43 protein-coding genes and 1 tRNA gene (2 of these 44 cut by a window edge) are annotated in these 57,671 nt (G+C 34.2%); 16 read left to right on the top strand and 28 right to left on the bottom strand.

What is annotated here, in order from left to right; translation table 11 throughout:
• Positions 1–203 carry the 3' end of a LacI family DNA-binding transcriptional regulator gene (locus tag HM986_RS06415; protein ID WP_179334209.1) on the top strand. 817 nt of this gene lie to the left of the window's left edge, so the window shows 203 of its 1,020 coding nt (coding positions 818–1,020); its start codon lies beyond the left edge, outside the window; it ends in the stop codon at positions 201–203.
• A 122-nt stretch (positions 204–325) separates the two neighbouring features.
• On the opposite strand, the gene HM986_RS06410 is transcribed toward HM986_RS06415, so the two are convergent.
• The 14 genes from HM986_RS06410 to HM986_RS06345 all read right to left on the bottom strand — a co-directional run bounded on the left by HM986_RS06410 (position 326) and on the right by HM986_RS06345 (position 20,556).
• Positions 326–1,090, bottom strand: a complete 765-nt coding sequence (locus HM986_RS06410) for an SDR family NAD(P)-dependent oxidoreductase (protein WP_179334208.1) — start codon at positions 1,088–1,090, stop codon at positions 326–328.
• Positions 1,091–1,116: 26 nt separating this feature from the next.
• Positions 1,117–2,511, bottom strand: coding sequence for an MFS transporter (locus HM986_RS06405; RefSeq protein ID WP_179334207.1), 1,395 nt, complete (start codon positions 2,509–2,511; stop codon positions 1,117–1,119).
• Between the two features lie 10 nt (positions 2,512–2,521).
• Complete coding sequence (locus HM986_RS06400) at positions 2,522–3,235, bottom strand: FadR/GntR family transcriptional regulator (RefSeq protein WP_179334206.1); 714 nt, start codon at positions 3,233–3,235, stop codon at positions 2,522–2,524.
• 321 nt (positions 3,236–3,556) lie between these two features.
• Positions 3,557–4,981: a RagB/SusD family nutrient uptake outer membrane protein gene (locus tag HM986_RS06395; protein ID WP_179334205.1), complete on the bottom strand. Its 1,425-nt coding sequence runs from the start codon at positions 4,979–4,981 to the stop codon at positions 3,557–3,559.
• Between the two features lie 10 nt (positions 4,982–4,991).
• Positions 4,992–8,174 carry a SusC/RagA family TonB-linked outer membrane protein gene (locus HM986_RS06390; protein WP_179334204.1) on the bottom strand — a complete coding sequence of 1,061 codons (3,183 nt, stop codon included), beginning with the start codon at positions 8,172–8,174 and terminating at the stop codon, positions 4,992–4,994.
• Positions 8,175–8,473: 299 nt separating this feature from the next.
• Entirely contained in the window at positions 8,474–8,845 is a 372-nt protein-coding gene (locus tag HM986_RS06385) for a cupin domain-containing protein (RefSeq protein WP_179334203.1), read from the bottom strand.
• A 10-nt stretch (positions 8,846–8,855) separates the two neighbouring features.
• On the bottom strand, positions 8,856–11,147 hold the full coding sequence (locus HM986_RS06380) for an alginate lyase family protein (protein ID WP_246288457.1): 2,292 nt from the start codon (positions 11,145–11,147) through the stop codon (positions 8,856–8,858).
• 142 nt (positions 11,148–11,289) lie between these two features.
• Entirely contained in the window at positions 11,290–12,057 is a 768-nt protein-coding gene (locus HM986_RS06375; RefSeq protein WP_179334202.1) for an SDR family NAD(P)-dependent oxidoreductase, read from the bottom strand.
• A 17-nt stretch (positions 12,058–12,074) separates the two neighbouring features.
• Positions 12,075–13,172, bottom strand: a complete 1,098-nt coding sequence (locus tag HM986_RS06370) for a polysaccharide lyase family 7 protein (RefSeq protein ID WP_179334201.1) — start codon at positions 13,170–13,172, stop codon at positions 12,075–12,077.
• 41 nt (positions 13,173–13,213) lie between these two features.
• The gene (locus tag HM986_RS06365; protein WP_179334200.1) at positions 13,214–14,488 is read right to left on the bottom strand and encodes an Nramp family divalent metal transporter; all 1,275 of its coding nucleotides are present in this window, start codon (positions 14,486–14,488) and stop codon (positions 13,214–13,216) included.
• A gap of 33 nt (positions 14,489–14,521) precedes the next feature.
• A complete protein-coding gene (gene gndA / locus HM986_RS06360) occupies positions 14,522–16,426 on the bottom strand; it encodes an NADP-dependent phosphogluconate dehydrogenase (protein ID WP_218841399.1) in 1,905 nt (634 codons plus the stop codon).
• A gap of 25 nt (positions 16,427–16,451) precedes the next feature.
• Positions 16,452–17,510, bottom strand: a complete 1,059-nt coding sequence (locus HM986_RS06355; RefSeq protein WP_179334199.1) for a polysaccharide lyase family 7 protein — start codon at positions 17,508–17,510, stop codon at positions 16,452–16,454.
• A gap of 58 nt (positions 17,511–17,568) precedes the next feature.
• Positions 17,569–19,881, bottom strand: a complete 2,313-nt coding sequence (locus HM986_RS06350) for a chondroitinase-B domain-containing protein (protein ID WP_179334198.1) — start codon at positions 19,879–19,881, stop codon at positions 17,569–17,571.
• A gap of 593 nt (positions 19,882–20,474) precedes the next feature.
• Positions 20,475–20,556, bottom strand: a tRNA-Leu gene (locus HM986_RS06345).
• A gap of 142 nt (positions 20,557–20,698) precedes the next feature.
• Between HM986_RS06345 and HM986_RS06340 the strand changes: the two genes are divergently transcribed.
• Together HM986_RS06340 and HM986_RS06335 are read left to right on the top strand one after the other, a co-directional pair.
• On the top strand, positions 20,699–21,640 hold the full coding sequence (locus tag HM986_RS06340) for a ribose-phosphate pyrophosphokinase (protein WP_179334197.1): 942 nt from the start codon (positions 20,699–20,701) through the stop codon (positions 21,638–21,640).
• Between the two features lie 195 nt (positions 21,641–21,835).
• Positions 21,836–22,471, top strand: coding sequence for a 50S ribosomal protein L25/general stress protein Ctc (locus HM986_RS06335; protein WP_179334196.1), 636 nt, complete (start codon positions 21,836–21,838; stop codon positions 22,469–22,471).
• A gap of 76 nt (positions 22,472–22,547) precedes the next feature.
• Here the strand turns inward: HM986_RS06335 and HM986_RS06330 are convergent, their stop codons facing one another.
• Both HM986_RS06330 and uvrC read right to left on the bottom strand, forming a co-directional pair.
• A complete protein-coding gene (locus tag HM986_RS06330) occupies positions 22,548–24,785 on the bottom strand; it encodes a patatin-like phospholipase family protein (RefSeq protein WP_179334195.1) in 2,238 nt (745 codons plus the stop codon).
• A 23-nt stretch (positions 24,786–24,808) separates the two neighbouring features.
• A complete protein-coding gene (gene uvrC / locus HM986_RS06325; RefSeq protein WP_179334194.1) occupies positions 24,809–26,602 on the bottom strand; it encodes an excinuclease ABC subunit UvrC in 1,794 nt (597 codons plus the stop codon).
• A gap of 90 nt (positions 26,603–26,692) precedes the next feature.
• Between uvrC and HM986_RS06320 the strand changes: the two genes are divergently transcribed.
• The 4 genes from HM986_RS06320 to HM986_RS06305 are packed head-to-tail and all read left to right on the top strand — an operon-like array spanning position 26,693 to position 29,525.
• Complete coding sequence (locus HM986_RS06320) at positions 26,693–27,121, top strand: ATP-dependent zinc protease family protein (protein WP_179334193.1); 429 nt, start codon at positions 26,693–26,695, stop codon at positions 27,119–27,121.
• Positions 27,118–27,993, top strand: a complete 876-nt coding sequence (rimK, locus tag HM986_RS06315; protein ID WP_179334192.1) for a 30S ribosomal protein S6--L-glutamate ligase — start codon at positions 27,118–27,120, stop codon at positions 27,991–27,993. The genes HM986_RS06320 and rimK overlap by 4 nt, the downstream gene beginning before the upstream one ends.
• 3 nt (positions 27,994–27,996) lie before the next feature.
• Complete coding sequence (locus HM986_RS06310; protein ID WP_179334191.1) at positions 27,997–28,962, top strand: succinylglutamate desuccinylase/aspartoacylase family protein; 966 nt, start codon at positions 27,997–27,999, stop codon at positions 28,960–28,962.
• Positions 28,962–29,525 carry a 5-formyltetrahydrofolate cyclo-ligase gene (locus HM986_RS06305; RefSeq protein WP_179334190.1) on the top strand — a complete coding sequence of 188 codons (564 nt, stop codon included), beginning with the start codon at positions 28,962–28,964 and terminating at the stop codon, positions 29,523–29,525. The genes HM986_RS06310 and HM986_RS06305 overlap by 1 nt, the downstream gene beginning before the upstream one ends.
• On the opposite strand, the gene HM986_RS06300 is transcribed toward HM986_RS06305, so the two are convergent.
• The 11 genes from HM986_RS06300 to panC all read right to left on the bottom strand — a co-directional run bounded on the left by HM986_RS06300 (position 29,479) and on the right by panC (position 41,027).
• Positions 29,479–30,144, bottom strand: a complete 666-nt coding sequence (locus HM986_RS06300; RefSeq protein ID WP_179334189.1) for a lipoprotein signal peptidase — start codon at positions 30,142–30,144, stop codon at positions 29,479–29,481. The genes HM986_RS06305 and HM986_RS06300 overlap by 47 nt on opposite strands.
• A 66-nt stretch (positions 30,145–30,210) precedes the next feature.
• The gene (locus tag HM986_RS06295; RefSeq protein ID WP_218841398.1) at positions 30,211–30,873 is read right to left on the bottom strand and encodes a DUF4097 family beta strand repeat-containing protein; all 663 of its coding nucleotides are present in this window, start codon (positions 30,871–30,873) and stop codon (positions 30,211–30,213) included.
• Positions 30,874–30,916: 43 nt separating this feature from the next.
• A complete protein-coding gene (locus HM986_RS06290; RefSeq protein ID WP_179334187.1) occupies positions 30,917–31,297 on the bottom strand; it encodes a TraR/DksA family transcriptional regulator in 381 nt (126 codons plus the stop codon).
• A 4-nt stretch (positions 31,298–31,301) separates the two neighbouring features.
• Positions 31,302–34,703 (bottom strand): isoleucine--tRNA ligase, encoded by a 3,402-nt coding sequence (ileS, locus tag HM986_RS06285; RefSeq protein ID WP_179334186.1) that lies wholly within the window; start codon positions 34,701–34,703, stop codon positions 31,302–31,304.
• A 134-nt stretch (positions 34,704–34,837) separates the two neighbouring features.
• Entirely contained in the window at positions 34,838–36,196 is a 1,359-nt protein-coding gene (gene radA / locus HM986_RS06280; protein WP_179334185.1) for a DNA repair protein RadA, read from the bottom strand.
• Between the two features lie 65 nt (positions 36,197–36,261).
• Entirely contained in the window at positions 36,262–36,414 is a 153-nt protein-coding gene (locus tag HM986_RS06275; RefSeq protein ID WP_179334184.1) for a hypothetical protein, read from the bottom strand.
• Complete coding sequence (locus HM986_RS06270; RefSeq protein ID WP_179334183.1) at positions 36,401–37,582, bottom strand: alpha/beta hydrolase; 1,182 nt, start codon at positions 37,580–37,582, stop codon at positions 36,401–36,403. The genes HM986_RS06275 and HM986_RS06270 overlap by 14 nt, the downstream gene beginning before the upstream one ends.
• Before the next feature lie 79 nt (positions 37,583–37,661).
• Complete coding sequence (locus tag HM986_RS06265) at positions 37,662–38,804, bottom strand: alpha/beta hydrolase (protein ID WP_179334182.1); 1,143 nt, start codon at positions 38,802–38,804, stop codon at positions 37,662–37,664.
• A gap of 43 nt (positions 38,805–38,847) precedes the next feature.
• Positions 38,848–39,807: a lysylphosphatidylglycerol synthase transmembrane domain-containing protein gene (locus HM986_RS06260; protein ID WP_179334181.1), complete on the bottom strand. Its 960-nt coding sequence runs from the start codon at positions 39,805–39,807 to the stop codon at positions 38,848–38,850.
• A 4-nt stretch (positions 39,808–39,811) separates the two neighbouring features.
• Positions 39,812–40,162: an aspartate 1-decarboxylase gene (gene panD, locus HM986_RS06255; RefSeq protein ID WP_179334180.1), complete on the bottom strand. Its 351-nt coding sequence runs from the start codon at positions 40,160–40,162 to the stop codon at positions 39,812–39,814.
• A gap of 13 nt (positions 40,163–40,175) precedes the next feature.
• Positions 40,176–41,027: a pantoate--beta-alanine ligase gene (gene panC / locus HM986_RS06250; protein WP_179334179.1), complete on the bottom strand. Its 852-nt coding sequence runs from the start codon at positions 41,025–41,027 to the stop codon at positions 40,176–40,178.
• Between the two features lie 109 nt (positions 41,028–41,136).
• On the opposite strand from panC, the gene HM986_RS06245 reads away from it, so the two are divergent.
• From HM986_RS06245 to HM986_RS06215, 7 genes are all read left to right on the top strand, one after another.
• A complete protein-coding gene (locus HM986_RS06245; protein WP_179334178.1) occupies positions 41,137–41,949 on the top strand; it encodes a glycogen/starch synthase in 813 nt (270 codons plus the stop codon).
• Between the two features lie 8 nt (positions 41,950–41,957).
• A complete protein-coding gene (locus tag HM986_RS06240) occupies positions 41,958–43,703 on the top strand; it encodes a DUF4270 domain-containing protein (protein ID WP_179334177.1) in 1,746 nt (581 codons plus the stop codon).
• 11 nt (positions 43,704–43,714) lie between these two features.
• Positions 43,715–45,562, top strand: a complete 1,848-nt coding sequence (gene glmS, locus HM986_RS06235) for a glutamine--fructose-6-phosphate transaminase (isomerizing) (protein ID WP_179334176.1) — start codon at positions 43,715–43,717, stop codon at positions 45,560–45,562.
• 172 nt (positions 45,563–45,734) lie between these two features.
• The gene (locus HM986_RS06230) at positions 45,735–48,488 is read left to right on the top strand and encodes a TonB-dependent receptor (RefSeq protein ID WP_179334175.1); all 2,754 of its coding nucleotides are present in this window, start codon (positions 45,735–45,737) and stop codon (positions 48,486–48,488) included.
• Positions 48,489–48,499: 11 nt separating this feature from the next.
• Positions 48,500–50,119 carry an SGNH/GDSL hydrolase family protein gene (locus HM986_RS06225; protein WP_179334174.1) on the top strand — a complete coding sequence of 540 codons (1,620 nt, stop codon included), beginning with the start codon at positions 48,500–48,502 and terminating at the stop codon, positions 50,117–50,119.
• A gap of 193 nt (positions 50,120–50,312) precedes the next feature.
• A complete protein-coding gene (atpD, locus tag HM986_RS06220; RefSeq protein WP_115810762.1) occupies positions 50,313–51,821 on the top strand; it encodes a F0F1 ATP synthase subunit beta in 1,509 nt (502 codons plus the stop codon).
• A gap of 76 nt (positions 51,822–51,897) precedes the next feature.
• Positions 51,898–52,176: a F0F1 ATP synthase subunit epsilon gene (locus HM986_RS06215; protein WP_179334173.1), complete on the top strand. Its 279-nt coding sequence runs from the start codon at positions 51,898–51,900 to the stop codon at positions 52,174–52,176.
• Positions 52,177–52,248: 72 nt separating this feature from the next.
• Here HM986_RS06215 and HM986_RS06210 read toward each other — a convergent pair whose 3' ends face one another.
• A complete protein-coding gene (locus tag HM986_RS06210) occupies positions 52,249–53,016 on the bottom strand; it encodes an XRE family transcriptional regulator (protein WP_179334172.1) in 768 nt (255 codons plus the stop codon).
• A gap of 213 nt (positions 53,017–53,229) precedes the next feature.
• On the opposite strand from HM986_RS06210, the gene HM986_RS06205 reads away from it, so the two are divergent.
• Together HM986_RS06205 and dinB are read left to right on the top strand one after the other, a co-directional pair.
• Entirely contained in the window at positions 53,230–56,250 is a 3,021-nt protein-coding gene (locus HM986_RS06205; protein ID WP_179334171.1) for a DNA polymerase III subunit alpha, read from the top strand.
• Positions 56,251–56,508: 258 nt separating this feature from the next.
• Positions 56,509–57,671: the 5' portion of a DNA polymerase IV gene (gene dinB / locus HM986_RS06200; RefSeq protein WP_179334170.1), read on the top strand. It continues 55 nt past the right edge of the window; 1,163 of the gene's 1,218 nt are visible here — the first part of the coding sequence; it begins with the start codon at positions 56,509–56,511; the stop codon falls past the right edge of the window.

The raw sequence follows: 57,671 nt of genomic DNA, 5'->3' as shown, positions 1-57,671 counted from the left end.
ACATACGACTAGTTGGTTTTGGTAATGAACCTTTCACATCTTTGGTAAGTCCATCTATTACAAGTATTGATCAACACAGTAAGGATATAGGACGTATTGCAGCAGAGACCTTTTTAAATCATGTTTCTAAAGGTGAGATAAAACAAAGCTTAAATAAAATCATTTTAGATGCGGAATTGATTGTCAGGGATTCTTCAAAATAAACCCAAGCATTAAAACAAAAAAAAGGTGGTTAAATTTTAGTTCAACCACCTTTTATTATACTACAGAATCAAAGTAAACTTTAGAAAAACACCGAGTTCACATTGATATAATACTGTTTTTATTAAATACCTAATGCTTGTCCACCACCAATTTGGATAGTTTCAGCTGTAATAAAAGCAGCATCTTTACTTGCTAAGAAAGAAATAACACCAGAAACATCTTCTGGCTGTCCTAATCTTCCTAACATAATATTATTGGCCCAAGATGCAAAAACTTCTGGCTTAGTCGCTTTAATTTGAGCGTGGAAAGGTGTGTCAATAGTACCTGGTGATACTGCATTTACTCTAATTCCGTATTCAGCCAAATCTTTTGCTAAAGCTCTAGTAATTGCGTGAACACCTGCTTTAGACGTACCGTAGATACCTGCACCAGGTCCGCCAGCAGTCCATCCTGCATTTGATGTATAATTAATAATAGAAGGATGCTCTCCTTTTTTCAAGAACGGTATAGCCGCTCTTGATGCAAAAAACACAGAATCTAAGTTCAATGCCATTACATTTCTGTAAAATTCAGTGGTCATTTCCTCAAAACGAGATCTACCACCTAAACCACCTGCATTGTTTACAAGTACATCAATTCTACCATATTTCTCACCAATTTTAGTGATATTTGAGGTTACTTGCTCTTCATTTGTAACATCAAAACCAAGATACTCAGCTGTGATTCCAGCTTCTGTAAGCTCCTTTACTTTTTCTACTCCAGTTTTGTCATCAATACCGTTTAAAACAACTGTATATCCATCTGTACCTAATCTCTTTGCTACTTCAAAACCTATTCCGCCTGTAGCTCCTGTTACTATAGCTACTTTTCCTTTGTTATTACTCATTTTTATTAATTTAATATATAATTATGTTATACTTTTTTTGTCACTGGTTTTACTTTTGGAATAAATATCCAAACACTAGCCACTGTTAATAATGCTAAAGTTGCTCCTATAATAAAAGCTGGTGTATAATTTCCTCCGCTTGTTAACCACGGTACTAAATAGGTTAATCCTGCAGCAGTAAGTTTAGCAGCCATACCAGAAAATCCTGCTAAAGAACCTACTGTTTTACCACTAAAAAGATCACTAGGAAGTGTTTGAACGTTCCCTATTGCAGTTTGAAAACCAAATAAAATTACTGCCATTAATATTACAGCTGTTGTTGCACCTGGGTTCTGCATATCTGTAACGCTCATAGTTGTAGCTCCAAGACCATTTAAAAAGTCTATGACAGCCGTTTCAATACCTAGAGGGTTAGACATTGCTAATAATGCAGGCAACATCACAAAACAACCAAGGGTTATTACCATTTTACGTGTTTTATCAACATTCCATCCTTTTTTAAGTTTATTACGAGCTAAGATACCCCCATAATAAGCACCTATCATGGCGCCCGCATAAGGAACCCAACCATATAATGCCATTGACTTCACGTCCATAGCAAAGACTTCATTTAAATAAATTGGTATCCAGAAAACAAATAACCACCAAATTGGATCTATTGCTGCCGAAGCTAATATGACACCCCAACTTTGTTTATGGCCAAGTAATTCACCCGTATTAGGATTGTATTCTTGATCCTCTACTCCATCACCATCAAAGTCTTCGTTTTTTTGTCCTGTTAAGATATATTCACGTTCTTCATCAGTAATCCAAGGGTGATCTTTTGGAGCTGCTTTAACTAAAATCCACCAAGGAATTAACCAAAGTAAACCTGCTAAACCAATAAGAATAAATATAGCCTTCCAACTAAAATATATTGACAAGGTCGCAATTAATGGAATGGATATAATACCACCGATAGCTGCGCCAGAATTAAAAATCCCTTGTGCTAGCGCACGTTCTTTAGTAGGAAACCATTCTGCGTTTCCTTTGGTTGCACCAGGCCAATTTCCTGCCTCTGAAACTCCTAATATTGCGCGGAATATCCCAAAACTTAAAATACCATTAGCAAAAGCATGTAATGCCGTAGCAACAGACCATACTCCTATTGAAAGTACAAATCCCATTCGCGTACCTACCCAATCGAAAATCTTACCAAATATTGCTTGTCCGAAAGCATAAGAAAAAACGAAAATAATGGATATTAGTGCATAAATGGCTTTTGTTTCATCAGCGGTGTGTCCTGGATATAAGTCATTAGCAATTTCTGGCCAAAGCACACTTAGCGAAGTACGATCAATGTAATTGATAATTGTAGCGATAGCTATTAAAGTAACTACCCACCATCTTAATCCTTTTATTTTTCGTCCTGCTTTTTTCATTTAAATTGATTTAAGATGATTTTTTAATATTGTAACAGTATTGATACAATACATTAAAATGGTCTTTCATTTTTTGTTTTGCCAACTTAGGATCTTGTTTCTTGATGGCATCAAAAATTGCGTTATGCTCCTCTATACCTTGTCTCGATAAACTTTTATCACAAACGTGGTATTTTTCAAAATTTGTAATTATTTCAGGAGTAATGATTAACATAAAATTATTCAACGTACTATTTCCACTAGCTTTAGCTATCGCTAAGTGAAATAATAAATCTTCTTGAACTGCGTCTTCACCTTTTAATACCTTTTTTTCATAAGCATCTAAGGCTTCCTTTATTCGTTCTAAATCTTCATCTGTTCTTCTAAGCGACGCAAGTCTAACCGTTTTTAATTCTAATAATATTCTAGTCTCAACTAAAGATTTAAAATTGGGATCCTCTAATTTTAGAATATCCTCTATCATTCCATTCATAGCAATAACACCAATATTGGCTACAAAAGTTCCACTTTGTGGAATAGACTCTAATAATCCGTAAAACTCTAATTTTTGAATTGCTCCTCTAACATTACTTCTGGTTACTTCAAACTTTTCAGATAACATTCTCTCTGAAGGTAATTTGTCACCAGGTTCGAGGTTTTTAAAATTAATAAGCTCTCCAATTTTAGAAATAATCGTTTTTTGCGTGTCGAGACTATCTATTTTTGTTGCTACTTCTAATTTCATATCTTAAACTTAAAAATTGGTTAACCAGATTTAAAGCGCTAAAGTTATATAAATAATATACAAATACTAGTTTATAAGAGACAAATATTAGTGCTTAAAGAATTCTACTTATACAACTAAACACCAGTAGAATTCAATAAGCGACTAACTCAAATATGTGTCATAATCCCTCAATTATAATTGACTTAATTAAATTTTAAAAAAAGCGTCTACGCTTCTTTAGAAAAAATAAATTCTTAAAATAATTTCTTTCTTTATAAAATCAACATGTAAGTTTTAGGTTACATAAAATGACTTTCAAAGAAAGAAATATATTACATATTAATATCCTGTATTTTGAGTAATAACACCACGAGTAGCTAATACTTCTGAAACAGGCACAGGAAACAAGTAATAATTACTGTTAACCGTTAGTCCCATCTCAGCATCTACCGTTCCTGTTCTCACTAAATCAAACCATCTATGTCCTTCAAAAGCTAACTCCAGTCTTCTTTCGTCTAAAATAGCTTGCCTTACACCTGCTTGAGTAGATACTGTTCCTGTTAAACTATTTAAGCCAGCCCTTGTTCTAATATCGTCTAATAATGGAAGTACTGTTGAAGCAGGCGCACCATTTTCATTTAATGTCTCAGCATATAATAATATAATATCTGCTAATCTTAATTCTATCCAATCGTGTTCAGCTCCTAGGCCACCTTCTTTCGGAAATTTTGAAATGGTTAAAACCTCTTCTTCTGCAACAACAATTTCTTCTTCAGTAACAGGGTCAATACCTAACACTTCATTAGTCTTAATAATAGTTCTTCTTCTTAAATCACCACCATCTGGTCGTAAAGGATCTGAAGTAGGATTTGTAATCTCTCCTGCAACAGCTTCAAAAGCAGCAATTAAATCGGGATCAACAGGAAGGTCGGCTTTTGGATCATCTCCCACATACCAGTTCCAAAAATCGGTAGCTGGTGAATATTCATCTATAATAGAACTTGAAATTTGAGTAGCGAAAATAATTTCTGAATTTTCTATCTCATTTACAGCACCAAAAATCTCATTGTAATTGGCTTTTAAACTAATTCCTGCACCGGCTGCACCGTTTACAACAGTAGCTAAATGTGGTTCTGCACTGATAAAATCACCCATAGTGACATAAACCTTACCTAATAACCCTTGAGCAGCATATTTAGAAGCTCTACCATCTACAATAGAAGCATCTAAAGCAGCTATTGCATCCATTAAGTCTGGAATAATAACATCATTATAGACATCGTTAGCAGGTACTCTTACTAAAATAGATGTATCTTGAAGACTTGGTGAAGGAGATAAATTAACTGTAGTATCTCCGAACACTTGCACCAATTTAAAATAAGATAAAGCTCTTAAAAATTTTGCTTCCCCTATGTGAATTTCATTTGTGGAGTTCTCAATAACAGAATTTGCACTTAAGATAGACTTATATAAAGCCGTATAAAAAGGGCCAAAGAATTGATCTTCCATAGCTGTTAGACCATTGTCATATTCATCGAATTCAGTATATGGAGCTTCATCCATTACAGCATTATCTGCTCTAAACTCTCCCATAACTGCCATTGGAGTAACGCTTCCTAATTGGTAATAATATGCAGCATTTAAAACACCTTCGTAATCAGTTAATGAATCGGAACTAGCGATATTAGGGGGAGATTGATCTAAATCCGTAGAACATGCTGTTATAAACAGTAACGATCCTAATAATATATATATTTTTTTCATTTTTTTTTATTTAAAAATTAACATTTAAACCTAAAGTAAAACTTCTTACAACTGGACTAGCTCCAAATTGAGCACCATATGTCGTTGGTCCTAAATAATCGCTACCAGAAGTTGCAATACCCTCTGGATTATATGATGTATAATCATCTGCCCATATATATAATAAGTTAGACGCCGCAACATAAGCTCTAACAGAACTTAAGCCAACCTTACTCGTAAGATCATTTTTTAATGTGTAACCTATCGTAATATTTCTTAAAGCAATAAAAGAAGCATCTTGAACTGTAGCGTCGGTTTGGTTTCTATTTGGCACATAAAACTGTCCGTTATGATCTGCTATACCGTCTTCATTAGCATCAAAACTATCAACTAATAACCCTCCCCATTGAGAACCGTAGTAAAGTGGATCTACATTATAAACTTCTGCTCCATGTGATCCTTGAAATTGAAGTGACATATCGAAATCTTTGTATTTCAAATTATGTGACATTCCCCAATAAAAATCTGGTGTATTTTGTCCAATTTTAACCAAATCACCACCATCAGCAACACTTCTGGTCGCATCAATAACACCATCACCGTTTTGATCTACAACGTAAGACTCTCCAGACTGACCGTTTGGATATCTTGTACCGTCTGCTAAATATTCCATTTCAACCTCTCCTGTAGTTTCTAATCCCCACATTTCGCCAATACCACCACCTACATAATTTCTAAATACGGGACCTCTACCACTTGTACCATAAATTACTTGAGGTAATTCATCTAAACCACCTAGGTTAGTAATTTCCGTATCAACTGTAGATAAGTTGGCACCCATACTCCATGAAAAATTTTCGTTATTGATTAATCTTGCACTTAATTCAAATTCCCATCCAGAACTTCTAACATCACCTACATTTAGTATTGCAGATGGGTTACCTAATACTTCAGACTGTGCTTGATTAATTAAAATATCCTCAATATCTGATGTATAATAATCCACACCTATTGTAAAGCGGTTGTTTAATACCCCAAAATCAACACCATAATTGGTCTCTGTATTTGTTTGCCAAGTTAAATCATCGTTAGCACTATTTTCTGGTATTAAGAATCCTGTTCCATAGATTGTTGCAGAGGGATCTAAAAGACTTAAAGCATCATACGATCCTAAAAACGAAGTTGTTCCTAATGACCCTGTACTAAATCTTAATTTTAATCTGCTAATTGTATTATTATTTTCTAAGAAAGATTCGTTGTGTACATTCCATCCTAAAGATACCGCTGGAAATGTTGCGTACTGCTCATTAGCCCCAAAACGAGAATCACCATCTCTACGCACAGATACCGATAGCAAAAAACGATCATCATAAGCGTAGTTAACCCTACCAAAAACACTCTCTCTTGCTCTCGTCTCTTTTCTTTCTGTTACTGTAATATCAGCAGGATCAAATAAGTTATAATTAAGAACGTTACTATCTGGAACATTTGCACCATCTAAACGAGTCCCTATCAATGTCGTAGTTTGAAATTCTACACCTGCTACTGCAGATATATCATGTTTACCAATCTCTTTTGCATAATTCAAAGTAGTTTCACTTAATACTGAAGATACTTTAAGATCTGTTTGATCCATATAAGTTTGAGATGTCCTCGCTCTAGAATCAAATCCAAGTAATCTGTGTTCATAATACTGCGTATCTCTAAGATCACCACCTAAAACAGTTTTAATATTTAAACCATCTATAATCTGATATTGTAAATAAGAACTTACATTACCGAAATATGTTTTTTCCCAACGCTCTGTGTTATCAAGCTTTGCTGCAGGACCTGCATCACCAGAACCACCAATACCATTGTTGTTTCTACCATAATGCCAATCTTGTGCTGCCATACCTGGTTCTAGTTCATAAATACTATTGGCTTCATAACCCGAACCTCTATATCCAACATCAAATGCTTCCAATCCTAAACTCTGAGCTTGAGCATCCAATGCTTGAACGAATGCAATAGATTCTGCTGTATGATAGATAGGACTATTTGGAGTAGATCTTAACAAGTCTCTCATATCATGACCTAAAATATCTCTATCAGATGAAAACCCATTAAAGCTAATTCCTGCCTTAAATTTTTCTCCTAATTTTGCATCTACATTTAAACGCGCATTCAATCTTTGAAAACCTTCAGTGATTATAACACCGGTAGCATCTTGATAACCGATTGAAGCAAAATAATTGACATCTTCTGTACCTCCGCTCATGCTAAAATCATGACTTGTAGTACTACCATTTCTAAAGAGCCAATCTTCTGGACTAATCGCTCCAGGTGAATTCTCTAAAGCACTTAATCTGTATTCTAAAAAAGCGGGATCAGTACTATTAACGGTACCTTCCCAATTCCCAGCAGCAATTTCTGATCTTGCGAATGAACCCCATTCATTAGCAGATTTAAGAATATTATCGCGGTACTTACTAGAAACACTAGTGTAAGCGTTATAACTAAAAGTCGCTTTACCTGATTTCCCTTTTTTGGTAGTAACCAAAATAACACCATTTGCACCTCTAGAACCATAAATAGCCGCAGATGCAGCATCTTTTAACACCTCTAAACTTTCAATATCATTTGGATTTACAGTTTCTAAACCTCCTGAAATTGGATATCCATCAACAACAATTAGTGGGTTAGATGCACTTGAAATAGATGAAGCTGCTCTAATTTGAATTTTTGGGGCAGCACCAGGTGATCCATCTTGGTTCTGAATTAAAACACCAGATAACTTACCTGCTAATGCTTCGTCTACACGAGCAACCTGAACAGCTGCAACATCCTTACCTCCAACACTTGATACTGATCCTGTAAGGTGTGATTTTTTACGTGTACCGTACCCAACAACAACAACCTCTTCTAATGCACTAGTATCTTCAACTAATTGTACATTAATTGTTGTTTGAGAATCGATAGTTATGCTTTGAGTAACATATCCTACATAAGAGAATTTTACAATATCCCCCTTTTTAACTTGTAATTGATAAATACCGTCAAAATCTGTTGTCGCTCCTGTAGTCGTTTCTGCGATGATAATATTAGCGCCAGGAATAGGCATATTATCAGCAGCTGAAGTTACTACACCTGATATAGTGTAGCTATCTTGAGCAAAAATCATTACACTAAAGAGAAGCGCAACGATTGTAGTAAGTTTAACTTTTAAATTCATAATTCATTGTTTAGATTAAATTTGTTAGTTATTGATTAGCCACTTTAAAATAGGCATGGTTTAACACAATTAAATTTAGAGCTTTTCTCGTGCTATTTGTTTGGTAAACCAAATTGGTTTACCAAATTGGTTTACCAAATATATACAAATATTTGTTAATTATAACGTTTTCGTAATTTTTATATGTTAAAATAGCAAATGATTGAGGTAAAATAGCAAACAATGTAGTAGTGACTGTGTATTTTACCTCTTAAAATAGTTCTTAACAGTTAACCTGAGCAACTGTGTATTTTTTAAGACTATTTGTCTCCAAAATAAGATACTGCACCTCCACTTAAGAAATCCTCCCTTACCGGACTAAATGTATCAATTAACATCCCTTCTTCTAAACAAACGGCACTATGTAATAAGTTAGGCTCAATATATACACCATCTCCCGCTTCAACAATTTTCTTTTCACCATCAATTTCAAATTCAAATTTACCTGAAACACAGTAAGTCGCTTGGGTATGAAAATGTTGATGCGGTGATCCTAAGGCTCCTTTTTCAAATTTAACTTGTACCATCATAATTTGATTATCATAACCTAAGAATTTTCTAGATACTCCTCCTCCAAGCTCTTCCCATTCCATATCTTTTGTGATGACATACTTTTCACTAAATCGTTTCATAATTTTTATTTTATTTGTTTTCTATTAATACAAAAGAGCCTTCCCAAGTAAACTCTTTTTGATCTATTACTAATTTATGTATTGTACTTTGTGATGCATCTCTATTTGCTGTAATAAATAGTTTGGTAGTATCCTTTACACTTGTAATTGCTATTACTGTATAATCGTCTGTATCCATGAGTATATTTAACGCTTTAATACTACTATTTGAATTTAACGCAGATTCCGTAACCGGACTATAACTGCCATGAGCCTCAATAGTTGATGCAAACGTTGTGTTCTTACTATTTTTTCTTCTTAACAGTATTGCGGGTTCACGTCTTAAGTTGAACTCAGGATCATTCGCCCCAATTCTAGTGAATAACAATTCGTCTTCAATACGTGTTACAGAGGTTAAAGTATAGAATTTATTATTATTCAACCAAGACAGTTTAGAGTTTTCGTTATTTGCTTTAGCTATCCCTTCCACAAATAAATGCTGATAACCGTTTTCAGTACCTAAAGGCTTTAAGGTTTTTGGTGTTTTGTATTCAAAATTTGTTTGTATTACTTGTCCTAGAAAGTAGTATGGAAAATCATATTGATTTGCTTTATTTGAAATAATCTTCATAATATCTAGCATATATGGTTTTTCAAAATCTGCGTCTTTAATGATTGCCATAGTTCGAAGCATACTTGTTCCGGGATAGGCATTATCTTCAATAGCACTGACGACTTGAACATTTTTATTTTCAGAAGAAAAATAATGTAAATCAGAATGGTGCAAACTTCCTATATCATATTTACCTGTAAAATGAGATGTTTCATTTTGAGTTACAGTATTATGAGCTATAGTTTGCTTTGCCCAAGTCTTATTTTCTTTTAAATAATTACCACCTCCTTTTTGTTCAATATTTACGAAGCGTGCTAAACCATAATCTTGAATAATTTCTTCTCCATTTTCATATAAAGAAAAGGACAATTTATCATAATGTCCGTGGCTAGATCCTTGTGCTGCATATTTAAAGGCAAGTTCTAAATTTTCGGTCCTTAATATACTCACCCCACCCTGTGTGCCATTTGGTCCATCAGACAAATTAATTGATCTTTTATTGAATGGCTTTTGAATTCCATTTTTGATTCCAAGAGCAACAGCCAGACCTGAGTCGTCTAATAAAACACGATCTTGCTCTTTTGCAATTGATAATAATTCGGGGTTTTGTACTCCAAAATGATACGAAATATCTACTGCAGTTACTAACGCGCTAGTATAATAAGACATCCCTTTTTGACCATCGTTAAGCGGAAAGAAATCTCCATCGGCATCCGATAGGTTCAATAATGCATTTATGGATTTTAAAAGAACACCATCTTTATAATTAAAAATACTTAAATCTGGTTTTACATTGTGCAGTCCCTCCGCAAAAATTAAAAACGGATACATAGCGTAACGTTGGTAATAAGGCCCTTCATTATAATAGCCATCGGGAGAAAAAGGTTCTTCTATGTTGGCCAAAAATCCAGCTTTCCCGTCTTTATTAATATATCCACCGTCATCGTCTTTAGCATTTCTGTCTAAATCAGCTCCAGGAATACCATATAAAGCACGTTGAATCAACTCGTCGTCGTCCATTACCAAACCAATCATACCAACAGCAGCATTACCCCATGTACTATGGTTATGCACTCTGTTGTAAAATTGTGGATTTTCGATTGAAATAAAATCTGCAAATGGTCTAAATAGATTGGTTTCTAATTTGGAACGCTCTGCTGCTGTTAAGTAATTATAGATGCAATCGTAAGCTTGACTTACATATACTAACCAATTAGAATCATTTAAACATTGCCAGAACAATTTACCTCTTGCATAAGATCTTGTTTTTGGATGCACAGGAAGTGTTTTATAAATTTCTTCATATTGCATCAACATGTCTTTTACATATTTAGCATATTTATCATCATCTAGAATTTGATATAAAACACCTGCTTTTTGCAAAACTACCCAGTTCTGTTTATGTCTTACGTGTGTGTAACCGCCTGAATAATCTTTTGGGATTGGCACTTCTATTCCTGCTGCTATTTCGGCGTCAACTTCGTCTTTGACTTTCGTTAAAGTTTTATCAAAAATTGGAATACTTCCTAATTCTGCCCTAATATCTTTAACCCCTTGAGCAGTTAAAATAAGTTTGGGATGCACTAAGTTTGAAGATGTTTTATGGTTATTTTTTATGTTCGCTGTGTTTTCAATTTGATATGAAAACACAGTGAACATATTTGCGACTAAAGCAAATATTAAAATTTTACTTTGAAGTAGTTTTTCCATTTGTTTTTAATCAATAATTGGTTAACCAGATTGGTTTACCAATATACATGATTTTTACATTTATCCAAAAAAAAGTATGGATATTTAACACAAAACTATTCAGAATTGATATCAGATATCAACAGTAGATATCATTGAGCACTTACATATTGTAAACACCTCCATTAATATCTAATGTAGCACCAGTTATAAATCCGTCGTATTCTGATGCCAAATAGAGAACCGCTCTTGCCACATCATCTGCATTTCCTGCACGCTGAATAGGTATGCCCGCCGTTGTGGCAGCAGCAGATTCCTTTGTTGTATGTGTATTGTGAAATGAGGTACCAAGAATAAGTCCTGGTGAAACCGCGTTCACTCGAGTGCCTTGACCTCCCAATTCTGTGGAGAGCGCTCTGGTAAATGTTAGAATTGCTCCTTTACTTGTAGAATAGACTAGAGATCCTGGATGTCCACCTTTACGACCAGCTAAAGATGCCAAGTTTACAATGCTGCTATTGCTATTTTCTGCTAAATATGGTGCCGCTGCGCGGGTAACTAACATCATAGAAGTTAAATTAATGTCCATTACTTTATGCCAAAACTCAGTCTCCATTTCATTTAGCATTTTACGTGCAACCAAAGAGCCTGCATTATTAATTAAGATATCTAAACCACCCAACACCGCTATAGATTCTACTATTAACGCGTTTGCGTCGGATTCTTTTGTTAAATCCCCTTTAACAGCAACAGCTTTTAGTCCTTTTTTGGTTGCATACTCTACCAACTCATTGGCGGTATCCGCACTAGAAAAATAGTGTATAACAACATTTGCACCACTATCTATAAAATGTCTAGTAATCGATTCGCCAATACCTTGAGCACCAGCAGTTATTAAAACATTTTTACCTGTTAATTTATTATTTATCATAATAATCTTTAATTAATTTAATCGTTTTTAGAAAAATAATCTTCATTAGATACAGCAGCGTCACTTACAGAAATACTTCCTGATTTAAACCAAACCTCTGCATAGTTTCCGTCTGCATATTGTTTTTCAATATCACCATTATGTGTTTCAGCACCAGAGCACCAATTTTTATTTACATCTGGTGATTTTCCATTGGTTTGATTGTAAGCACCTAGCTTAAAAAAACAACCTTCACCCGTATATGCACTTTTGCGCTCCACTCCATCTTGTCCAAGAGGTACAAATAATTGTTGTGTTTGTTCCGGGATATCCGCAGTTGTTGTGTACTCTGAATCTATTAAATTTTTTGTAAAAATTTTGGTTTCATGACCTTCGCTCTTAAAATTTAAGGTCATAATTCCATCTTTCACCTCAACTTCATAACTAAACTCCTCACCTAAAGCGATACCATCTTTAGGTTCTTCAGGATACGTATTTTCTTCAGTCCCTACAACAGAGAAATCGCTACCCCAAACTGCAGAAGAATAATCCCATCTCCCTGAATTATCGTCGCCTGCTGTATTGATTTCATAGTGCCAAAAAACTGATCCTTTCGTATGACCAGGGAATTTTTTATAAAATATCTTTAGCGGTTCGTTTTCATGTTTGTCTGCACTATGAATTTGACCTACCACCACAGCATGTGAAGCGGCTACACGGGCATCCCCAGTTGCCGAAACATTCATTACTTTAAGTGTCGCAGTTAATTTATCATCAGCAGTTTTAGGATACCATTTTTTTATTTGAGCTAATTCTGTTCTTGTATTGTTAGATGTTCCATGCGTATCGCCGCCATTTGGTGACTTAAATACAACCCAATTCTCATTACCCTCTTTTACAGTATAAAAGAAATCCTTGTTTTCAAAATTATTGGCAATACCTACATTAGAACCATCACCTAAAATTAATTTCCAATCATCAAAAAATGGGATGACGTCACTAGCATATACAGTTTCTGCTACGGTTTCTTTACTTGGTTCTTTTACTTCTTTTGCTTCGTTTTTACAGCTTTGCACTGCTAAAAATAAACAAACGACTAAAAACTTTGCTACGGATGAGTTGATTTTTTTATTCATTATTTTATATTTAGTTTCTATTTTTTAATTTCAATTAGTAATTAGAAATAATCTAAAAGTGCTAAAATACCATTGTATGAAATTACTAGTGAGAAGAACAAAGCCGCATACATTCCGATATAAACACCTAAGCTCGTTTTATAATCTTTCATCACTTTTTTACTGCTTAACATCAGAATAATTCCGAGTATTACTATTGGCAATACAAAAACATTAAATACTTGTGATAAAATTTGAACTTCAATAGGATTTGCCCCAAATGCAGGACCAATTAAGGCGACCAAACATGCAATAGCTGTTATAATTCTAAACTGACGCGAATTGGTATCTAATTCTCCCGATTGATAATCTGCTATTAGTAATGGTGCAATTAACAAACAAGGAAATATAGAAGATAAACCTGCACTTAACGCTCCAAAAAAGAAAATAGAAACTGCCCATTTTCCTGCAACAGGCTCTAATGTGTTTGCCATATCTAAAACCTGAGTCACCTCCTTACCTTGATAAAATAAAGCTCCCGCTGCAACTGCCATAATTACTCCACTAATAATAAATATTAAAATAGCTGCAGTAATAGAATCCTTTTTCTGTTGGTCTAAATTTTTAATAGTCCAACCTTTTCCCTTCACGAATAATGGTCGAGACAAAAAAGTTGCTGAAGCCATAGTTGTCCCAACAAAAGCAGCTACTAACATTTTACCTCCAGGAACATCTGGTATTGTTGGAATTAAACCTTTAACGACATCAATAGAAAGCGGTTGCACAAAACATAATGACAGTAGAAAAGACAACCCCATTAGCGTCACAAAAATGACCAGTATCTTTTCGAAAAAAGTATACTTCCCAACTAACATTAATAGATAAAAAGTAACTATAATCACAATAGCAATTAGTAATACAGCTTCATGTTTAAACGCACTTAATCCATCAAAATTAATTGCTAATATTTCAAAAATAATATTAGATGAAATACCTAAGATTCCCATTAGCGAATTCCATTGTCCGAATGTAATGCCAATGATAATTGCTATAGCCAATACCTTTCCAAATTTGAAATGTTTTTTGAAACCATAAAGCGCTGTTTCGCCTGTAATTAATGCATAATTGCCATATGCAAACATTAAAATTCCTGAAAAAACACAACTAATTAAAAGCACCCATAGCAATTGCATATTAAACTTACTACCTGCAACAATCATAGCTGTTACACTACCTGTACCTATAGTGTAACCGATTGCAAAAATACCAGGACCAAACCCCAAAATGATAGCAATGATTTGTTTTAGAAATGATTTATTTGGTGTTTTTGCTTCCATAGTATTAGTTGTTAGTTAGTAGGTTGTTAGTTTCTAAATCCAATTAGTATGAAAACTCTTTCCGGAATTATCATCTAATCTTTGGTAAGTATGTGCTCCAAAATAATCGCGTTGGGCCTGAATAATATTTGCAGAAGCGTATAAGGTGGTGATGCCATTAAAAAACTGAAGCGCCTCACTTAGGGCTGGTATGGCTAAATCATTAATTACACATTCTGAAACCACTTTTTTAGTCGCTTGTTTGTTATGTTTAACGACTTTTATTAAATCGGAATTGGTTAATATGTTAGAGGTGCTTTTAAAAACATCTACTAAATCTGTCATTAACGTAGATCTAATAATGCATCCGTTTGTCCAGATTCTAGCAATTTCACTTAGATTTAAATTCCATGAGAATTTATCAGAAGCCTCCGCTATAAGTTTAAAACCTTGATAGTGATTAATAATTCTAGCAAATTGATACGCCTCTAAAATCTCCGTTGTAGTAAGATTTAATTCCGAAGCATCTACTTTATCAAAATTGTCACTTAGTTCGATTCGCTCATCCTTATAAAAAGATATATATCTAGAAAATAAAGCCGAAGAAATTAAAGTACTTGGGACACCAAGTTCTGCTGAAGCAATTGTTGCCCAATTTCCTGTGCCTTTATTACCAGCTTTGTCTAAAATTTTATTCACTAACCAATCGTTACCGTCTTTTTTCCTGAAAATAACAGTTGTTATCTCAAGTAAATAGCTATTGGCCGCATCTTTCCAACTCTCTAAGGTATTAGCTATATCATTTGGATCTTGACCTAAAGCTTGTAAAATGGTAGCTACCTCAGCCAATAATTGCATTTCTACATACTCTACACCATTGTGCACCATTTTTATAAAATGACCACTTCCTTCTGGACCAACATAAGTACAGCACGGTAAGTTATTCTGATCTTTAGCCGCAATTTTCTCAAGAAAGGGTTGCACATTTTTATATGCTTCTGGGTCCCCACTTGGCATAATAGATGGCCCTTTTAACGCTCCTTCTTCACCACCAGAAACTCCAGTGCCTATAAAATGAATACCCTTAGTTTTTAAATAATTACAACGTTCCTTTGTTTTAACATAATTAGAATTTCCACCATCTATAATAATATCGTTACCTGATAAATGTGGTAATAAATCTTCAATGACATAATCTATCGTTTTTCCTGCATTGACCATTAGCATAATCTTTCTAGGTGTCTGCAAGGAGTTTACAAAAGCTGATATTTCATCATAGGCTTCAGCTTTGGATAACTCTGAATATTGCGCTTTAAAGTCTTTGGCAACATTTTCCTCCACACCAGTAACGTGCCTGTTAAACATGGAAATTTTAAATCCATTATTAGCTAAATTTCGACATAGGCTTTTTCCCATGACACCTAAACCAAATAATCCAAATTCTGATTTATCCATTAAATTTTCCTTTAAAGTTTTTATAATATCTTCTGGCGTTAAACTAATATCTATTTTAATGGCGTCTTTAGGTTCTTCTAAAGTATCAAACTGTGACTGCAATAATTCTGAAGGCATAAAGTGATTAGGTCTTTTATTCACTCTATTGTAAATTTGATTAAAAGTGCCATTTAAAAAGACCCATTTAGTTGCGGATTCAATACCCAAACTCAGTGTGTTTCTATACGTTTCTTTTAACGCAGAACAAACAATTACACAACTACTTTTAGCCAATTGCGTTTTAGCTAATTCATTTAACGTTTCTAACCACCCCTGCCTATCAGCATCCGTTAAAGGCTGCCCACTAGACATCTTTATTATGTTAACTTTTGGGTGAAAATCGTCACCGTCAAAAAAAGGAATCTCTAATTCCTCCGCTAATAGTTTTCCTATTGTGCTTTTCCCACAACCTGAAACTCCTATTACGAAGATTACTTTATTTATACTATCTCTAATATTTTTCAAAGAAAAAAGGCTTTTTTAGATTTGTTTAATTGTTAGGATCAGTTCCTTCCCCCACTGTAGCTTCTTTAAACCAAACTTCCGTATAACTTCCGTTTGCATATTGCTTTGCAATGTCGCCACCATATGTTTCTGATCCTGTACTCCAAACCATATTGTCTTCAGGATTCTTCCCATTTGTTTGATTATAAGCACCTTGTTTAAAGTAATTTATTTCTCCTGCATAGGCATTTTCTCGCTCAACTCCATCGCGACCAATAGAAGCATATAATGACCATATTTGATCTGGAATAGCTTCTTTTGTAGTGAATTCTGATTCTAGCAAACTCTTGGTAAACGTCTTAGTGTCGTGATCATCACTGGTAAACGTAAGGTACATGATACCTTGATAAACATTTATCTCATAGCTGAACTCCTCACCTAAGGCAATACCGTCTTCTGGTTCTAATGGGTATTCATCCGCACTTGCTCCTACAACAGACATATCATCACCCCAAACCGCTGTAGATAAATCCCATCTACCCGAATTATCGTCACCTGCCGTATTTATTTCATAATTCCAAAAAACAGAGCCTTTTGTGTGACCAGGAAATTTTTTGTAAAAGATCTTTATTGGTTCGTTTTCATGACCTTCATCACTATGAATTTGACCAACAACTACTGAGTATGATGCCGCAACTCTTGCATCACCCGAAGTAGAAACATGTTGCACTTTTAATGTTCCTGTTAATTTACCTCCAACTTCTGGAATCCAATGTTTTGTTTGCCCTAATTCTGTTCTTGTATTGCTCGATGTTCTTGAAGTGATACCTGAATTTGGTGTTTTATAAACTACCCAATCCACATCATTCTCATTTTCTACATAGAAAAAATCTTTTTTCTCATAATTAACTAAGTCACTAACACTTGTTCCATCACCTAAAAGAATTTTCCACTCTCCCATAAATGGAATAATATCACTTGGGTATTTTATGGTGGACTCCTTCTCCGTAGTGACTTCAATTATAGTTTCAGAATTTGTATCAACGTTGTTTTTGCAAGCAACAAGTGCTAAAAATGACATTAATGTGAGTGCTAATTTTTTCATGATGTAAATTTTATGTTGACATATAAGTATTGACAATGCTGCTTTCGCTAGAATAATTCTAATACATTAATTTCATTTCTAAATTCTCTTCAGTTTTAATTTGACCTGAATTAGTGAGGGTGTTTCCAGATTCAACATTATTTTTCGCTCCCCATAAAATAGAAACAAATTGAACAGGGTTATTGATGAAGGTGTTTTCAGTAATATTTACATTTACAATACCATTATGATTGAGAAGTCTTTTATTTTCTTCTTTTGCGCCACAATTGTTGAAAGTACTATTAGAAACCAAAAGGTTTCCGCCAATTGTAGACTCATCGTACCCACCTCTGTAATAATCTATTACGTTTTTATGTACGTTTGAAAATTTACAATTAATAATATTTAAATATTCTGTATTATAATCACCACGATCATTGGTTTCTTCAGATAGTTCTATACCGTTCTCACAATTTGAAATGGCTGTATTCTTAAAAGTGATTTCCTCGGAATAAGACTGTTTGTACACTTTTAGAGCATAATTAAAATTACTTATTTCAGAATCTATGACTTCTAGCCCAAAATGGTTAGACATGTTTTCTTTTAAACTTGCAAACGCATACTGAGTATCTGTTCCTTTTAACTTGATGTTTTTTAAAATTAACGCCCCATAAGGATGCAATTCTAATGCAGCTGTTTCTGCTGATCCGGTATATAAAATTTCTGAGTTACCATTAGATTGGATTGTTATTGATTTATTAATAATCAACGATTTTGAAAGTTGATAAGAACCGTCATTTAATTGTAGTACATCTCCATTATCAGCCTCCTTTAACTTGGCAATTAATTCCGTAGAATTTGATACTATATGCGTTTTTGCTTCTTTCGCTTCTACTTCATTTGAAAACCAATCTGCACCATATTTCGTTTTATCTAAAATATTAATGTTTTTAAACTCGCCTTGCACAGCTGCTCCAATTGAATTTTTATTTTCTCTAGAATTTCCGAATATATCCTTTGTAATAACCTCAAATCCAAAACCATTATAGATATCAGTCTTATTAGTTAATTTTGGTAAGTAGATATTGTCGTTAACTTTAATTAATTCAAAATCATCTGCAGCAATTCTAGAAAGATCACCATAATCTACACCTTGATTATTAATAAGATTATTTTTAAATTTAACACCATCGGCTTTATCGTGTTCAATGATTACATTCTTATCTCCAACCTCATTGTAAATAATATTATTTACTACTTCAGTTCTAAGGACTCTTGCAGAACGAATTTCTGACTCTGGTAACACTTCTGATTGATCGATATTAGTACCTACTCCAAATTGCCATGGTGATTTACAATTGACATAGGTATTATAAGCAACTACCACATCGGTTACTTGGTTGTATCTATTTAATGGTGATTTCGGAATTCCGTTCATTACAGCTAAAGGACTTCTAAAGTTTTCGCCAATGATATTGTAGAAATAATTATTTATCACCCAATGCCCAGTATTAACCAATCTTATACCTCCATAATTTTTATTTACACCATCACCAATAAAATAATTACCATCTATAACCGCATAATTTCCATGACGTGTAACTACTGACCCTTCGCTTTTATAGAATACATTATTCCGTATCTCATTAAAATTTGTTTTACTAGAAATAATTTCGACCTCACCATTACATTCTTCAAATAAATTATTTGCAATGATGGTATTACCTGGTGACATGGATGAGAAACTACCCCCCAATTGAATCGTTTCTCCTCTCGCACCACCTTTTCTAGGTCTTGGCCCAAAATGATTATTTACTATTTGATGGTAATTTCTAATACTTTGATTACCCCTAATATCAACTCTGAGTGTTGGACCACCATTAGTTTTTCCTCCTAGATAATTGTTACTGAATTCATTATACCGGCCGTATAACTGAACCCAGTGATCATCCTTATCGCGTTGTGCCTGATTATAATCTACAATAACACAATTGGTAACTTTAGAATAATTAGCAACATCGTCTTCACTTGTTCTAAAGGCAATAACATCATCAGTTGGGGTGTAGCCATTTCTAAAATATAAACCAGAAACAACCAAATAATTCCCAGAAATCTCTAGATTAGAAACACCTTCAATAAAAACTTTTCCAGCAGTTTCTGCTTTTAGAGTTATAGGGTTGTCTTTAGCCCCGTTTCCGATAAACTTAATTTCTAGGTCTTTATAAGTTCCATTTTTTAAAATAATTACATCTCCCGGTTGTGCCGTTGCAATTGCTTTATTTAATTCTTCAACATTAGAAATAAACTCTCCAGATGCCGGTTTTATTTTCGTTTTTTCACCACAAGAGAAAAGCGTTAATACCAAACCGAAAATTAAATAGTATGTCTTCATTTATTGATTTTTTAATGTTTAATAAATTATATTTTTTTATCGTACTCGGCTCTATTTTGATACAAAATAGAAGCACTTACCATTAATAATTTTCTATTTACTCTGCTACTTTGAGCGTAAGGCTTGTTCTCTAAAACTAGTGATAGAATACAAACTTTCTGAGGCCTAATGCACACTAAATGTTAAACTCTATTTAGAGTTGTGTACTATCATTAATCAGGTTTTCTAATATAATTTCAATCTCGTTATGATGTTTATTGAACTATTTCGAAAAAAACACATCAAGTTTTCTTACAACACCCAATAACAATTGGTTAACCAGATTGGTCAACCAAAAGTAGCATAATTTTCCATATTACAAAAAGTATTTGGGTTAATATTGTATATAATGAGGTTAATTACACAAAGAACAAAACAAATCTCAAAAATGCATAGCGGTCCTTTACTAAGCCATTTTTCTGACCTGTTGCCTTATAAAATTTATAAAAGAATTGTGAGTTTAATATACTTTGAGGAAGATGGTAATCACTTAAATTTTGCACAACGCAAAAAAGCTGCAAAAATCTAAGATTAGATTTCAACAGCTTTTTTTGTACTCAAGGCGGGAATCGAACCCGCACGTCTCGCGACATTGGATTTTGAATCCAACGTGTCTACCAATTCCACCACTTGAGCGATTTCAGATTGCAAAAATAGAAAAATAATTTAGGGAATCTATTAAAATTAGTAGGTTTTATGCTTTTTGTAGTAAAATAATTTTCTAAATTTGAAGCGAATAAAAAACCCATCACTACACTAACTAAATAACTGATATCAAATGCCATACGAAATGCCAGAAGCAAAAATTTTTGCTTGTTCACAAAGTACCTACCTTGCAGAAAAAATAGCTGAAACTTATGGAGTTAAATTAGGTAAAGTAATTACATCTACATATAGTGACGGTGAGTTTCAGCCTTCTTACGAAGAATCTATTAGAGGTACACGTATTTTTATAATAGGATCTACACATCCCGGCCCAAAAAATTTAATGGAAATGCTATTAATGATTGATGCGGCAAAACGCGCATCTGCAAGGCATATTACTGCTGTGATGCCATATTTTGGATGGGCAAGACAAGATAGAAAAGACAAACCTAGAGTTCCTATCGCTGCAAAACTAGTTGCGAAAATGCTAGAAGCAGCCGGAGCAACACGTATCATAACTATGGATTTGCATGCTGATCAAATACAAGGGTTCTTTGAAAAGCCTGTAGATCATTTATTCGCTTCAACCATATTTCTACCGTATTTAAAAAGCTTAAACCTAGACAACTTAACGATTGCTTCTCCAGATATGGGAGGGTCTAAACGTGCTTATGCCTATTCTAAAGCTTTAAAAAGTGATGTTGTAATCTGTTACAAGCAACGCGCCAAGGCTAATGTGATTTCGCATATGGAATTAATTGGAGATGTTACTGGTAAAAATGTAGTTTTAGTAGATGACATGGTAGATACTGCTGGCACCCTAACAAAAGCTGCTGACTTAATGATGGAACGTGGAGCACTAAGCGTAAGAGCAATTTGCACACACCCTATTTTATCTGGAAACGCTTACGAAAAGCTAGAAAACTCTAAACTAGAAGAATTAATTGTTACTAATTCTATTCCTTTAAGACAAGAAAGCAAAAAATTAAGAGTTTTAAGTTGTTCTGATCTATTTGCTGAAGTGATGAATAATGTACATCACAACGAATCTATTAGCAATAAATTTGTAATGTAAACAGGTAATATAAGGTTCAAAACGCTATTCTTAGTCATACTATACCATGATTATAAGACTAAAACTATTGACTTTACTATAAAACATGAAGTCTCAACAAAAAAGAGCCTTATAACACTAATATTCTCATATAAAATTTCTAAATTTGCAGCCCTCAAAATGAGGGAATTATAAATTAACAAACATTTCAAAAAAATGAAATCAATTACAATTAACGGATCTCAAAGAGAAAGCGTAGGCAAAAAGGCAACTAAAGCTTTACGTAATGCTGGTCAGGTTCCTTGCGTTATGTACGGAGGAGACAAAGCATTCCATTTCTCATCACCAGAATTAGCTTTCTCAAAACTTGTATACACACCTAACGCGCACACAGTTGTGATTGCCTTAGATAACGGTGAAGAATACAATGCAGTTATGCAAGACATTCAATTTCACCCAGTAACTGACAGAATTACACACGTAGATTTCTATCAAATTTTCGAAAACAAAGAAATCACAATGGAAATTCCTGTGAAAACAATAGGATCTTCTAAAGGTGTAATGAATGGTGGTAACTTAAGAATGCCTTACCGTAAACTTAGAGTTAAAGCTATTCCTTCAAAATTACCAGATTTTGTTGAAATCGATATTACTCCATTAAAAATTGGAAGTAAATTTTATATTACTGAATTAGCAAACGAAGATTACAAATTCTTACACCCAGACAACACTGTTGTTTGTCAAGTAAGACGTAGTAGATTAGCTGTAATAGCTGATGACGATGACGAAGAAGTTGAAGCAGGTGACGTGCCAGCAACTGAAACTGATGATACTGCTGCAGTACAAGAATAGATAAAACTATTTTAAATATTTAAAAGAGACTTTCTAAACAGATAGTCTCTTTTTTTTTGTTATTTCTTTTAGGGTATTAAAACCAAAATCCAAGATTAAAAAACCAGTACCCATTACCAGTATCTGGCGAATAAGTGTACTTACCTTCTAATGGTCCCAAAAAAGTTTCTAGAGAATAGCCAAGAGCATAGCCACTGTACGTTTGAGACGTAAAGAAGTTTCCAGGTTCAAAAAGACCATCTTCGATATTGGCAAAGTTTGCAGCGAATAGAACATGGTGCTTTTTAAAAACTTCATAATCTAAGGTGAATGTTGCCTTCATAAAACTATCCCCCGTTAAGTTTAAATAATCATAACCATAAAAGGAATAAAAATTATTTATAAAATTAGAGCCGTAACCTCCTATCGCAAATCCTAATGCGCTTGTAGAGGGATCACCAATTTTAAAGCCTCCTTGCGCTTCTGTTTTTAATGCTAACTTATTATTAAAACTAAAAGCGTAACCCACGTCTGCTTTAGCTATTGAAAAATTTAAAAAATCACTATTGAAACCTGCAGCATCGAGGTATAAGTGAAAATCCCCGTTAAAATAAAATCCGCTTTTCGGAAAATGCAAATTATCGTAACTGTCATATTTTAAATTACCAAAAACACTGAGGTAATCTGTATTTTCAAAAACAATTCTATTTTCTTCTTCCTCGTCTATAATGGTTTCTGATGTTATTTTTAGCCGTTTGTGCTCCGCACCTAGTCGTAATGCAAAATCCTTTTTAAATATCGTTTGCAAGTACACTTGATTTGTAAAATCTGAAATCTCAGCATCAATTTTATTTAAACCAGAAAGTAAAGGAGAGTCCTCTTCTAAAGCTAGTCTAGGATTAACATTTTTATTAAATTGATTGAAACGTGATTTAATCCCTAAACTGATATAGAATCCTTTATCAATAAAGTAGTCAAAATTATATCTCGAGTTATCTCCTAAAATTATATCTAACGAAGCAATATCGTTATTGAATAACAATTTCTTTTTTGTGAGATTAGCAAGTAATGCACTTTTATACAGTTGATCGAAATGAATACCTAACTTAAGGAAAGTTGTAGTCTCAGACTCTACGATATTACCTATAAGGTTAAATTCAGATGTATTCCCTGTAGGTTCTAAATGATATCTAAAGGCATCAAAATTATTGGTTGCCACTAAGCTATTTATACCTTGCCTAAAATCTGAATAACTCATCTTCTCATTACCTTTCAGCTTTAATCTTCCCAACATATAAGCTCTGGTGTAACGCTCATTTCCATTTAAAGTAACATTATTAATTTTTAGACTATCTAATACTTTTACTGCGGCTCTTGCTGTATAATTTGGTTGTTTTCTTTTTACGTCTTGCAATTTAGATAGTTGCTTTCTTGCTGCAGTTTCACCATTTGAAATAATATCTTTTCCTTCATCAAATGAAATTACCGAAAACTCACTAATATCTGGTTTAATATAGATATCGGTCAATTCAGACTTTCTTTTCATAACATTAATAGTCCGAAAATTATTAATTTGCAAAAGAATGTCTGGAGCCGACTTTAAAGATTCGCGATCCTTTAAGGCATCTTGAACATCAACTCCGATAATGATATCCATGCCTTTTGCTCGTAATTCTTCAACTGGAAAATTGTTAGTAACACCTCCATCAATTAAAATAGCACCATCAATAATGACAGGTTGAAATAAAGATGGTAATGCTCCACTAGCCGAAACTGCGTCAGCTAATTTACCTTTATCCATAACTAAAGACTCCCCTGTTTCGATATTGGTTGCGATACAAAAAAAAGGAATTGGTAGTTGATCAAAATCTGTAATATCATTTACAGGCAACATTAAATGATACAATAGATTATAAACATTTTGCCCGCGAGATAGTGCCGAAGGTAACGAAATTTTAAAATGCTCAAAAGGTAAATTAACAGCATATTTTTGAGTGTTTTCTCGCTCATAAAATGATTTAGAGGCTCTCGGAAACGCATCATTAATCAACACGTCGAAGTCTTGGGATTTGAACATTGCTTCCAATTCTTTCCCTGAATATCCTGAAGCATATAGAGACCCGATTATGGCGCCCATACTCGTACCAGCAACATAATCTATCTTTATCTCTAAACTATCAATAACCTTTAACACTCCAATATGAGCAAAACCTTTAGCACCACCACCACTTAATACTAAACCTACTTTGGGTTCAGAGTTAGCCGTTTTATTCTGTGCCTTTATTGGAAAAAGCGCTATTATGAATACGATTATAAAAACGTTTTTCAATCTCATTACAAACCCATATGGTTTTTAAATTATTCTTTATGATAATAATTATATACTTTATTTGCCCTCGAAACTCCGACAACCGCTTCAAGCTCATCTAATTTGGCATTGCCAATACGCTTAACGGTTTTAAATTGCTTCATTAAATCTACAATCGTTTGCTCACCAACACCAGGAATATTTTCTAGTTCAGTCGTCAATGCTCCTTTACTTCTTCTATTTCTATGGTGTTCTATCCCAAAACGATGGGCTTCATTTCGTAATTGTTGTATAATTTTTAAAGTTTCACTTTTCTTATCTAAATATAACGGAATTGGATCATCTGGGTAAAATAATTCTTCTAAACGTTTGGCAATACCTATTATAGCGATTTCATTACGTAGCCCTAAAACATCTAAACTTTTTAAGGCCGAAGATAATTGCCCTTTTCCTCCATCTATAATAATAAGTTGTGGCAAGGGTTGTTCCTCTTCTACTAAACGTTTGTACCGTCTATATACCACTTCTTCCATAGATGCAAAATCATCTGGACCTTCTACAGTTTTGATATTAAAATTACGATAATCTTTTTTACTCGGTTTACCGTTTTTAAAAACCACACATGCGGCTACCGGATTTGTACCTTGGATATTCGAGTTATCAAAACATTCAATATGCCTAGGCTCTTCAGACAAGCGTAAATCTGCTTTCATTTGTGCCATTATTCTATTGGCATGGCGATCTGGGTCTACAATTTTCACTTGTTTCAACTTATCCATTCTGTAATATTTTGCATTACGAATAGACAGGTCTAAGATACTTTTTTTATCTCCAAGTTTAGGAATTGTTATTTTTAATTCATCGCCTAAATTGACTTTAAAAGGCACATAAATCTCTTTAGAATTTGAATTAAAACGCTGACGGATTTCTGTGATTGACAATTCTAACAATTGCAAATCGGTCTCCTGTAATTTCTTCTTCAATTCTAAAGTGTGAGATCTAATAATGGATCCGTGGCTTAACTGTAAAAAGTTAACATAGGCGTAAGTTTCATCACTAATGATTGAAAACACATCGACATTATTAATCTTAGGATTTACAATAGTAGACTTTGCTTGGTAATTTTCTAAAACCTCTAATTTTTCTTTTATTTTTTGAGCATCTTCAAATTGCATAGCTTCCGCATGTTGCCGCATTTGAATTCTAAATTGTTGTAAAGAATCTTTAAAATTTCCTTTTAGAATTTCTCTAATTGCGGTAATATTTGCAGCATACTCTTCTTCGGTCTCATAGCCTTCACAAGCTCCTTTACAGTTGCCTAAATGGTATTCTAAACATACTTTATACTTACCTGCATCAATTTTAGCCTCAGACAAATCATAATTACATGTCCGTAATTGGTACAAACCTTTTATTAAACCTAGAAGGGTTTTTACCGTTTTCATACTGGTGTAAGGTCCAAAATACTCAGAACCATCCTTAATTACTCGCCGTGTTGGAAACACTCTTGGGAATCGTTCTTTTTTAATACAAATCCAAGGATACGATTTGTCATCCTTTAATAATACGTTATATTTAGGTTTGTACTTTTTTATGAAGTTATTCTCAAGTAGTAACGCATCATTTTCGGTTTCAACAACAATATGTTTAATGGAAGCAATATTTTTTACTAAAACACGAGTTTTACCATAGTCGTGATGCTTATTAAAATAACTACTAACTCGTTTTTTTATATCTTTAGCTTTTCCGACGTATATTAAACGGTCGTCCACATCAAAATACTGGTAAACTCCAGGTTGATGAGGAAGCGTTTTTATCTGTATGTCTAAAGTAGATTCTGGCATTTAACCAAAGGTAATAATTCGTAAAAAGATATGTGTATAATTAATACACTTTATCATTACCTTGCACCTCTTTTTTATATATTTCAGTTTATGACAAAAAAAGTTTTGGGACGCGTAGACAAAGTCAATTTTCCCGAATTAAAACTCAACAACATCGATGTTAAAATAGACACAGGGGCTTATACTTCTGCAATTCATTGCTCTAAAATTAGAGAAGAAGACGGCAAACTTTATTGTATTTTTGACAGTAAAGGCCATCCTAACTTTAAAAGTGAAGAAATAGCTTTTAACACTTACACGTATACAGATGTAAAAAGTAGCAATGGACATAAAGAAAATCGCTACAAAATTAAAACTACCGTTGTATTCTTTGGTAAAAGCTATAAGATTAACTTAACTTTAAGCACTAGAGACGACATGAGGTTCCCTGTATTAATAGGCCGTCAATTTTTAAAACACAAATTTTTGGTCGATGTCGATATAGAAAATCAATCCTTTAAACAAAACATAATTAAATGAACATAGTAATTCTTTCACGCAATCCTGAACTCTACTCTACCCAACGACTTGTTGATGAAGGTAAAAAAAGAGGTCATGCCGTTGAAATCATTGATCCACTAAAATGCGACATCATTATAGAAAAGGAGAAACCTACCATCTATTATAAAGATCGTTACTTAGATTATGTTGACGCCGTTATTCCTAGAATAGGAGCTTCAATTACATTTTACGGCTGTGCAGTTGTAAGACAGTTTGAAGAAATGGGTATTTTCACCATTGCACCGTCAGATGCTATAACACGCTCTCGTGATAAATTAAGAAGCTTACAGCGCCTAAGTAAGGCTGGTATTGGGATGCCTAAAACGGTATTTACCAATTATTCTAGAGACGTAGAAGAAGTTATTAATTATGTTGGTGGAACACCCGTAATTATAAAATTATTAGAAGGTACCCAAGGGTTAGGAGTCGTTTTGGCAGAAACTAAAAATGCTGCTGAATCTGTATTAGAAGCCTTTAATGGTTTGCAAGCCAGAGTTATTGTTCAAGAATTTATTAAAGAAGCTAAAGGCGCAGATTTAAGAGCTTTGGTTGTAGATGGGCAAGTTGTTGGAGCTATGAAGCGCCAAGGTAAAGAAGGCGAATTTAGATCTAATTTACACCGTGGTGGTTCTGCAAACATTATAAAATTAGATGAAGACGAACTAAAATTGGCAATGAAAGCTGCGAAAGTGTTAAAACTTCCTGTTTGTGGTGTAGATATGCTACAGTCTTCGCGTGGTCCTTTATTGTTAGAAGTTAACTCTACGCCAGGACTAGAAGGTATTGAAGGTGCAACTCAAAAGAATATTGCTAAAGCTATCATTACTTTTATTGAAAGAAACACAATCTAAAACATGCCGAAGGATATTTTAAATATTTTAGGAGTCGAAGTCGCTCCTGGTAAGAGTGTAACTGCAACTTTTGAAGTCGCAAAATTACACACCAGAAACACATTAGAAGTTCCTATTATAATTGAACGATCTAAAAAACCTGGGCCAACGGTTTTAATGACTGCAGGGATTCATGGTGATGAAATTAATGGTGTAGAAATTATAAGACAAATTATAGCCAAAGGTATTAACGTTCCTAAAACAGGCACTATTATTTGCGTGCCTGTTATCAACGTTTTTGGTTTTTTAAATATGGATCGCCTATTTCCTGATGGACGCGATTTAAATCGTTCATTTCCCGGAAGTGCCAATGGCTCTCTAGCCAGTAGAGTGGCTCATTTTGTAATGACCGAATTAGTACCTCATGTCGATTTTGCTATGGATTTCCATACAGGTGGAGCAGGTCGGTTTAATGCTGCTCAAATACGAATTGTAAGAGATAACGAACGCCTTACAGAATTAGCCCATGTTTTTGGTGCTCCTTTTATATTCTATTCTCAAAATTTAAATAAATCGTATAGAAATGCCTGTGATAAAGCGGGCATACCTATGCTATTATTTGAAGGAGGAAAATCATTTAATATAGATACTAATATCACCAACACAGGGGTTAATGGTGCCAAACGCGTCTTACATCATTTAGGGATGTTACGAAGTAAATATAAAGTCTCTAGGCCTAAAGTTAACGCTGTAATTATTAAAGATAGTAAATGGTTAAGAGCGAAATATTCTGGAATGTTTAAAGCCACCGTTAAAATAAATTCGCACGTAACCCAAGGGCAAGTACTAGGTAATATTACAGATCCATATGGTAGTTTCAACTATTTTGTAAAAGCACCAAATGCAGGTTATATTTTTAATGTGAATGAATCTCCTATAATTTATCAAGGTGATGCTATTTTCCATATTTCTACTGAGATCGAATCGTAATGAGCAAGCCTTTATTAAGAAAAAAATATAAGGAATTACGTCAGCAACTATCCCTTACTGAAGTTGACGATTTTAGTTTAGCCATTGCTAATAAACTCTTAACCTTAGATATTTGGGATAAAACCTTTTACCATATCTTCTTAACCATTGAAGAACAAAAGGAAATTAATACCGATTATATTCTAAATATTCTATCAGGAAAGGATAAAAATATTGTGATTTCTAAGAGTAATTTTGAAGATTATTCTATGACCCATTATCTACTTATGGATAATACCAAGATTAAAAAGAATACATATAATATTCCCGAACCTATTGATGGTATTGAAATTCCATCCTCTCAATTAGAAGTGATTTTTATTCCGCTTTTAGCTTTTGATAACACAGGACATAGAATTGGATACGGCAAAGGCTTTTACGATAGGTTTTTAGCACAATGTAAACCTGAAACTATAAAAATAGGGCTGTCATTTTTTGAAGCAGAAGCTGAAACTATTGAAGCTTCCGAAGAAGATATTAGATTGGATTATTGTGTGACTCCGAATCGGGTATTTCAATTTTAGAAGACTCTTCAAAAGCCTTCTTATTAAAAACAATTAAAATCCCAATCCCTGTACTTATGGCCATATCGGCGACATTAAAAACAGGATCAAAAAACGAAAAGTATTTTCCTCCAATTAGTGGTAAGTTATCTGGCATTACACCACTCCAAATCGGAAAGTGAAGCATATCTACAACATTACCATGAAACACCTTGGCATAACCACCTTCTTCCGGTAAAAATGTAGCCACTTGCATTATGCTATCATTAAACAACACGCCATAGAATACAGAGTCTAGGATATTCCCCAAAGCACCTGCAAAAATAATAGAAATGGCAAAAATTAAGATTTTAGATTTCTTCTTTTTTGTAACATCTACCAACCAAAAGCCAATACCTGTAACGGCTACAATTCTAAATAAAGTTAAAAATAATTTTGCTGATTTATCGGAAATTAAAGTTGTAAAATCACTCAATTTGGTACCCCAAGCCATACCATCGTTTTCAACAAAAGCAATTTTAAACCAAGAAAAAACGGTAACATCCTCACCTAATTGAAAATGGGTTTTTATATAAATTTTACTGACCTGATCTATCAGAAGAATTAAAACAATAACAAGTGAAGCTTTCTTTAAAGACATAATTTTTCTCACAGAAGTGAGAATCTGTTTTAAGTTAAATAATCGTATTGAAACAAAAATAAGTGTTTAATCTGGCTTTACAACCGTAATATTTCCATTAATCGACTTCAATTTCCAAATTGAAAATTCATCATAAAAATTATCAACAGTAACCTTACCTCTATTAGAACTAGCCTCTACAGAAGCACTTGTAGTCACAACGCTTATATCACCATCTAAAGTATTAATCGTGGCCGTTTTCGATGTGCCTTCAACATCACATCGTCCTTGTAATAACTCAATATAAAGCGATTTAAAATCCCCTTTCATATCTACCGAACCAATATCACTTAAAATCTGTAACGAGAGGTCCTCTGGAATTTCCATCCGCAATGTTGCTGCGATTACTTTGTGTGCATTTCGCTTATCATCCGGAATTTCTAAAAATGACAAATGCTCCAAACCTAATGTCAGGGTATGATTGTCTAAACTACTTAAAATCTGAAATTCATTTTGATATTCTCCATCTAAAGTAGATAATATCTTAATTTTATCGGTCTTAGATGTTGAAACGGAAATATTAAAAATTTGATTCCCATTGATTACAATACGATCTATACCACCAACTGTTATTTGCTTTTCTAAAATATTTTGAGCACACAAGAAAGTTGCTGTGAAAAGGAAAATACAAAGCATAAAAAACACCTTGAAATTAAAATTCCAAGGCGCTATGATTTTGTTTTTATTCAAAATAGAATCTCAATATAATGAGATTCCTGCTTTCGCAGGAATGTTACTGCATATTCTTAGCTTCAATACTCAAAGTAGCATGAGGAACTAATTTTAAACGCTCTTTAGCAATTAGTTTTCCTGTAACTCGACATACTCCGTATGTTTTATTCTCAATACGGATAATAGCATTTTTTAAATCGCGAATAAACTTTTCTTGGCGAATAGCCAATGCAGAGTTTGCTTCCTTACTCATTGTTGCACTCCCTTCTTCAAACGCTTTAAAGGTTGGTGATGTATCATCAGTACCGTTATCAAAGTCATTCATATAAGCACTTTTAATCAATTGCAAATCGTGCTCTGCCTTTTTTATTTTGTCTTGAAGTATAGCCCTAAATTCTTCTAAATCCTTATCAGAATATCTGCTGTTAGTCTCTGTTGTCATAATATTAATGTTTTTGAATAAATAATTTGGTATTGACCTCGTCAAATACAATTTCTATACCATTATCTAAGGTGTCCATAATTTGTAATTCTTCGGTTAACGTCTCAGATTTAATATACGCTTCATTTGAAGAAATAGCCTCTACTATTTGGTCATCTTTTTGAAGTTGTACGTCAATTCTGTCAGTAACCTCAAATCCTGAATCTTTACGTAAATTTTGAATACGATTTACTAGCTCTCTAGCAATCCCTTCTTTACGTAAATCTTCATTGATGGTAACGTCTAAAGCCACTGTTAAAGCACCTTCATTAGCTACAAGCCATCCTTCAATATCTTGCGATGTAATCTCTACATCTTCCAATCCTAAAGTAACGGATTTTTCTCCAATTTTAATATCTAATTCACCATTTTGCTCAATATTTTTAATATCACCAGCCCCAAAACCAGCTACAACACTAGCAATCAACTTCATATCTTTGCCAAACTTAGGTCCTAAGGTCTTAAAATTAGGTTTTATTTGTTTAACTAAAATATCTGAAGCATCTTCTAAAAGTTCAATCTCCTTAATATTAACTTCATGTTTTATTAAGTCTGAAACCGCTTCAATCTCTTCCTTTTGTTGTTGATTATCAACAGGAATCATAATTTTCTGTAACGGTTGGCGCACCTTAATTTTCTCCTTAGCTCTCAACGATAAAACCAACGAACATATGGTTTGGGCACTCTCCATTTTTCGTTCTAATACTTTATCGATAACACTAGTATTTGCAATAGGGAAATCTGCTAAATGCACGCTTTCAAAAGTTTCCTTTTTAGTCACTGCATTTAAATCTAAATACAAACGATCCATAAAGAAAGGTGCAATTGGTGCGCCTAACTTTGCAATGGTTTCCATACACGTATAAAGTGTTTGATATGCTGAAATTTTATCGGTTTGGTAATCGCCTTTCCAGAAACGTCTTCTACTTAAACGCACGTACCAGTTACTTAAATAATCTTGTGTAAAGTCTGAAATTGCTCGCGCAGCTCTCGTTGGCTCATACGCTTCGTAGAATTTATCTACTTTCTGAATCAAGGTATTTAATTCAGATAAAACCCAACGGTCAATTTCTGGTCGTTCTTCTAATGGAATATCAGCTTCACTATAATCAAAACCATCAATATTAGTATAAAGCGTGAAGAATGAATAGGTATTATAAAGTGTACCGAAGAACTTTCTGCTCACCTCAGCAATACCTTCACTATCAAATTTTAAGTTATCCCAAGGATTTGCATTACTAATCATGTACCAACGTGTAGCATCAGCTCCATATTTAGATAAGGTTTCAAAAGGATCTACAGCATTTCCTAAACGCTTAGACATTTTCTGTCCGTTTTTATCCAACACTAATCCGTTTGAAACGACATTTTTATAAGCAACATCATCAAAAATCATAGTAGCAATAGCATGAAGTGTATAGAACCAACCTCTCGTTTGGTCAACACCTTCTGCGATAAAATCTGCTTTTCTCCAGGTATCATCAACTTTTGCTTTATTTTCAAATGGATAATGCCATTGTGCATAAGGCATAGAACCAGAATCGAACCAGACATCAATTAAATCACTTTCGCGATGCATTGGTTGACCTGATTTTGAAACCAAGACGATATTATCTACTACGTTTTTATGTAAATCGATTTTGTCATAGTTGTCTTCAGACATATTATCGACTTCAAAGCTCTTGAAGATATCTTCCTTCATCATACCTGCCTCAACGGCAAGTTGCATTTCAGCTTTTAATTCTTTTACAGAACCAATACAGATGACTTCTTTACCATCCTCGGTTCTCCAAATTGGTAATGGAATTCCCCAAAAACGAGATCTTGATAAATTCCAGTCGTTTGCATTTGCTAACCAGTTACCAAAACGTCCTGTTCCTGTAGATTCAGGTTTCCAGTTAATTCCGGTATTTAACTCATGCATTCTCCCTTTTACATCTGTGATTTTAATAAACCACGAATCTAATGGGTAATATAAAATTGGCTTATCAGTTCTCCAACAATTTGGGTAACTGTGCTTATATTTTTCAACCTTAAAGGCTTTATTTTCTGTTTTTAATTGAATAGCAAGTTCTACATCTACAGAACGATCTGGAGCTTCACCATCATCGTAGTATTCGTTTTTCACATATTTACCTGCATATTCTCCCATTTCGGGTCTGAATCGTCCTTGTAAATCTACCAATGGCACTAAATTACCATTGTCATCTTTTACTAAAAGTGGTGGAATTTCTGGTGACGCTTGTTTTGCAACTAAGGCATCATCGGCTCCAAATGTTGGTGCTGTGTGTACAATTCCTGTTCCGTCTTCAACCGTTACGAAGTCTCCCGAAATAACTCTAAACGCATCATGCGGATTGTCATTTGGCAAGGCATATGGTAAAAGTTGCTCGTATGTGATACCAACTAAATCTTTACCTATGAAATCTTTAACAACGTAATAAGGTATCTTTTTATCGCCTTCTTTGTAATCAATTAATTCTGGTTTGGTTTCAACACGTTTAAATTTTCCATCAAATTGTTTATTGACTAAATTCTTAGCCAAAACCACATTCATGGGTTTAAAGGTGTATTGGTTATACGTTTCAACCAAAACGTATTCAATCTTTGGCCCAACCGTCAACGCTGTATTACTTGGTAATGTCCAAGGTGTTGTTGTCCATGCTAAAAAGAAAATATCGCCTTCATTTTTAAGAAAATCGGGTAACGACTCTGCATTGGCTTTAAACTGAGCTACAACCGTTGTATCCGTAACATCTTGGTACGTTCCTGGTTGATTTAACTCATGCGAACTTAGTCCTGTACCAGCTTTTGGTGAATATGGCTGAATGGTATAACCCTTGTATATTAAATCTTTTTCGTAAATCTGCTTTAACAACCACCAAACCGTTTCCATGTATTTGGATTTGTAGGTAATGTATGGATCGTCCATATCTACCCAATACCCCATTTTTTTAGTGAGGTCGTTCCATGTATCCGTATAACGCATTACGGTTTTTTTACACGCTTCGTTGTAGTCTTCAACCGTAATTTTAGTACCAATATCTTCTTTGGTGATACCGAGTTCTTTTTCTACACCAAGCTCCACTGGTAAACCATGTGTATCCCAACCCGCTTTACGTTTCACCTGAAAACCTTTCATAGTTTTGTAACGTGGAAAAATATCTTTAATCGCACGCGCTAAAACGTGGTGAACACCAGGTAAACCGTTTGCAGAAGGTGGTCCTTCAAAAAACACAAAAGGTGGTTTTCCTTCTCTTGTGGTTACACTTTTATCGAAGATGTCGTTAGCTTCCCAATAATTACCGATTTCATCAGCAACGTTTGGCAAGTTAAGTCCTTTGTATTCAGGGAACTTTGTACTCATTATTCTGTTTTCTTATAAGTGAGCGAAATTACAGAATTTTGTGGAAATATTATAAGATATTAAATGGTAAACATAATGAGACCTAACAGGTTTTAAAAACCAACGATATCTACGAATAAAACCGTTGGAGTTTATTAAACCAAAAACCCAACCAAATCCTCAATCTTAGAAATCAATTGAATTTTAATAACCGTATTCTTTAGTGCAATTTTATTATACTTGGATACAAAAATGGTTGTAAAACCTAACTTTTCAGCTTCAAGAATTCGTTGTTCTACACGCTGTACTGGTCTTATTTCACCAGAAAGCCCTACCTCTGCTGCAAAACAGTAGGTACTTGGTAAAGCCACATCTTCATTTGACGACAAAATAGATGCAACAACCGCTAAATCTATAGCGGGATCATCAACAGTAATACCACCAGTGATATTTAAAAAGACATCCTTTGCTCCTAAACGAAAACCAGCACGTTTTTCTAAAACAGCCAATAACATGTTAAGACGTTTGGCATTGAAACCAGTGGCAGATCGCTGTGGTGTTCCATACACTGCAGTACTTACCAAGGCCTGAACTTCAATCATTAGAGGCCGTAACCCCTCTAAAGTAGCAGCAACTGCATTCCCTGAAAGCTCTTCATCTTTTTCTGAAATTAATATCTCTGATGGGTTAGAAACTTCTCGCAATCCGGAGCCTTGCATCTCATAGATTCCTAATTCGTTAGTAGAACCGAATCTATTTTTATTAGCTCTTAGAATTCTGAATACATGATTACGGTCTCCTTCAAACTGAAGTACCGTATCTACCATATGCTCTAAAATTTTTGGACCTGCAATATGTCCATCTTTGGTTATATGACCTATTAATAAAACCGGAGTTGCTGTTTCTTTAGCAAACTTTATAAGTTCTGTTGTACATTCCTTTATTTGAGAAATACTTCCTGCAGATGATTCAATATAATCACTATGCAAAGTTTGTATAGAATCGATAACTACAATATCTGGCTCTAGGGTTTCAATTTGCTTAAAAATATTTTGGGTTTTAGTTTCGGTGAGAATATAGCAATTACTGCTATTAGGGTTAATACGTTCGGCACGCATTTTAATTTGTTTTTGACTTTCTTCACCCGAAACATAAAGGGTTTTGTATTGTAATTTTAAGGCTATTTGAAGTAAAAGTGTACTCTTTCCTATGCCTGGTTCCCCTCCAAGTAACGTTAAAGAACCATAAACCATTCCACCACCTAGCACGCGATTAAACTCGCCATCTTGCATATCTAGGCGTGCCTCTTGCGACGTGTCAATATCATTAATTAGTAGTGGTTTTGAAACCCGTTTTGAAGTTGATGTCGGAGTTTTCCAATCGCTCTTTTCTGCTTTTTGAATGACTTCTTCAGCAATGGTGTTCCATTCTTTACAAGACGTACATTGTCCTTGCCATTTAGCATATTGACTGCCACAATTTTGACAAAAAAAAGTTGTTTTTATCTTAGCCATACTCTAGTTTCAGAATCCCATATAACAGGATTATTAAATTTTGAAACAGCTAAATTAAGACAATTTTAATTGATGTCTTTAAACCAAGCTACAATAGCTAAAACTTTTAATGTTGCTACTTTTGAAGGCATATTAGAAAACAAAAATGTTTTTGTTTTACCATATAAAGCTTCAAATAAGTCATCTGATGATAATCTATATTTCCTAGTTTTCTTCATCGTCGTCGTCGTCAATCTCTTCATCTAAATCTACCACGGTTAACTCATCAATTTTAGAGAAGATAAAATCTCTATTAATATGACTAACATCGTTTAATGTCAATGCAGATTCGTATAATTTTTTTGCTTTTTTAGTTTTACCTAATCTTTCTGCAGATTGCGCTAAATAATAAGTACCCATTAAAGACTCTGGATGAAGTTTATTGGCCAATTCACCTAATTTACTAAGTGATTTTAAATCTTCACGTTGTTCTGCAATTTTAACAACCTTCTCTATTTCTTCTTCGCTAATTTCTTTCTTAATACCGAATAATTTTTCGATTCTCTTATACCTATCCGTTAAGTAGGTATCTAAAGTGCCTTCATATGGTAATACTTTTTCCTCAAGCTCTTTTTCTCTAAGCGGATTGTAAATATCAAAAATCTTTTCAAATGATCTTGCCAAAGCGCTTGTGACTAATGTATAATGCGTTTCATCTTTAAAGTCATCAAAATAATAAGTCACGTTCTGATTATCAACCGTTTTTATTTGCGCATTTGTAGATAATATACTTTCTCTTATTTGTGGTATATCCTTTTCTGCAGTTGCTAAATAATAAAAAACATCCTTTTTATATAATGCTAAACGTTTAGATATAAAATTGTTTAATGACCCTATAAAATCGGGACTAATACAAACATAGGCTTGAAACTCTAACGTTTCTTTGAATAAATAAGAATTTATAAAATTCCCCATATTATCATGACCTACAGCAACTCTAAACTTACTAGTGTTGTATTTTTTATCAATAAATGGCATTAATTCTTCCGAGACAAAATCGTGAAATCTAAGTCCAGATTCTGTTGGTAATCCTGTAGTGGGATCATAGTAGCCGTCATAGAAACGATTTTCACCTTGCATTATTCCAACAACTATAGATCCTGGCATGTTGTCAAAATACGTTTGAAAGTCTATTTGCCCAACTACTGGCTCAAATAGATAGTCTCCATCAAATACAATAATTACTGGATACTTTTCATCCGCATTAGCATCATAATTTTTTGGAAGTTTAACTTTTAGCTTACGTACGGTATTAAGTTTAGCCGAGGATATTTCCTGATAAGTCGTCTGTGCGAATGTAGAAGCACAAATTAAACATGCAAGAACTAAAAAAATAGTTTTTTTCATGACAAGTAGGTTTAGATTTGGGATTCCAAACATACTAAATTATCGCCAACTTGTCAATTTTTTTCGATGAAATACATTACTATTTCATCTTGTCCTGAATTTCATACATTTTATCGAGCATCATTTCTTTATCTACAGACTGTGAAGGCTCTAATAATAGTCCCGATTTATAGCGCTGTAGCGCCTTTTTTAAATTTCCTTCTTTCTCATTATACATTCCTGAATAATAAGCGCTTAACATTGATTTAGGAAATTCTTTATTAACGAGCTTTGATAATTTTTGTAAAGACTCTAAGTCATCTTTTTTGTTACTAGCTGCTGCAATCGCTCTAATATCATTTTCAATTAATTTTTTATCAAAACCATAAAAATGCTCAATATCTTCATACTTTTTAATCAAATAATCAAAAGGGGATCCTTCAAAAGTGAGTACTTTTTCTGAATATTCTTTCGCATTAATAGGTTTAAAAAGTGCGAAAATTTGATTTAAAGCTTTTGGGATACCTCTACCAACTAAAGAATAATGATTGGCATCTTCAAAATCATCAAATTTATAGAGAAGATTTTTATTCTCAATAGCTGAAATCGTAGAGTTATTTTCCAGAATCGTACTTCTCATTGCTTTTATATCAGCATCTGCTGTTGCCATATAATAAAATATTTCTTGCTGAAGAATAGATAATCGCTGTGTTAATCTCTCCATCATTTGCGGCGCAAAATCCGGACTCAAAGCCACATAAGCTCTAAACAAAGGTTCATCTTTAAATAAGTAATAATTTATGAAATTAGCACTCAAATCATGTCCTACGATTATTCTAAAATTGGATGCATTATAATTCTCTTCAATAAATGGCAAGAGTTCGGCTGCCATAAATTCATAGAAAGCAGCACCATTATGAGAAGGAAAAAAAGATTCGTTATCATAATAAAAATCATCTGTTCTAGTAGTTGCCTGGTTAATACCTACAACGATACAATCTGGAATATCTTCCCAATAGGATTGATAATCGATATTACCAGCAATTGGTTCAAATAAATAATCCCCATCTAAGACGATAATTAAAGGATACGAACGCTTTTCTTCAGGATTATAATTCCGTGGTAATTGAATTTTCAATTCACGCTCTCCTTCAAGTTTTACAGATTCAATAGTTCTATAAACTGCCTGAGAATGAATATTTAAGCCTAAAAAAAGAGCTAGAACAAGGTAAAAATTCTTCATATTATGCATAAATTAAAAATTTAAAGTAAGGTAAAAAATATTTTTATATTGTTGTTCTCTTTCTGTTGTAAATAGGTAAATATAATAAGGACAAACCACCAACAATAATAATAACCAATGTTTGAGTTGACCATACAATCCACCCAAAAGCTCTGCTAGGATCGTCTCCCATTCCAAATAATGAAAAAGCAATAACTACGGCCTCTGGAAACGAACCAATGCCTCCGTTTGTAGCGGCAATACTAAAACTTGATAGGATAAATCCAATAAGAACAGCTGCTAATGTAATATTTTGTAGTTCTGGTAAAGCAAATGTCGTAACGTAAAACATAAGTACATACATAACCCAAATAAATAAGGTATGTCCTATAAACGCCCACTTTTTTTTCATCTTGAAAATACTCAGTGCCCCCTCTAATAACCCTGAAACGAATCCTTTGACTTTTAAAGCGAATGTAGACCTACTTTTTTTAATAAACAGAAATAACAGTAAAGTTCCCAAAAGTAATACTGAACCTCCTAAAAATAAAGAAGTTGGATTAAATTTATCTGCAAAAAAATTATAGATAAATTCGAATTCTATAAAAAAAGCTATAGCCACTATTGCAAGTAACATAATAGTATCTGCAATGCGCTCAGCAACTATAGTTCCAAAGCCTTTATCAAACGGAATATCCTCATAGTTTCTTAATATAGATGCTCTTGCGACTTCGCCTGCTCGTGGAATCGTAAAGTTGATAAGATATGCCGAATATACAGCCATTAAACTGTTACCAAATTTCGGCTTATATCCCAAAGGCTCTGCCATATAGAGCCAACGATAAGCTCTAGATATATGACTAAAAACACCTAAAGACACTCCAAGAATGATCCAACTATAATCAGCATCCTTAAAATACTGCACTAAAGTTGATATAGAAATTTTAGATAAAGAATACCACACTAAGCCAACTCCTAAGAGTAATGGCAATACAACTTTTAGGATGGTTTTAGGTTTAGCCACCTGGTTACTTTAGAAGATTCGTAGCTTCGTCTGGAAACACTAATGAAGGTTTAAACACCTTAGCCTCTTCAATTTCCATAATTGCATAAGTAATAAGGATCAGCGTGTCACCCACAGCTACTTTACGTGCTGCAGCTCCATTAAGCGTAATTTCACCACTATTACGTGGTCCGGGAATACAATAGGTTTCTAAACGCTCTCCATTGTCGTTATTAACAATTTGAACTTTTTCGCCTTGTATAATATTTGCCGCTTCCATTAAGTCTTCATCTATAGTTATACTACCAATATAATTAAGTTTGGCACCTGTAACCTTTACACGATGAATTTTAGATTTTACAACTTGTATTTGCATACTACAAAGATAATTAATTTAAAGCGATATTATCTATCAATCTTATATCGCCTGCATATACCGCTATAAAAGCTCTATATGACTTTTTTGTTGATTTACGTTTTACCGGTTTTAAGGTCGTTATATCTGCAATAATAAAATACTCTAACTCTAAGAGTTCTTCTGTCTTAAATTGCGTATGAACCCACTCCGTTATATCCTGAGCACTTTTTGTGCCAAACTTTATTTTGGCAGACATTAGTGTTCTATAAATGAATGGAGCCACATCTCTATGAGCCGATGACAGTCTCGCATTCCTAGAACTCATAGCCAAACCATCCTCAGCTCTATGAATAGGACAACCTACAATCTCAACAGGCAAGTGATGTAGTTCTACAAGCTTTCGAATAATTTGTAATTGTTGAAAATCTTTCTCGCCAAAATAAGCACGGTCAGGATTAACAATTTCAAACAAACGCTTAACAATAGTACCAACACCATCAAAATGCCCCACTCTAAAAGCCCCTTCCATTTCATGCTCTAAACCATCAAAATTAAAGGACTGAGATTGGATATCATTACCATAAATATCTTCATTAGAGGGAGCGTAAATAATAATGCGATCATCACTTACGGTTTCTAATAAAGCAGTATCCGCTTCTAAGGTTCTAGGATATTTAATTAAGTCTTCCTCGTTATTAAATTGGGTAGGATTAACAAAAATACTAACAACCACCAGGTCATTTTCTTCTAACCCACTATTTACCAGTGACAAATGTCCTCTATGCAACGCACCCATAGTTGGCACAAAGCCAATGGTGCTTCCATTGCCTTTTAATGCAGAGACATAGGATGATAATTCGGTTTTATTTTCAAAGTTTTTCAATGCCGTAACAAAAGTTTAACGCATGCAAACATAATATAATACTAGCAATCTGCCCAAAATTTTGTAATTTTGCATGTTTTTACTATTAAATTAAAAAAGCAGTAGATTTATGAAAGATAAACGAATATTGTATGTGTCCTCGGAAGTTGTGCCATATTTACCAGAAACTGAAATTTCTTCAATGTCATTTGAAGCGCCAAGGATGGTAAACAAACAAGGAGGTCAGATAAGAATATTTATGCCTCGCTTTGGAAATATTAATGAAAGAAGACATCAACTGCATGAAGTTATTAGACTTTCTGGTATCAACCTAGTCATTAATGATTTGGACATGCCTTTAATTATAAAAGTAGCTTCTATTCCTAAAGAGCGCATCCAAGTTTACTTCATAGATAATGAAGATTACTTTAAAAGAAAAGCAACACTAACAGACGAGGACGGAAAATTATTTTCAGATAATGATGAGCGTGCAATTTTCTTTGCTAAAGGAGTTATAGAAACTGTTAAAAAACTCAATTGGGCACCAGATATTATTCATGTCAATGGTTGGTTGGCTTCTTTACTGCCATTGTACTTAAAAGAATTCTACAAAACAGAACCTTTATTTACCGAAAGTAAAATAGTGACCTCTGTATACAATCAAAGTTTCGAAGGGACGTTAGATAAAGATATGATCTCTAAAGTAAATTTTGACGGATTAGATGCAGAAACAACTCAATTATTAAATAAACCAGATTATGTTAATTTAATGAAAGTGGCTATCGATAATTCTGATGCCATCATTAGAGGCTCTGAAGAATTACCAGAAGAATTAGACACCTATTTAAATGACTTAACAAAACCTGTGTTAGACTATTATTCTATTGAAGAATTTGCAGATCCTTACACAGAGTTTTACAACACTACTGTATTAAACGGTTAATATCACGTATGAAAAAAAACAGAATAGCCCTCCAAATCGTATCCTTTGGATTAATTGCTCTAAGCTTTATTGCTTGTGACAATGATTTTGCAAGCTTAAACTCTGACGTTCTTAATAGTGACGTGGCGACGAATTTTGATATATATTCCACTAACGAATATAACGTTACCACTTACACCAAGCCCTTAGCACCTGTACAAACTAACAGATCAGAATTAACGAGTTTATCTGGTTTAACAAACTTGGGTGTTTACGACGATGCTTACGGAAGAACAACTGCAAGTTTTGTAACTCAATTAACACCATCAATTTTCGACCCAACTTTTGGAGACGAAGCAAGGGTTGATTCTGTCGTAGTTACCATCCCATATTTTAGTACTATAACAGGCATTGATGATGATGGCAAAACTACCTATAGTCTTGATTCTGTAATATCTAAATCAGAAAACTATAGCAATATAAAATTGAATATTTTTGAGAATAACTATTTCATTAGAGATTTTGATCCTAGCGCTGGTTTCGATGTAACTCAAGCTTATTTTTCAGATAGATCATCAACATTAGGACCAATATCAACCACAATTTTAGAAGGCTCAGAACTTACCTTTGTAGATTATGATGAAATGGGCAGTAATATGTTTGTGGTAGACAATGAAATTGATATTAACGATATAGGCTATGACTTAAAAGACGTTAATAATCTCGATGAAAATGGAGATAAAACCTTGTTATCAAGCGAATCCCCAGGAATGAGAATAATGTTAGAACCTTCGTTTTGGGAAGATAAAATATTAGCAAAAGAAGGAGATGCTGTATTAAGTAATCTAAATAATTTTACAGAGTATTTTAGAGGTCTATATTTTAAGGCTGAAGCTATTAATGATGACGGTAGCTTTCTTATTTTAAACACTGCAAGCTCAAATAATGCCAACATAACAATATACTACTCTACACCAAACGAGGATGACCCAGAAACCAGAGACAGCGACACTTACGTTCTTAATTTTGGTTCAAATAAAATTAATTTTTTCGATAATGATTTTACATTGCCAATTGGTGATGGGGATGAGATTAATGGAGATAGTAGAATTTACCTAAAAGGTGGGGAAGGTGCCACTGCAGGAATAAAATTATTTGATGGTTTTGATGCCGAAGCTGGTATGAGTGTTTTTGATAAATTCAGAAATGATTTTGTGAATTTAGATGATAATAAATTTGAAAGCTCTAAACGATTAGTTAACGAAGCTAATTTAATCTTTTATGTAGATAGAGCTCAGCTAGATCTATTAAATGAAGATCCAAATAACGAGCCTGACCGCCTTTATTTATATGATGCCGAGAACAAAACACCATTGCTCGACTATTATTTAGATGCTACTAATACCAATTTCCCTTCATTTTCTAAAACTAGCCACCTTGGTCCTTTAGAACGTGTTGAAGACGCAGCTGATGCAGACTATGAAAAAGGGATTAAATATAAATTAAGAATTACGGAACATATTAATAATTTACTCTTAAGCGATTCTACAAATGTAGAACTTGGTTTAGCTGTCTCCCTAAACGTAAATATAGAAGACCCTAGCATTAGCATTACTCAAAATAGAGTAAAAACTGACGATGATTTGGATTTATCTGTGCCAATAAGTTCTGTCTTAACACCAAGAGGAACAATACTATATGGTAGTAATGTATCAGACCAAGATAGCAGTAAACGTGTGTACTTAGAAATATATTACACAGAACCAAATTACTAAAAAACAAATTTATGTGCGGAATTGTTGGATATATTGGCCACAGAGAGGCTTATCCTATTATTATTAAAGGACTTCAAAGATTAGAATACAGAGGTTATGATAGCGCAGGTATTGCTTTATACGATGGTGATAAAATTAAGTTATCAAAAACCAAAGGCAAAGTTTCTGATCTTAAAAACAAAATAGAGAGTGAAATTTCAACTGATGGAACTCTAGGTATTGGCCATACACGTTGGGCTACACATGGGGTACCAAATGATGTCAATTCTCATCCACATTATTCTAATTCTGGTGATTTAGTTATCATTCATAACGGTATTATTGAAAATTATGATTCCCTAAAGAAAGAGTTAATTAAAAGAGGTTATACTTTCCAATCAGACACAGACACAGAAGTATTAGTTAATCTTATTGAAGACGTACAAAAAAGTGAAAACCTTAAGCTAGGTAAAGCCGTTCAAATTGCTTTAAATCAAGTTGTAGGAGCTTATGCCATTGCTGTATTTGACAAAAAGAAACCAAATGAAGTTGTAGTCGCAAAATTAGGTAGTCCTTTAGCCATAGGTATTGGAGATGATGAATTTTTCATAGCTAGTGATGCCTCCCCTTTTATTGAATACACTAAAAATGCTATTTATCTTGAAGATGAAGAAATGGCAATTATTAGAAGAGGTAAAAAAATCAAAGTTAGAAAAATCAAAAATGATATTTTAGTAGACCCTTACATTCAAGAGCTTCAACTTAATTTAGAGCAAATTGAAAAAGGCGGTTACGAGCATTTTATGCTCAAAGAAATCTACGAACAACCAAGTGCTATTTTAGATACATTCAGAGGCCGTCTTTTAAGTAATGAAGCCATTATTAAAATGTCTGGTATTGAGGATAACATGAAAAAATTCTTAGCAGCAGATCGTATTATAATTGTAGCTTGTGGTACATCATGGCATGCCGGCTTAGTTGCTGAGTATATTTTTGAAGATCTAGCAAGAATCCCTGTTGAAGTAGAATATGCTTCAGAATTTAGATATAGAAATCCAGTAATAACTGAAAAAGATATCGTTATAGCCATTTCTCAATCTGGCGAAACAGCAGATACTTTAGCTGCTATAAAATTAGCAAAATCGAAAGGAGCATTCGTTTTCGGTGTATGTAATGTGGTTGGCTCAACCATTGCAAGAGAAACAGATGCTGGCGCATATACACACGCTGGTCCAGAAATAGGAGTCGCGTCAACCAAAGCTTTTACGACACAAATTACAGTACTGACGCTAATTGCTCTGCGATTAGCGAGAGCTAAAGGCACAATGTCTAGTTCAGAATTTAGACACCACCTTATTGAGTTAGAAACTATCCCGAGTAAAGTTGAAGTAGCATTAAAATCGGATGCATACGTAAAAACTGTTGCGGACATCTATAAAGACTCTACTAACTTCTTGTATTTAGGGCGTGGGTTTAATTTCCCCGTGGCATTAGAAGGGGCATTAAAATTAAAAGAGATTTCTTATATACATGCAGAAGGCTATCCTGCTGCAGAAATGAAACATGGACCTATAGCCTTAATTGATGAGCAAATGCCAGTTGTTGTAATTGCCACTAAAAAAGGACATTATGAGAAAGTGGTAAGTAACATACAAGAAATAAAATCTAGAAAAGGTAAAATTATAGGTATTGTTACTGAAGGAGATACTAATGTTAAAGAATTAGCCGATCATGTCATAGAAGTTCCTGAGACCTTAGAATGCCTTACTCCCTTATTAACTACAATACCTTTACAATTACTCTCGTACCACATTGCTGTGATGCTAGAAAGAAATGTAGATCAGCCTAGGAATTTAGCTAAATCTGTAACTGTGGAGTAGCAAAACATATTAATAAAATCATATTTTATAGCCTAATAATTGTGTAATTATCAATTTTTAGGCTTCTTTTTTACAACAAAGTGCTATGCATGCATAATTTTATGAGAATTTCTTATTGAATTTTCATATATTTAATTAAATTGCTAATCTAACAAATTAACTAATCTCTAACATGAAGACAATCTTAAAGCTTTTCACTATGCTTTTTTGCGTGGTATCGTTTGCTCAAACCACAATAAACGGTAAAATTTCAGACAATACTGGGTTACCATTACCTGGCGCAAATATTGTTGTAGTAGGTACAAGTACAGGTACGGTATCTGATTTTGATGGAATCTACACCTTAACCATAGCTCAAGAACCACCGTTCTCAATACGTGTGAGTTATACAGGTTTCGAAACTCAAACAATCGAAATCACATCCAATGACCAAACCGTTAATGTTACTTTAGCTGAAGGTAACGAATTAGATGAAGTGGTGATCTCTGCATCACGTACTCCAGAACGTATTTTCGAATCGCCAGTTACCGTTGAACGCTTTGGATTAAAAGAAATTAAGAATACGGCTTCAGCAGATTTTTATGGAGGCTTAGAAAACTTAAAAGGTGTTGACGTGAACACTAGTAGTTTAACCTTTAAGTCAGTGAATACAAGAGGTTTTGCTACAACTGCCAATACACGTTTTATGCAATTGGTAGATGGTATGGATAATTCGACGCCTGCTTTAAATTTTCCAATAGGAAATCTTGTTGGAATGGTCGAAACAGATGTGCATAGCGTTGAACTTTTACCAGGAGCATCTTCGGCTCTATATGGTGCAAACGCATTTAATGGTATTCTATTTATGCGAAGTAAAAATCCTTTCGATCATCAAGGTATTAGTGTCGCTATTAAAAAAGGGATCACAACTCAAGAAGCTGCCGGAGATAATGAGTATACAGATGTAAGCCTTAGTATGGCCTATAAATTCAGCGATAAATTTGCAGCGAAGGTAAACTTTGGTTATTTAGATGGTACAGATTGGGCTGCAACCAGCGAAGTAGATAGTGATATGTTTGGTGGTACAAGAGCTAGCAACTTAAACTATAACGGTATCAACGTTTATGGAGATGAAGTATCTGCAAATATTAATGATTTATCTGGAGGAACAGGTATTGTTCCAGATGTTTTTGTAAGTAGAACAGGATATAATGAACGTGACTTAACAGAACACAAAGCTCAAAGTATTAAGGCGGATTGGGGATTATACTACCGCCCAATAACAGATAGTAATTTCGAAATTCAATATGTAGGTAAAGTAGGTACAGGTACTACCATATACCAAGGAACTAACCGATATAATATCGATGGGTTCTTCCAAGAGCAACATAAATTAGAATTAAAAAACGATAATTATTTCGTAAGAGGTTATGTTGTAGCTGATAAAGCTGGTGATTCTTATGATATGGTATTTACAGGAATCAATATTAACAGAGCTTGGAAAAGTGATGCGGATTGGTTCGGCGATTACATAAACACATACGTAGCCGCAACTTTAGGTGGTGGCGCTACAGACACTCAAGCTCATGCTGCTGCAAGAGCTGCTGCTGAAAATGGAAGATTTGAACCTGGCTCAACAGAATTTAATAACGCATTCAATAGAATTATTAAAGATCCAGATTTAGCTACAGGATCTCAATTTCAAGATGCTTCTAAATACTACCATGCTGATGGTAATTACAACTTTAGTCATTTAACTGATATTGCAGACATCCAAGTTGGAGGGTCTTTTAGACAATATAAGTTGAATTCTTTTGGGTCTATCTACACCGATTACGATGGGACAATTGACTATAGTGAGTTTGGTGTTTACACACAAATTCAAAAAGAGTTAGAATTAAATGAAGATATGAATTTAAAAATAACGGCTTCTGCACGTTATGATAAATCAGAGTTTTTTGATGGATTTGTATCTCCTAGATTATCTGTAGGCTTAACGCTAAATAAAAACCACAACATTAGAGCTTCTGCTCAAACAGGTTTTAGAAATCCAACGACTCAAGATTTATTTATTGGATTAGATGCTGGTAGAGCAATACTAGTTGGTTCTGCTCCAGATAATTTAGATCGCTATTCTAGAGATTTCACATCAAGTAACGGAACCGTATATACACAAACTGGTGCTGCTGCGTACAATAACTCTTATACTGCATCTTCGGTACAACAACTAGCAGCAAGTGGAGATCCTACTGTTTTAACAGTAGCGAATCCAAACCTTGTATCACCAGAAAAAGTATCTTCTATAGAAGTTGGATATAGAGGAAAGTTTGATAAATTGACTATAGATTTTAGTACATATTATAATAAATATAAAGATTTTATTTCTTCAGAGGTTGTCATAGCACCGTTATATGGTGATGTTACTGCCCCTGAAGGTTCTGCTGAAAGAAATTTATCTATTCTAGCTATAACAAGTAGCGATTTCACTACTTATAGTGCATACACAAATTCTGATGTAGATGTTAATTCTTATGGAGCCTCAATAGGATTATCAACTAAAATAATGGGCGATTTTGATTTAGGTGGAAGTTATACATTCACTAAACAAGATTTTGACCAAGCAGCTAATCCTAATTTTGAAACTAACTTTAATACACCAGAGCACAAGTTTAAAGCGCATTTTGGTAATACTGAGTTATTTAAAAACTTTGGATTTAATGTAGCCTACAAATTTACTGATGATTATTTCTGGGAAGCAACTTTCGGTGATGGTATTGTACCAGAATTCCACACAGTTGATGCACAAATTAGTTACACTATTCCAACCTTAAAATCTACAATTAAGTTAGGTGGTACAAATATTGGTGGTAAAGAATATTTCACTGTATTTGGATCAGGTTACATAGGGTCAATGTATTATGCTTCTTTGACAATTAATAACTTATAAAAAATAGCAAAATGAAAAATATAAAATATGTATTACTATCAGCTGTCCTAATTGGATTTACAGCATGTAATGATGAAGCAGATTTTGAAGAACTTTTAGATAACCCAACAGAAGAAGTTGTATTTCCAGAACTAAATGCTGGTGAAGCTGACTTTTCTAAATACATTGCTGTTGGAGCTTCTTTCTCAGGAGGATTTACGGATAATGCCTTATTTATTGCTGGTCAACAAAACTCATTTCCAAATTTATTGTCTCAAAAATTTGCTTTAGTCGGCGGAGGTAGCTTCACCCAACCATTGATGAGTGATAATATTGGTGGATTTGTATCAGGGACAACAGTAGTCGTAGCTCCTAGATTATTTTTTAATGGTAGTGGCCCAGCGCTTCTACCTGCAACACCTACAACGCAAATTGCGGATGTATTATCTGGACCATTCAATAACTATGGTATTCCTGGAGCTAAAAGTTTTCATCTTGGTATAGCTGGTTATGGTTCTTTGAATCCTTATTTTGGAAGAATGGCCTCAAGTCCTACGGCAACCATTTTAGGAGATGCTGTGGCTCAAAACCCAACATTTTTCACCTTATCTGAAATAGGTGGAAATGATGTTCTATCCTATGCTACTTCTGGCGGTACTGGTGTTGACCAAACAGGAAACATTGATCCTTCAACTTATGGCTCAAATGACATTACAGATCCTAACGTCTTTGCTGCTTCTTTTAGCGCTAGTGTAGATGCACTAACTGCAAATGGAGCAAAAGGTGTGGTTGCTAACCTTCCTTATATTACAACATTAGCACATTTTACCACAGTACCTCACAATCCATTAGACCCAACAAATGAAGCCTTTGGACCTCAAATTCCATTATTAAATTCAATTTTCGGAGCTTTAAATCCAATTTTTAATGCTGTAGATCCTAACAGAGCAATCGTTTTTTCTGAAACAGCTGCAAGTGCTGTGGTGATTAAAGATGAAACACTTGATGACATTTCTGCTACAATCGCTGGAGCCTTAAATGCAAGTCCAACATTCCCTGCTTTTATTGCACAATTCGGATTACCTGCACAAGCAGTGCCATTAGTAGCTAACCTATTAGGAAATACATACGGACAAACAAGACAAGCTACTGCTGCTGATTTATTAGTTCTACCTAGTAGTTCAATAATCGGTACTGTAAATGAAGACTATGCTACTGCCTTAGAATTACAAGGTTTACCTGCAGCACTTGCTGCTCAATTTTCAGCGGAAGGAATTACACTTCCTTTAGAAGATAAGTGGGTATTAATTCCAAGTGAACAGTTGGCTATCAAAAGAGCAACAGATGCTTATAACGAACATATTGATGCAATAGCGATAATTAAAGGACTTGCTTTTGTAGATTTCAAATCTATTTTACAACAAGCATCAACTACTGGTTTCCAATCAGGGAACTTTATTCTTACTACAGATTTAGTTTCTGGAGGATTAATTAGTTTAGATGGAGTTCATTTAACATCTAGAGGATATGCTTTAATGGCAAACGAAATGATGAGAGCTATAGATAAAACATATGGATCTAATTTTGAGGCTTCAGGTAATTTTATAGATGCAGGAGATTACCCAACAAACTTTCCTCCTACATTACAATAAAAAAAACTTAAATACGAGTATAGATAACGCTCTCAATTTGAGAGCGTTTTTTATGCTTAAAAAAGCCATAAATTTTCATATAATATTTAAATTAAAACTCCTATCTTTGCAGCGCGAAAAACGCACGCACTCAACTAGATTGCGTTAGCTGTTTTTCACATTTAAACTATTGCAAAACAAAAACATAAGAGTAATGTCAAAAGTTACAGGTAAAGTTGCACAGATCGTAGGCCCAGTTATCGATGTAGAATTCGCTGCTGGTTCAGAGCTTCCAAAGATCTATGATTCATTAGAAATTAATAACCAAGATGGTTCAAAATTAGTATTAGAAGTACAATCTCACATTGGTGAAGACACTGTACGTACTATTGCTATGGATTCTTCAGATGGTTTAAGTAGAGGAACAGAAGTTCATGCCACTGGTGCTCCAATTCAAATGCCAATTGGCGATGATGTTTACGGACGTCTTTTCAACGTTATTGGTGATGCTATTGATGGATTAGGAGATTTACCTAAAGCTGGTGATGCTGGTTTACCGATTCACAGACAAGCTCCAAAATTCGAAGACTTATCAACGTCTACTGAAGTTTTATTTACTGGTATTAAAGTAATCGACCTTATTGAGCCTTATGCAAAAGGTGGTAAGATTGGTTTATTTGGTGGTGCCGGTGTTGGTAAAACAGTATTAATTCAGGAGTTGATTAATAATATTGCAAAAGGTCACGGTGGACTTTCTGTATTTGCAGGTGTTGGTGAAAGAACACGTGAAGGAAACGATTTACTTCGTGAGATGCTAGAGTCTGGTATTATTAAATACGGTGATGACTTTATGCATTCTATGGAAGAAGGCGGATGGGATTTATCTAAAGTTGATAAATCTGGAATGAAAGAATCTAAAGCGACTTTCGTATTCGGACAAATGAATGAGCCTCCTGGAGCTCGTGCTCGTGTAGCACTTTCGGGATTAACTATTGCTGAATATTTCCGTGATGGTGCTGGTGAAGGACAAGGAAAAGATGTTTTATTTTTCGTAGATAACATCTTCCGTTTTACACAAGCTGGTTCTGAGGTATCTGCATTATTAGGTCGTATGCCTTCTGCTGTAGGTTACCAACCGACATTAGCAACCGAAATGGGTGCAATGCAAGAACGTATTACGTCAACAAAAAGAGGATCTATTACATCTGTACAAGCGGTATACGTACCTGCAGATGATTTAACGGATCCAGCTCCAGCAACAACGTTTGCTCACTTAGATGCAACTACAGTATTATCTCGTAAAATTGCAGAGTTAGGTATTTACCCAGCGGTAGATCCATTAGATTCTACATCGAGAATTCTTACTGCCGATATTTTAGGTGATGAGCATTATAACTGTGCACAACGTGTAAAAGAGTTATTACAACGCTATAAAGAATTACAAGATATTATTGCTATTCTTGGTATGGAAGAATTATCTGAAGAAGATAAAATGGCTGTAGGTAGAGCAAGACGTGTACAACGTTTCTTATCGCAACCATTCCACGTAGCTGAGCAATTTACAGGACTTAAAGGTGTTTTAGTAGATATTAAAGAAACTATTAAAGGTTTTAATCAAATTATGGATGGTGAGTTAGATCACTTACCAGAAGCAGCATTTAACCTTAAAGGTTCTATTGAAGAAGCTATCGAAGCAGGAGAGAAAATGTTAGCAGAAGCATAAATCAGTAAGCAGTGCTCAGTCTTCAGTCCTTAGTGCGACTGTAAACTGCCAACTGCCGACTGCAAACTAAAAGAATATGTATTTAGAAATTGTATCACCAGAAGCCACATTATTTAGCGGAGAAGTTACTTCAGTAACGGTTCCGGGAGTAAATGGTGAATTTCAAATGTTAAACAATCACACTCCTATTGTCTCTATCCTTAAAGAAGGACATGTAAAAGTGGATGGAACTAACATTCAATTAGAAAAAGAGGTTGAAGCAAAATTTACAAAATCTGATAAAGGATTTTGGTTAGCTATTAGTTCTGGTACATTAGAATTAAAAGATAATAAGCTAATTATTTTAGCAGACTAACACATCTTACTATAAAATAGAAAAGCGCGAAATAAAATATTTCGCGCTTTTTTTATGTCTTATAATAAAATATTATAGTCGTTTTACAGCCTCTAACTCTACCTTCAATTCTTGAAATAACATCATAATACTACTCAATTTTAATTCTTTTTCATCGTATTCTTGAGTATTAATACAACAGGTAAATTCCCATATTTCTAAGATGTTCTCTCGGGGAATTAAATATGGCTGGTAGGTTTTATTATCTGAGCTTAATAATAAATTTGAAATGTCTCCTTCAGGAATATAAATCCGTTTGTACACCAAACCATCATCCTTTGTTAAAATAATATACGTCCGTCCGTTTTTAACATCTCTAATATCATCTACAAATTTTGCGACAATAAATGCACCATCTTTTACAGGCAACATAGAATCTCCTTTTATAGGAAATGCGCGATGGGTACCCGTGGGTAAAAACGGTAATTTAATTTTCTGAAGCTGTTCTATATATTCCGGATCATCATAACCAGACAAATAACCAGCAGATGCTTTTGCGGGTATAATTTCAATTAAATCCTCGTTGTCTTCATTTACCGTTACAGGAAACAAAACCCGCTTATTCCCTACTTCTATAAACGAGGTGTCTGTAGCTTTACGCAAATCGTTTTTCACTAAGATATCAATCGGAATATCAAAGAAATTAGACAAGTCTATTAAACGGTCTATTGGCGGCTCTGAACGCCCTTCTTCATAAGAACCCACCATTGAGCGACTCCACTTTAATTCATCAGCAAAACGCTCTTGAGACATCTTTTTTAACGTCCGAAGGTGCTTTATATTAACTTGAATTGGTTTCATTTATAATTTTATTTTATTAATCATCAATTAAAAACGTGGCATGGTAACATTTGCAAAACTTATAACCCTTACCCTATTCACTATTGACTATTGACTATTGACTACTCACTATTCACTATTCACTATTCACTATTCACTATTTTAAATATTACTACAAATGTAAGCAATAAAAACTACACATAGTAGCTAATTTTACAATCTAGCTTTTTCATTATGTATTTAAATTGTCACACGTATTACAGTCTTCGTTATGGTACTATAAAACCAGAGCAACTCCTTGCTATTGCCTCAGAGAATGGTGTTCAAACCCTTGCGCTAACCGATATTAATAGTACATCTGCGTGTTTAGACGTGATGCGTTTATCTAAAAAGTATAAAATTAAACCGGTACTGGGTGTCGATTTTAGAAATGGAGCACAGCAACAATTTATTCTTATAGCAAAAAATAATCGCGGGTTTCAAAATATCAATGCTTACCTCTCTAAATTTCTTCATAATCAGAATTTACAAATCCCTGAACGACCAGACGAAGATTTAGCGGATTGCTTCGTGATTTACCCGTATTACAACGGCATAGATTTCGAATTAAAACACAATGAATTTCTAGGTATTACACCACAAGATCTTAATCGTTTAAAGTTTTCTAAATGGAATCAATTCAAACACAAACTCGTCGTTTTAAAAACGGTCTCTTTTCAGAATAAAAAAGGATTCAACACACACCGTTTACTTCGTGCTATTGACAATAATACCTTATTGAGTAAACTACCAAAGTCTGAAGAAGGTAAAGAAAGCGATATGATGCTACCTTATAACGACTTATGTGAAACCTATTCAGAATTTCCAAAACTGATCAGTAATACAGAACAACTTTTAGAAAACTGTACAGCAACTTTCGATTTTGAAAACACAGAACCTAAAAACCAAAAATGTCTCACTGAAAATGAAACTTCAGATTATGAATTACTGAAACAATTAACTTACAATGGCATTAATTATCGGTACGGCACCGATGTTGATCAAAAAGTTTATGATCGTATAGAAAAAGAACTCGATATTATTAAAAAAAAAAGTTTCGTCTCCTACTTTCTCATCAACTGGAAAATCTTAGAATACGCTCGTAACAAAAACTATTATTACGTTGGTCGTGGTAGCGGTGCCAATAGCATAGTCGCCTATTTATTACGAATTACTGATGTAGACCCAATTGAACTCGATTTATATTTTGAACGCTTTATTAATCTCTTTCGTCAGAATCCACCAGATTTTGACCTTGATTTTTCATGGAAGGACAGAGATGATATTACAAAATATATTTTCAATAGCTTTAAACACACAGCGCTTATTGCGGTTTACAACACCTTCAAATTTAGAGCGTCTATTCGCGAATTAGGAAAAGTTTTTGGCCTACCTAAGTCCGAAATGGATAAACTCACCAGAGGAAAATACACCCTTAATCAACTCGACAATTTATCGCAACTCGTCATTAAATACAGTACGTATATTGAAGGTTTTCCTAATTATTTAGGCATTCATGCTGGTGGTATTCTGATTTCAGAGCAACCTATTCATTCGTATTGCGCCACATTTATGCCACCAAAAGGGTTTGCGACAACACAATTTGATATGGTTGTCGCTGAAGATATTGGTTTGTATAAATTTGATATTCTCAGCCAGCGTGGTTTAGGAAAAATAAAGGAAGCGGTAGAGATTATTGATGCCAATTATAAAGAACAACCACCAATTGACATACACGATATAAAAGGGTTTAAAAAAGACGAACGTATAAAAGATTTACTACGCAACGCAAAAGCTATCGGTTGTTTTTATGTAGAATCGCCGGCCATGCGTATGCTTTTAAAAAAACTACAAGTCGATAATTATTTAGGCTTAGTTGCTGCGAGCTCGATTATTAGGCCTGGGGTTGCAAAAAGCGGTATGATGCGCGAGTATATTTTACGGTACCGTTATCCCGAAAGACGAAAAGATGCGCATCCTGTGCTGCAAAAAATTATGCCAGAAACCTATGGCATTATGGTGTACCAAGAAGATGTCATTAAAGTTGCACACCTGTTTGGTGGTTTAGATTTGGGTGAATCTGATATGCTACGTCGTGGTATGTCGGGAAAATTTAGATCTCGAGATGAGTTTGATAAAGTGAAACAGAAATTTTTCGACAATTGTAAACATGATGGTAAACCCGATGACTTAGTTGCCAATATTTGGAGACAAATAGAAAGCTTTGCAGGTTATGCGTTTGCCAAAGGCCATTCGGCTTCTTATGCCGTAGAAAGTTACCAAAGCCTGTTTTTAAAAGCCTATTATCCGTTGGAATATATGACCGCAACCCTCAATAATTTTGGTGGATTTTACAGCACAGAACTCTATGTACACGAAGCCAAAATGCATAACGGAATTATTGAAGCTCCATGTATTAATAGTTCTTTTAGTCAAGCCATTATAAACCAAAAAACCATCTTTTTAGGTTTTATGTTTTTACAATCCTTAGAATCTAAAACCATTACACGCATCCTTAGCGAACGCCAAGAACATGGCAAATTTAAATCGCTCGACGATTTCATAGAACGTGTTCCAATCTCTATGGAACAGATGTCCATTTTAATTAAAATAAACGCCTTTCGATTTACAAATATTAATAAACGTGAATTGCTTTGGGAAGCGCATTTAAAAATTAGTAAAACCGTCATTAAAGAAGACATCATTACACTATTTAAAACCGAACGCGTAACATACAACACACCTGAACTGCCAAGTACAGATCTAGAAAACGCTTTCGATTCGATTGAATTACTAGGTTTTTCCCTTTGTAATCCCTTTTTTTTATTAGAAATACATTCGATTAGCAATTTACGCGCCAAACACTTAACACAACTAGAAAACAAATATATTAGCATTGAAGGCTATTTAATTACCACAAAAAATACCAAAACTGCTAACGGAAAAATGATGCATTTTGGAACATTTTTAGATCGTGATGGCGACTTTATAGACACGGTTCATTTTCCTCCTGTTGTAGCCAAATATCCATTTAGGGGGAAAGGGATTTATAGTATCATAGGAAAAGTAATGATAGAATTTGATTGTGTGACTATTGAAGTTTCAAAAATGGAACGTTTGGCAATTATTGAAGATCCGCGTTATTCGGTAAAGTCTTTAAATCCTACATTTCAGAATAAAAAAAGCTTTCAAGACCTCAAACTGGCACAAGGATAAAACCAAAACCTACTCGTCACTTCGAGTGATTTATGAGGCACGAGTAAATTGTATCGAGAAGCATTTATTAATCAAAAGGTTCTCTATACAACGCTTTTTTCCGCTTTAGCTACAAAAATTGCCACGCGAACTGACGTTAATTATAAAAACAACAAAATTCTGCAGGGTCCTTTATTGACCTTGTAGTTATAAAACCATCTCTTAAATACACAAGGTTTTAGAAGCCTTGCGGAAAACCCAAATTACCCAAAATCAAGCATGAGAAACAACCGCAACATCGTACACATGGATTTAGATACATTTTTTGTGTCTTGCGAAAGACACACTGATAGTAGCCTTAACGGAAAACCAATTCTTATTGGTGGCACAAGCGACAGAGGTGTTGTTGCATCTTGCAGTTACGAAGCTCGAAAATTCGGTATCCACTCTGCCATGCCAATGCGTATGGCAAAACAACTCTGCCCTGAAGCTATTGTACTAAGAGGAAACTCTAGTGTTTACACCAAATTTTCAAACGCTGTTACCGACGTAATAAAAGAAAGTGTGCCGCTTTATGAAAAAACATCGATAGATGAATTTTACATCGATCTCACCGGAATGGATAAATTTTTTGGCTGCCACAAACTCGCTTCCGAATTACGACAGAAGATTATAAGAGAAACCGGTTTGCCAATTTCGTTTGGTTTATCGCTTAACAAAACGGTTTCTAAAATTGCGACTGGAGAAGCCAAACCCAACAATGAAATCCGAATTCTTTCTGGTGACGAAAAACCATTTCTAGCTCCACTCTCGGTTAAAAAGATTCCTATGGTTGGCAATGTAACTTATAAAACCCTATGTGACTTAGGTGTAAAACGTATACAAACCGTACAAGAAATGCCCATGGAACTCATGCATAAAGTATTAGGCAAAAACGGTTTAATGATTTGGAAAAAAGCCAATGGCATAGACAATTCACCTGTAATACAATACCACGAGCGTAAATCCATTTCTACAGAGCGTACCTTTGGGCAAGACACTACTGATGTTACCAAACTTAAAGGTATGGTCGTTGCGATGGCAGAGAATTTAGCGTATCAGTTGCGTCGTGGTCATAAATTAACAGCCTGCGTCACGTTTAAGATTCGGTATTCAGATTTTCAGACTTATACGCAGCAACAACGCATTCCTTATAGCGCCATGGATCACATGCTTATTCCTGTGGTATTAGATTTATTCAAAAAACTATACCACCGTAGACTTTTAGTGCGATTAATTGGCGTAAAATTTAGTCATTTGGTAGAAGGTGGCCATCAAGTGAATTTGTTTGAAGACAACGAAATGCACCTCAACCTAACCAGTGCTATGGACAAAATGCGCGAACGTTATGGAGATAGAGCCGTAATGAGCGCTGCTGGCATGGAAGCAAAAACGATTAGTCG

It is taken from the genome of Winogradskyella costae (assembly GCF_013403865.1).
In the GTDB taxonomy this organism is placed as follows: Bacteria; Bacteroidota; Bacteroidia; order Flavobacteriales; family Flavobacteriaceae; genus Winogradskyella; species Winogradskyella costae.
Note: the sequence above shows the minus strand (reverse complement) of the source record. Positions and strands in the feature narration are given on the sequence as shown.

Excerpts from the sequence above, each read along its gene's own strand:
- HM986_RS06290 (WP_179334187.1), bottom strand. The coding sequence starts at position 31,297 with ATGACAACAGAGACTAACAGCAGATATTCTGATAAGGATTTAGAAGAA.
- HM986_RS06205 (WP_179334171.1), top strand. The coding sequence starts at position 53,230 with ATGTATTTAAATTGTCACACGTATTACAGTCTTCGTTATGGTACTATA.
- HM986_RS06245 (WP_179334178.1), top strand. The coding sequence starts at position 41,137 with ATGAAAGATAAACGAATATTGTATGTGTCCTCGGAAGTTGTGCCATAT.
- HM986_RS06320 (WP_179334193.1), top strand. The coding sequence starts at position 26,693 with ATGACAAAAAAAGTTTTGGGACGCGTAGACAAAGTCAATTTTCCCGAA.
- HM986_RS06400 (WP_179334206.1), bottom strand. The coding sequence starts at position 3,235 with ATGAAATTAGAAGTAGCAACAAAAATAGATAGTCTCGACACGCAAAAA.
- HM986_RS06215 (WP_179334173.1), top strand. The coding sequence starts at position 51,898 with ATGTATTTAGAAATTGTATCACCAGAAGCCACATTATTTAGCGGAGAA.
- HM986_RS06410 (WP_179334208.1), bottom strand. The coding sequence starts at position 1,090 with ATGAGTAATAACAAAGGAAAAGTAGCTATAGTAACAGGAGCTACAGGC.
- atpD (WP_115810762.1), top strand. The coding sequence starts at position 50,313 with ATGTCAAAAGTTACAGGTAAAGTTGCACAGATCGTAGGCCCAGTTATC.
- HM986_RS06385 (WP_179334203.1), bottom strand. The coding sequence starts at position 8,845 with ATGAAACGATTTAGTGAAAAGTATGTCATCACAAAAGATATGGAATGG.
- HM986_RS06340 (WP_179334197.1), top strand. The coding sequence starts at position 20,699 with ATGCCATACGAAATGCCAGAAGCAAAAATTTTTGCTTGTTCACAAAGT.
- rimK (WP_179334192.1), top strand. The coding sequence starts at position 27,118 with ATGAACATAGTAATTCTTTCACGCAATCCTGAACTCTACTCTACCCAA.
- HM986_RS06375 (WP_179334202.1), bottom strand. The coding sequence starts at position 12,057 with ATGATAAATAATAAATTAACAGGTAAAAATGTTTTAATAACTGCTGGT.
- HM986_RS06405 (WP_179334207.1), bottom strand. The coding sequence starts at position 2,511 with ATGAAAAAAGCAGGACGAAAAATAAAAGGATTAAGATGGTGGGTAGTT.
- HM986_RS06300 (WP_179334189.1), bottom strand. The coding sequence starts at position 30,144 with ATGTCTTTAAAGAAAGCTTCACTTGTTATTGTTTTAATTCTTCTGATA.
- HM986_RS06225 (WP_179334174.1), top strand. The coding sequence starts at position 48,500 with ATGAAAAATATAAAATATGTATTACTATCAGCTGTCCTAATTGGATTT.
- HM986_RS06270 (WP_179334183.1), bottom strand. The coding sequence starts at position 37,582 with ATGAAAAAAACTATTTTTTTAGTTCTTGCATGTTTAATTTGTGCTTCT.
- ileS (WP_179334186.1), bottom strand. The coding sequence starts at position 34,703 with ATGAGTACAAAGTTCCCTGAATACAAAGGACTTAACTTGCCAAACGTT.
- HM986_RS06355 (WP_179334199.1), bottom strand. The coding sequence starts at position 17,510 with ATGAAAAAATTAGCACTCACATTAATGTCATTTTTAGCACTTGTTGCT.
- HM986_RS06365 (WP_179334200.1), bottom strand. The coding sequence starts at position 14,488 with ATGGAAGCAAAAACACCAAATAAATCATTTCTAAAACAAATCATTGCT.
- HM986_RS06335 (WP_179334196.1), top strand. The coding sequence starts at position 21,836 with ATGAAATCAATTACAATTAACGGATCTCAAAGAGAAAGCGTAGGCAAA.
- HM986_RS06265 (WP_179334182.1), bottom strand. The coding sequence starts at position 38,804 with ATGAAGAATTTTTACCTTGTTCTAGCTCTTTTTTTAGGCTTAAATATT.
- HM986_RS06350 (WP_179334198.1), bottom strand. The coding sequence starts at position 19,881 with ATGAAGACATACTATTTAATTTTCGGTTTGGTATTAACGCTTTTCTCT.
- panD (WP_179334180.1), bottom strand. The coding sequence starts at position 40,162 with ATGCAAATACAAGTTGTAAAATCTAAAATTCATCGTGTAAAGGTTACA.
- uvrC (WP_179334194.1), bottom strand. The coding sequence starts at position 26,602 with ATGCCAGAATCTACTTTAGACATACAGATAAAAACGCTTCCTCATCAA.
- HM986_RS06395 (WP_179334205.1), bottom strand. The coding sequence starts at position 4,981 with ATGAAAAAAATATATATATTATTAGGATCGTTACTGTTTATAACAGCA.
- HM986_RS06370 (WP_179334201.1), bottom strand. The coding sequence starts at position 13,172 with ATGAATAAAAAAATCAACTCATCCGTAGCAAAGTTTTTAGTCGTTTGT.
- HM986_RS06275 (WP_179334184.1), bottom strand. The coding sequence starts at position 36,414 with ATGAAGAAAACTAGGAAATATAGATTATCATCAGATGACTTATTTGAA.
- HM986_RS06230 (WP_179334175.1), top strand. The coding sequence starts at position 45,735 with ATGAAGACAATCTTAAAGCTTTTCACTATGCTTTTTTGCGTGGTATCG.
- HM986_RS06305 (WP_179334190.1), top strand. The coding sequence starts at position 28,962 with ATGAGCAAGCCTTTATTAAGAAAAAAATATAAGGAATTACGTCAGCAA.
- glmS (WP_179334176.1), top strand. The coding sequence starts at position 43,715 with ATGTGCGGAATTGTTGGATATATTGGCCACAGAGAGGCTTATCCTATT.
- HM986_RS06330 (WP_179334195.1), bottom strand. The coding sequence starts at position 24,785 with ATGAGATTGAAAAACGTTTTTATAATCGTATTCATAATAGCGCTTTTT.
- HM986_RS06210 (WP_179334172.1), bottom strand. The coding sequence starts at position 53,016 with ATGAAACCAATTCAAGTTAATATAAAGCACCTTCGGACGTTAAAAAAG.
- HM986_RS06390 (WP_179334204.1), bottom strand. The coding sequence starts at position 8,174 with ATGAATTTAAAAGTTAAACTTACTACAATCGTTGCGCTTCTCTTTAGT.
- radA (WP_179334185.1), bottom strand. The coding sequence starts at position 36,196 with ATGGCTAAGATAAAAACAACTTTTTTTTGTCAAAATTGTGGCAGTCAA.
- HM986_RS06380 (WP_246288457.1), bottom strand. The coding sequence starts at position 11,147 with ATGGAAAAACTACTTCAAAGTAAAATTTTAATATTTGCTTTAGTCGCA.
- HM986_RS06240 (WP_179334177.1), top strand. The coding sequence starts at position 41,958 with ATGAAAAAAAACAGAATAGCCCTCCAAATCGTATCCTTTGGATTAATT.
- HM986_RS06310 (WP_179334191.1), top strand. The coding sequence starts at position 27,997 with ATGCCGAAGGATATTTTAAATATTTTAGGAGTCGAAGTCGCTCCTGGT.